The sequence below is a fragment of the Methylophaga muralis genome (genome assembly GCF_001720165.1).
GTDB classification, from domain to species: domain Bacteria; phylum Pseudomonadota; class Gammaproteobacteria; order Nitrosococcales; family Methylophagaceae; genus Methylophaga; species Methylophaga muralis.
On record NZ_MCRI01000011.1, the window covers coordinates 1 to 57,671 of the forward strand.

At 44.6% G+C, this 57,671-nt stretch carries 55 protein-coding genes (1 of these 55 running past the window's edge); 32 read left to right on the top strand and 23 right to left on the bottom strand.

Translation table 11 applies throughout. From position 1 onward, the window contains the following. Window positions 1-209: 209 nt before the first annotated feature. The 10 genes from A9E74_RS06315 to A9E74_RS06360 all read left to right on the top strand — a co-directional run bounded on the left by A9E74_RS06315 (window position 210) and on the right by A9E74_RS06360 (window position 9,538). Window positions 210-479: an ElaB/YgaM/YqjD family protein gene (locus tag A9E74_RS06315; protein WP_069295797.1), complete on the top strand. Its 270-nt coding sequence runs from the start codon at window positions 210-212 to the stop codon at window positions 477-479. A 46-nt stretch (window positions 480-525) separates the two neighbouring features. Continuing rightward, a complete protein-coding gene (locus A9E74_RS06320; protein ID WP_069295798.1) occupies window positions 526-960 on the top strand; it encodes a phage holin family protein in 435 nt (144 codons plus the stop codon). A 74-nt stretch (window positions 961-1,034) separates the two neighbouring features. Further along, complete coding sequence (locus A9E74_RS06325) at window positions 1,035-1,391, top strand: hypothetical protein (protein WP_069295799.1); 357 nt, start codon at window positions 1,035-1,037, stop codon at window positions 1,389-1,391. Window positions 1,392-1,431: 40 nt separating this feature from the next. Then, window positions 1,432-1,623 (top strand): hypothetical protein, encoded by a 192-nt coding sequence (locus A9E74_RS06330; protein ID WP_069295800.1) that lies wholly within the window; start codon window positions 1,432-1,434, stop codon window positions 1,621-1,623. Window positions 1,624-1,751: 128 nt separating this feature from the next. Further along, the gene (locus tag A9E74_RS06335; RefSeq protein ID WP_069295801.1) at window positions 1,752-3,137 is read left to right on the top strand and encodes a sodium:solute symporter family protein; all 1,386 of its coding nucleotides are present in this window, start codon (window positions 1,752-1,754) and stop codon (window positions 3,135-3,137) included. Window positions 3,138-3,184: 47 nt separating this feature from the next. Next, window positions 3,185-3,445: a hypothetical protein gene (locus tag A9E74_RS06340; protein ID WP_069295802.1), complete on the top strand. Its 261-nt coding sequence runs from the start codon at window positions 3,185-3,187 to the stop codon at window positions 3,443-3,445. A gap of 32 nt (window positions 3,446-3,477) precedes the next feature. Then, complete coding sequence (locus A9E74_RS06345; RefSeq protein WP_069295803.1) at window positions 3,478-3,798, top strand: hypothetical protein; 321 nt, start codon at window positions 3,478-3,480, stop codon at window positions 3,796-3,798. 70 nt (window positions 3,799-3,868) lie between these two features. Continuing rightward, the gene (locus tag A9E74_RS06350; protein ID WP_069295804.1) at window positions 3,869-5,164 is read left to right on the top strand and encodes a TolC family protein; all 1,296 of its coding nucleotides are present in this window, start codon (window positions 3,869-3,871) and stop codon (window positions 5,162-5,164) included. 3 nt (window positions 5,165-5,167) lie between these two features. After that, window positions 5,168-6,394, top strand: a complete 1,227-nt coding sequence (locus A9E74_RS06355; RefSeq protein WP_069295805.1) for an efflux RND transporter periplasmic adaptor subunit — start codon at window positions 5,168-5,170, stop codon at window positions 6,392-6,394. A gap of 9 nt (window positions 6,395-6,403) precedes the next feature. Continuing rightward, entirely contained in the window at window positions 6,404-9,538 is a 3,135-nt protein-coding gene (locus tag A9E74_RS06360; protein WP_069295806.1) for an efflux RND transporter permease subunit, read from the top strand. A 60-nt stretch (window positions 9,539-9,598) separates the two neighbouring features. Here the strand turns inward: A9E74_RS06360 and A9E74_RS06365 are convergent, their stop codons facing one another. Next, the gene (locus A9E74_RS06365) at window positions 9,599-9,988 is read right to left on the bottom strand and encodes a DUF4168 domain-containing protein (protein ID WP_069295807.1); all 390 of its coding nucleotides are present in this window, start codon (window positions 9,986-9,988) and stop codon (window positions 9,599-9,601) included. A gap of 207 nt (window positions 9,989-10,195) precedes the next feature. On the opposite strand from A9E74_RS06365, the gene A9E74_RS06370 reads away from it, so the two are divergent. Next, entirely contained in the window at window positions 10,196-11,653 is a 1,458-nt protein-coding gene (locus tag A9E74_RS06370; protein WP_069295808.1) for a sensor histidine kinase, read from the top strand. Beyond that, entirely contained in the window at window positions 11,650-13,089 is a 1,440-nt protein-coding gene (locus tag A9E74_RS06375) for a sigma-54-dependent transcriptional regulator (RefSeq protein ID WP_069295809.1), read from the top strand. The genes A9E74_RS06370 and A9E74_RS06375 overlap by 4 nt, the downstream gene beginning before the upstream one ends. 3 nt (window positions 13,090-13,092) lie before the next feature. On the opposite strand, the gene A9E74_RS15070 is transcribed toward A9E74_RS06375, so the two are convergent. Continuing rightward, the gene (locus tag A9E74_RS15070) at window positions 13,093-13,326 is read right to left on the bottom strand and encodes a WG repeat-containing protein (RefSeq protein WP_084002975.1); all 234 of its coding nucleotides are present in this window, start codon (window positions 13,324-13,326) and stop codon (window positions 13,093-13,095) included. Then, the gene (locus tag A9E74_RS06380) at window positions 13,239-14,231 is read right to left on the bottom strand and encodes a WG repeat-containing protein (RefSeq protein ID WP_069295810.1); all 993 of its coding nucleotides are present in this window, start codon (window positions 14,229-14,231) and stop codon (window positions 13,239-13,241) included. The genes A9E74_RS15070 and A9E74_RS06380 overlap by 88 nt, the downstream gene beginning before the upstream one ends. Before the next feature lie 148 nt (window positions 14,232-14,379). On the opposite strand from A9E74_RS06380, the gene A9E74_RS06385 reads away from it, so the two are divergent. Beyond that, complete coding sequence (locus tag A9E74_RS06385; protein WP_069295811.1) at window positions 14,380-14,793, top strand: hypothetical protein; 414 nt, start codon at window positions 14,380-14,382, stop codon at window positions 14,791-14,793. A 60-nt stretch (window positions 14,794-14,853) separates the two neighbouring features. Further along, on the top strand, window positions 14,854-15,720 hold the full coding sequence (locus A9E74_RS06390; protein WP_245652081.1) for an alpha/beta hydrolase: 867 nt from the start codon (window positions 14,854-14,856) through the stop codon (window positions 15,718-15,720). Here A9E74_RS06390 and A9E74_RS06395 read toward each other — a convergent pair. The 8 genes from A9E74_RS06395 to A9E74_RS06425 form a co-directional block, all read right to left on the bottom strand. Next, window positions 15,717-16,703 carry an NAD(P)/FAD-dependent oxidoreductase gene (locus tag A9E74_RS06395; RefSeq protein ID WP_069295812.1) on the bottom strand — a complete coding sequence of 329 codons (987 nt, stop codon included), beginning with the start codon at window positions 16,701-16,703 and terminating at the stop codon, window positions 15,717-15,719. The genes A9E74_RS06390 and A9E74_RS06395 overlap by 4 nt on opposite strands. 117 nt (window positions 16,704-16,820) lie before the next feature. Beyond that, window positions 16,821-16,892, bottom strand: a complete 72-nt coding sequence (pqqA, locus tag A9E74_RS14925) for a pyrroloquinoline quinone precursor peptide PqqA (RefSeq protein ID WP_081443609.1) — start codon at window positions 16,890-16,892, stop codon at window positions 16,821-16,823. Window positions 16,893-17,003: 111 nt separating this feature from the next. After that, window positions 17,004-18,359 carry a glutathione-disulfide reductase gene (gene gorA / locus A9E74_RS06400; RefSeq protein WP_069295813.1) on the bottom strand — a complete coding sequence of 452 codons (1,356 nt, stop codon included), beginning with the start codon at window positions 18,357-18,359 and terminating at the stop codon, window positions 17,004-17,006. An 89-nt stretch (window positions 18,360-18,448) separates the two neighbouring features. Continuing rightward, window positions 18,449-18,973: a peroxiredoxin gene (locus A9E74_RS06405; protein WP_069295814.1), complete on the bottom strand. Its 525-nt coding sequence runs from the start codon at window positions 18,971-18,973 to the stop codon at window positions 18,449-18,451. Between the two features lie 121 nt (window positions 18,974-19,094). Continuing rightward, entirely contained in the window at window positions 19,095-21,296 is a 2,202-nt protein-coding gene (locus tag A9E74_RS06410) for an EAL domain-containing protein (RefSeq protein ID WP_069295815.1), read from the bottom strand. A gap of 11 nt (window positions 21,297-21,307) precedes the next feature. Beyond that, a complete protein-coding gene (locus tag A9E74_RS06415; RefSeq protein WP_176718908.1) occupies window positions 21,308-24,052 on the bottom strand; it encodes a hybrid sensor histidine kinase/response regulator in 2,745 nt (914 codons plus the stop codon). 368 nt (window positions 24,053-24,420) lie between these two features. Further along, the gene (locus A9E74_RS06420) at window positions 24,421-24,984 is read right to left on the bottom strand and encodes a 5-formyltetrahydrofolate cyclo-ligase (RefSeq protein ID WP_069295817.1); all 564 of its coding nucleotides are present in this window, start codon (window positions 24,982-24,984) and stop codon (window positions 24,421-24,423) included. Further along, window positions 24,981-25,421, bottom strand: a complete 441-nt coding sequence (locus tag A9E74_RS06425; RefSeq protein ID WP_069295818.1) for an RrF2 family transcriptional regulator — start codon at window positions 25,419-25,421, stop codon at window positions 24,981-24,983. The genes A9E74_RS06420 and A9E74_RS06425 overlap by 4 nt, the downstream gene beginning before the upstream one ends. A gap of 86 nt (window positions 25,422-25,507) precedes the next feature. On the opposite strand from A9E74_RS06425, the gene hmpA reads away from it, so the two are divergent. From hmpA to A9E74_RS06445, 4 genes are all read left to right on the top strand, one after another. Further along, window positions 25,508-26,722, top strand: a complete 1,215-nt coding sequence (gene hmpA / locus A9E74_RS06430) for an NO-inducible flavohemoprotein (RefSeq protein ID WP_069295819.1) — start codon at window positions 25,508-25,510, stop codon at window positions 26,720-26,722. 91 nt (window positions 26,723-26,813) lie between these two features. Continuing rightward, complete coding sequence (locus A9E74_RS06435; RefSeq protein ID WP_084002976.1) at window positions 26,814-27,533, top strand: HPP family protein; 720 nt, start codon at window positions 26,814-26,816, stop codon at window positions 27,531-27,533. Between the two features lie 69 nt (window positions 27,534-27,602). Further along, window positions 27,603-27,920, top strand: a complete 318-nt coding sequence (locus A9E74_RS06440; protein ID WP_069295821.1) for a PepSY domain-containing protein — start codon at window positions 27,603-27,605, stop codon at window positions 27,918-27,920. A gap of 148 nt (window positions 27,921-28,068) precedes the next feature. Next, window positions 28,069-28,377 (top strand): PepSY domain-containing protein, encoded by a 309-nt coding sequence (locus A9E74_RS06445; protein WP_069295822.1) that lies wholly within the window; start codon window positions 28,069-28,071, stop codon window positions 28,375-28,377. 33 nt (window positions 28,378-28,410) lie between these two features. On the opposite strand, the gene A9E74_RS06450 is transcribed toward A9E74_RS06445, so the two are convergent. The 5 genes from A9E74_RS06450 to A9E74_RS14025 all read right to left on the bottom strand — a co-directional run bounded on the left by A9E74_RS06450 (window position 28,411) and on the right by A9E74_RS14025 (window position 32,402). After that, complete coding sequence (locus tag A9E74_RS06450) at window positions 28,411-29,733, bottom strand: ATP-binding protein (RefSeq protein WP_245652082.1); 1,323 nt, start codon at window positions 29,731-29,733, stop codon at window positions 28,411-28,413. Further along, on the bottom strand, window positions 29,733-30,395 hold the full coding sequence (locus A9E74_RS06455; RefSeq protein WP_069295824.1) for a response regulator transcription factor: 663 nt from the start codon (window positions 30,393-30,395) through the stop codon (window positions 29,733-29,735). Before A9E74_RS06455 ends, A9E74_RS06450 begins: the two co-directional genes overlap by 1 nt. 2 nt (window positions 30,396-30,397) lie before the next feature. Beyond that, the gene (locus A9E74_RS06460; protein WP_069295825.1) at window positions 30,398-30,718 is read right to left on the bottom strand and encodes a PepSY domain-containing protein; all 321 of its coding nucleotides are present in this window, start codon (window positions 30,716-30,718) and stop codon (window positions 30,398-30,400) included. 104 nt (window positions 30,719-30,822) lie between these two features. Then, a complete protein-coding gene (locus A9E74_RS06465) occupies window positions 30,823-32,166 on the bottom strand; it encodes a methyl-accepting chemotaxis protein (protein WP_176718909.1) in 1,344 nt (447 codons plus the stop codon). Continuing rightward, window positions 32,106-32,402 (bottom strand): PAS domain S-box protein, encoded by a 297-nt coding sequence (locus tag A9E74_RS14025; RefSeq protein ID WP_084002978.1) that lies wholly within the window; start codon window positions 32,400-32,402, stop codon window positions 32,106-32,108. The genes A9E74_RS06465 and A9E74_RS14025 overlap by 61 nt, the downstream gene beginning before the upstream one ends. A gap of 274 nt (window positions 32,403-32,676) precedes the next feature. Here A9E74_RS14025 and cfa point away from each other — a divergent pair, with 274 nt between their 5' ends. The 3 genes from cfa to A9E74_RS06480 all read left to right on the top strand — a co-directional run bounded on the left by cfa (window position 32,677) and on the right by A9E74_RS06480 (window position 36,001). Further along, entirely contained in the window at window positions 32,677-33,864 is a 1,188-nt protein-coding gene (gene cfa / locus A9E74_RS06470) for a cyclopropane fatty acyl phospholipid synthase (protein ID WP_069295826.1), read from the top strand. Between the two features lie 141 nt (window positions 33,865-34,005). Then, window positions 34,006-35,463, top strand: coding sequence for a catalase (locus A9E74_RS06475; RefSeq protein ID WP_069295827.1), 1,458 nt, complete (start codon window positions 34,006-34,008; stop codon window positions 35,461-35,463). Window positions 35,464-35,530: 67 nt separating this feature from the next. Next, window positions 35,531-36,001, top strand: coding sequence for a Dps family protein (locus A9E74_RS06480; RefSeq protein ID WP_069295828.1), 471 nt, complete (start codon window positions 35,531-35,533; stop codon window positions 35,999-36,001). An 83-nt stretch (window positions 36,002-36,084) separates the two neighbouring features. Here A9E74_RS06480 and A9E74_RS06485 read toward each other — a convergent pair whose 3' ends face one another. From A9E74_RS06485 to A9E74_RS06495, 3 genes are all read right to left on the bottom strand, one after another. Then, a complete protein-coding gene (locus tag A9E74_RS06485) occupies window positions 36,085-37,536 on the bottom strand; it encodes an aldehyde dehydrogenase family protein (RefSeq protein WP_069295829.1) in 1,452 nt (483 codons plus the stop codon). Window positions 37,537-37,545: 9 nt separating this feature from the next. After that, window positions 37,546-39,186, bottom strand: coding sequence for an acetolactate synthase large subunit (locus tag A9E74_RS06490; RefSeq protein ID WP_069295830.1), 1,641 nt, complete (start codon window positions 39,184-39,186; stop codon window positions 37,546-37,548). An 86-nt stretch (window positions 39,187-39,272) separates the two neighbouring features. Next, window positions 39,273-40,154: an OmpA family protein gene (locus A9E74_RS06495; protein WP_084002979.1), complete on the bottom strand. Its 882-nt coding sequence runs from the start codon at window positions 40,152-40,154 to the stop codon at window positions 39,273-39,275. 203 nt (window positions 40,155-40,357) lie between these two features. On the opposite strand from A9E74_RS06495, the gene A9E74_RS06500 reads away from it, so the two are divergent. The 5 genes from A9E74_RS06500 (at window position 40,358) to A9E74_RS06520 (ending at window position 47,739) form a co-directional block, all read left to right on the top strand. Beyond that, a complete protein-coding gene (locus A9E74_RS06500; RefSeq protein WP_069295831.1) occupies window positions 40,358-43,327 on the top strand; it encodes an EAL domain-containing protein in 2,970 nt (989 codons plus the stop codon). 85 nt (window positions 43,328-43,412) lie between these two features. After that, window positions 43,413-43,859, top strand: a complete 447-nt coding sequence (locus A9E74_RS06505; protein ID WP_069295832.1) for a hypothetical protein — start codon at window positions 43,413-43,415, stop codon at window positions 43,857-43,859. A gap of 211 nt (window positions 43,860-44,070) precedes the next feature. Next, a complete protein-coding gene (locus A9E74_RS06510) occupies window positions 44,071-46,188 on the top strand; it encodes a VTT domain-containing protein (protein ID WP_069295833.1) in 2,118 nt (705 codons plus the stop codon). Next, on the top strand, window positions 46,185-46,892 hold the full coding sequence (locus tag A9E74_RS06515) for an endonuclease/exonuclease/phosphatase family protein (RefSeq protein ID WP_245652083.1): 708 nt from the start codon (window positions 46,185-46,187) through the stop codon (window positions 46,890-46,892). Before A9E74_RS06510 ends, A9E74_RS06515 begins: the two co-directional genes overlap by 4 nt. A gap of 121 nt (window positions 46,893-47,013) precedes the next feature. Continuing rightward, on the top strand, window positions 47,014-47,739 hold the full coding sequence (locus A9E74_RS06520) for a proteasome-type protease (protein WP_069295834.1): 726 nt from the start codon (window positions 47,014-47,016) through the stop codon (window positions 47,737-47,739). Between the two features lie 22 nt (window positions 47,740-47,761). On the opposite strand, the gene A9E74_RS06525 is transcribed toward A9E74_RS06520, so the two are convergent. The 4 genes from A9E74_RS06525 to A9E74_RS06540 form a co-directional block, all read right to left on the bottom strand. Continuing rightward, window positions 47,762-48,775, bottom strand: a complete 1,014-nt coding sequence (locus tag A9E74_RS06525; protein WP_069295835.1) for a zinc-binding metallopeptidase family protein — start codon at window positions 48,773-48,775, stop codon at window positions 47,762-47,764. Then, window positions 48,772-49,713, bottom strand: coding sequence for an alpha-E domain-containing protein (locus tag A9E74_RS06530; RefSeq protein ID WP_069295836.1), 942 nt, complete (start codon window positions 49,711-49,713; stop codon window positions 48,772-48,774). Before A9E74_RS06530 ends, A9E74_RS06525 begins: the two co-directional genes overlap by 4 nt. Then, entirely contained in the window at window positions 49,713-51,173 is a 1,461-nt protein-coding gene (locus A9E74_RS06535; RefSeq protein WP_069295837.1) for a circularly permuted type 2 ATP-grasp protein, read from the bottom strand. The genes A9E74_RS06530 and A9E74_RS06535 overlap by 1 nt, the downstream gene beginning before the upstream one ends. Window positions 51,174-51,287: 114 nt before the next feature. Next, window positions 51,288-51,782, bottom strand: coding sequence for a hypothetical protein (locus A9E74_RS06540; RefSeq protein ID WP_069295838.1), 495 nt, complete (start codon window positions 51,780-51,782; stop codon window positions 51,288-51,290). 200 nt (window positions 51,783-51,982) lie between these two features. Here A9E74_RS06540 and A9E74_RS06545 point away from each other — a divergent pair, with 200 nt between their 5' ends. The 6 genes from A9E74_RS06545 to urtC form a co-directional block, all read left to right on the top strand. Continuing rightward, window positions 51,983-53,110: a porin gene (locus tag A9E74_RS06545; protein WP_069295839.1), complete on the top strand. Its 1,128-nt coding sequence runs from the start codon at window positions 51,983-51,985 to the stop codon at window positions 53,108-53,110. A gap of 41 nt (window positions 53,111-53,151) precedes the next feature. After that, the gene (gene fmdA, locus A9E74_RS06550; RefSeq protein ID WP_069295840.1) at window positions 53,152-54,375 is read left to right on the top strand and encodes a formamidase; all 1,224 of its coding nucleotides are present in this window, start codon (window positions 53,152-53,154) and stop codon (window positions 54,373-54,375) included. Between the two features lie 16 nt (window positions 54,376-54,391). Next, the gene (locus A9E74_RS06555) at window positions 54,392-54,748 is read left to right on the top strand and encodes an FmdB family zinc ribbon protein (protein WP_069295841.1); all 357 of its coding nucleotides are present in this window, start codon (window positions 54,392-54,394) and stop codon (window positions 54,746-54,748) included. A gap of 67 nt (window positions 54,749-54,815) precedes the next feature. Further along, window positions 54,816-56,066 (top strand): urea ABC transporter substrate-binding protein, encoded by a 1,251-nt coding sequence (gene urtA, locus A9E74_RS06560; RefSeq protein ID WP_069295842.1) that lies wholly within the window; start codon window positions 54,816-54,818, stop codon window positions 56,064-56,066. Between the two features lie 121 nt (window positions 56,067-56,187). Next, window positions 56,188-57,111 carry an urea ABC transporter permease subunit UrtB gene (gene urtB, locus A9E74_RS06565; protein WP_069295843.1) on the top strand — a complete coding sequence of 308 codons (924 nt, stop codon included), beginning with the start codon at window positions 56,188-56,190 and terminating at the stop codon, window positions 57,109-57,111. Between the two features lie 13 nt (window positions 57,112-57,124). Next, window positions 57,125-57,671, top strand: the 5' end (the start) of a protein-coding gene (urtC, locus tag A9E74_RS06570; protein ID WP_245652084.1) for an urea ABC transporter permease subunit UrtC. It continues 644 nt past the right edge of the window; only the first 547 of its 1,191 coding nucleotides appear in the window; it begins with the start codon at window positions 57,125-57,127; the stop codon falls past the right edge of the window.

The following is a 57,671-nucleotide window of genomic DNA, read 5'->3' on the forward strand; positions in this document are numbered from 1 at the left end:
CTAGTGTTGGATTTATCACTGCGTGTGATGATAAAGGTCCAGCAGAAGAAGCGGGTGAAGCAATTGATGAAACAGTTGAAGATGCTGGCGATGCAATTGAAGATGCCACAAATTAAACGATTGAAGTAATCAGCTTAATCCTATTGTCACATTTTAAGCTGCCAAAAATGGCAGATAATTTTGTTCTAAATTTTCAAGGAGATATTTAAATGGCTACGGCTCAAACTAATCAAGAACTTCAAGAACAATTAGATACTTTGCGTAAGGACTTTGCGGAAGTTACTAAAACACTAAAAGACATGACGGCAGCCTATGCCAAAGAAAGCCAGGATCGTGTCAAAGTTGCAGCAGGTCATGCTCAGGATCAAGTAAAAGAATCATTTACTAAAGTTCAAGGTGAAGTCGAAAGTCATCCTTATAGCAGCATGGCGGTTGCTTTCGGTATCGGCCTGGTGATTGGTAAAATTCTAGATCGTTAAAAGGCCCTTTGCGGGGTAAGATGGAATTAAGTAGCAGGAGATAAACATGGGCTGGCGTTCAAGAGTACAAATTAATACCGTGGCATTAACGGTAGCAACACTGTTAGGCATATTTGCACTCGGGTTCGCTGGTTTTGCTATTTATCTCGCCTTGCTAGTTCATTATCCCCCCAATATTGCCGCTGTCATTACGGCAGGGGGGTACGCCTTGGCAGCCATTTTGGTGATGCTAATCGCCAGATTTGCTGTATATCGCACAAAAGTAGCCGCACCGGGATTGGAGCGCTCGAGATCGCCGGATGTTGACGATTTGGAGAATGTTCTTCAGTTGGTGATCACACCAGCAATTACAAAAATGATTCATCAGCATCCTGGAAAATCAGTCATGGCGACTTTACTTGCAGGGTTAGTTGTTGGTTACAATGACGATACACGTAATGCTGCAAAAAGCGTTTTAAAACGTTTTTTTGAAGAAAAATAATGCTGAAATGCTCGACAAATTAAGCTGAAATTCGGTTGTTAGCATTCAGTTAATTGAAGGTAGGCAGGTGTACCGTGGGAAAAAAACTGAATCGAACCGCAGGTAAAACGCGGATTGAGACTTTGCAAAATCAGCGCAAGGAAAGAATCGCTAAAGCAGGTCTGTTGCTTGAGCGGTGGGGACAGCAAGAAAGAGTCCCGGTCTCAGATGAAAATGAATTAAGCGAAATTGATCCGGATTTTATTGAAGATCAAATGACAGCAGAAGTGCTTAGCTCATTAACCGCAGAACAGATGCGTATTGTTCGTCAGCATTGGTCGGCGGGCCATTCGGCTGCTGAAATTGCCGAAATGGAAGAACAACCTCGAAATGAAATACGGCAGATATTGGGATTTGTTGTCGAACAAGTTGCCGATAAAGTTTTGAAATAAGCTGCCGATAACAGCTTTAACTAGTATTAGGGAGTCGATTATGGAAACAACAAACGTTGCTGCAATGGCAACCCAGTTGTCAGTACAGAACTCTGCCCAACAACAAATGGTCGCAACGCTGAAATTAACTAATGATCAGATTGCTGCCCAAGGTCAGGCAGTAATGAAGTTATTGGATGCGGTTCCAATGCCCCAAGGTAATTTGGGTAATGTTATTAACGTAAAAGTCTAATGACCTAACAAACACTTTTTACAGAAGAATTATCTCAAACCACCCCAGTCTATGTGCTCGGGTGGTTTTTTAATGTCTGAAAAACACGTAAGCTTCGACTAGCCCCTAATTACTCGGACAAACTAAATATGGAATCCTTGGTTGTAATCGTCTACCTGATCTTTGTGTTACTGATTGGATTATGGGCTGGGCGGGGCATCAAAACCATGCACGATTATGCCTTGGCAGGAAAATCCTTTGGCACGCTGGTGATTTTTGCAACCTTATCCGCTTCGTTTATCGGCGGTGGGTTTTCGATGGGCAATGCCGAAAAAGTATTTCTGGTCGGTATCAGTAATATTGTGGCTTTGTGGGGCTTCAGCATAAAAGAAATTCTGGTCGCCCGCTATATAGCACCGCAAATGATGCGTTATCCTAATGCTATATCCGTAGGCGATATCATGGATGAGCATTACGGCAAAGAAGCGCGACTATTCAGTGGTGTATTTTCTTTGGCCTTATGTGCTGGGATTCTCGGTGCCCAAATTGGCGCGATGGGTTATGTATTTAACCTGTTTCTCGATGTCGATCGAGTTTGGGGTGTACTGATTGGGTGCGGTATTGTTATTGCTTATGCAACAGTCGGCGGTATGCGCTCGGTTGTCTGGACCGATATTATCCAGTTTATTGTGCTCGCCATTGGTATTCCGATGACACTGTACTTTGGTTTGCAGCATGTCGGTGGCTGGCAGGCCATGCAAACTAATTTACCGGAAGCTCATCTATCTTTACCAACGGAGCCATTAGCCATCATTGCCCTATTGTCTTTGTTTATGACATTTATGTTGGGCGAGACATTGGTGCCCCCCTATCTACAACGTTTATTAATTGGTAAAAGCAGTAAAGATGTTATCCGTGGATCTTTACTAAGCGGCTTATTTTCAATTCCGTTTTTTGCCGTCACCGGTTTAATTGGCTTGGTGGCTCTGGTCATGCAGCCAGCCTTAGATGCTAATTTGGCGATGCCTTACGTTATTCAACAAGCTGTGCCTCCGATATTGCAAGGTATTGTGGCAGCAGCAATCGTGTCGATCATCATGTCCTCGGCAGACTCGTTTTTAAATTCCGCTTCCATTGCCTTCAGTAACGACATCGTCAGACCATTACGAAAAAATCCATTAACTGCAAAAGCAGAATTATTGCTGGCGCGAGTGGTCACATTGCTGGTGGGTATTGCGTCGATGGTCTTCGCTTTGTCGATTGATAGCGTGATTGATATTTTGATTTACGCCTATAACTTCTGGGCTCCGACGGTTTTGGTGCCGTTAACAATGGCAATTCTCGGCTGTTATGTGAGCCGTAAACGGTTTATTGCAGGAGCCGTTGCCGGTATCGGTTCTGCTATCGTCTGGAATGTGATTTTGCAACAACCCTGGCAAATTGATGCATTAGTGATTGGATTCTTTGCTAATCTGATTGCTTTTACCAGTGTTGATAAGGCTGCAGCAAAGTCAGCTAAACTGGCTGGTAGTTAATGGATTTTTGATTATCGTTAAGGTAATCAATTTATGAGGAATCACCTATGAGATTACCGACCCCACATTTGCATCGGCTGCTGGTTTTGCCGTTATTCATTGCATTGACAGGCTGTGCTGCTTATAGCGTGGTGAACAGCGACCGTTATTCCGGCTCATCCAGTGCGGTACCTGCTGAATATATTCCATCACCGGGATTCTGTCGTATCTGGTATAAAAACCGTACTCCGGAACAACAGCCGGCTCAAGGTGACTGTGACAAGCTTAAACAGGATGTACCCGAGAATGCCGTTTTGTTAAAAGGCTGACTTTTATCATGTGTTTAAGCTAAGATTTATCCATGACTTTACGACTGCGTATGCTAACTGCTGTATTTGTTATCATCAATTTATTGATGGTCAGCGGTGTGACTGCGTCAGTGGCTCATTTGCCGGACGATCATTATTCAGCCCATTTGAGTATCGTGCATAGTCATGCAGATCACGGACAACATCACGACAACATCGATCATGATCATCAGTTGCACCTGCATCTGATTGCTGATTTAGTCAGTTTCACTATGATTCTTCATACTCTGACAGCAGACGCTGTCAGCCGAACCAGTAGCAGTCAGCTGGTTACCTTGTATTATTCGCCGCTATTACCACCCCCCAACGCTTAATTCCATAACGTTTTAAACAACTTAATGTTTTGCTGCCGGCTTCTTAGCTGGTGGTGTTATGGAGTTCATCATGAATTATCAAACGAATTTGTTCGCTAACAGGCCATTGATCTGTCCGTTACTGTTAGCTTTGACACTTTGGGCCATGCCCGCAGGGGCAGAAACTCAGCCGAGTCTTAATCTTGCAACGGCGATCGAACGTACCTTATTGCAAAGTCCACAACTACAGCAGTTTCCCTATCAGCAACGAGCACTTGAAGCACAAAAGCTGCAAGCTGGCTTGCCACCTAATCCACAGTTCCAGGCAGATTTGGAAAATGTAATGGGTACTGGAGAGAGCCGTGGTGTTTCCGGTGCAGAGTTAACGCTATCGTTAAGTCAGCTTATTGAAATGGGCGATAAACGCCAGAAACGTATTGATTTGGTCGATGCAAGCTCCAGCCAGTTGCAGTACGAGTTTGAGCGCCAACGTCTTGATACCTTATCGGATGTCACGATGCGTTACCTGCAAGGGCTGCGTATTGATGCCTTATTGAGCTGGAATCAACGCCGACTGCAGATTGAACAACAGGCTTTGCAGATCATTAAGCAGCGTGCCGATGCCGGTGCTGTCGGTCAAGCCGATGTATTACGAATGCAGCTATTGCTGGAGCGATCAGAATCCAGAGCACAACAGCTGATTGGCGAACGGCAGATGGCCTATCAGCAATTGGCAGCTAGCTGGGGCGAGGAGGTTGATTTTTCGCGCCTTCAAGGACAATTACAGCAACTGCCAACATTGCCGCAGCGCGACACTCTGGAACAAGCCATCAGTCAATCACCGGCGTTTTTACAAAGTCATGCCTTGATTCGCTTACGTGAAGCGCAGTTACGTCTCAGTGAAGCACAATCCAGAACAGACATTACTCTGGGTGCTGGAATAAGACGTTTAGAGGCTGCCAATGACAATGCTTTGGTTTTCAGCTTCTCCATGCCTCTGCAATTCCGGGATCGTAATCAAGGCAATATCGCTGCCGCTCATGCGGAATATGAAGCCGGCGTTTTGCAGCAACAGCTGACGCAAACCGAATTACGCATGGCATTGCTGGAAATATATCAGGCCATGCGTAATAACCAGCAACAGGTGGAAAGACTGCAACAAACGCTTATTCCTCTTACTCGTGAGCTGCTTAAACAGACCGAATCAGGTTATCAATCAGGTCAATACAACGTTCTGCAGTGGGTGGATGCACAAATCGAATCCTTCAGCGTTGAACGTGACTTAATCGAAGCCCAAACCGCTGTTCATCTTCAGTTACTCGAGCTGGAACGCTTAACCGGCGTACCGCTTAGCCGTTCTATATTTACAGCCAGTTATCAGGAATAGCCCATGAAATTCATAACATTATTATTTAGTCTGCTATTGCTGCCCTTGTCGATGTCGCTAGCTGCACCTGGCCATGACCATGCCGATTCACACGAACATGAAGAACCTGTGGAAGGACCGCATGGTGGCCGTTTATTGGAAAGTGGTGAGTTTTCGTTGGAAATCACATTTTATGAACAAGGTGTGCCGCCGGAACTGCGGGTTTATGCATTTGAGCAAAATAAGCCAGTTGATCCTGAGCAAGTCGAGTTGATGGTCACGCTGGTTCGCCTGGATGGTGAACAGAATATTATCGACTTTGCTGCTGAGGCCGATTATCTCGTCGGCGATACTATCGTTGAGGAACCACATTCGTTTGAGGTCGTGGTTGAGGCGGAATATCAGGGACAGTCCTATCACTGGCATTACGATAATTTTGAGGGTCGCAGTGAGATTAGTGATCGTTTGATAAAGCTGTCGGGCATTGAAACCGAAAATGCCAGTCCGCAAACCTTATCGATTTCCAATGCGTTATATGGAGTGGTCACGCTGCCCGAAGATCGTCAGTACCGCGTGAATGCGCCATATCCAGGGATTATTGAGTCAGTATTAGTTAAAACCGGCGACAAGGTTAAAAAAGGCCAGGTTTTATTGACAGTGCGTAACCAGGCCACCCTGCAAAGTTATTCGATTACTAGCCCGGCAAACGGTGAAGTGACTCAACGTAATGCCAATGCCGGTGACCATAGTGATATGGGAAACTTGCTGCAAATCAGTGATTTATCCCGGGTTTGGGTTGAGTTATCGATGTTTCCTGCTGATATCGAACAGCTTAGGGTTGGACTGCCGGTTCAGGTAAATGATTTACATCAGCATGAATCAGCCGAAGGGACCATCAGTTATATATCGCCAAAAATGACTGCTGGCCATATCGCCCGTGCGCGCGCTGAAATCGGTAATGCCAAGGGCAATTGGCGACCGGGAATGCATATTAATGCTGAGGTGATGGTAGAGCAATATCCTGCAAAACTCGCCGTTAAACGCAGTGCCATTCAGAGTTTTCGTGATATGCCGGTGGTGTTTGTCCGTTATGGAAATACCTTTGAAGTCAGAATGCTGACCCTCGGTAAACAGGATGCTGACTATATCGAGGTGCTTTCAGGCCTAAAACCCGGTAGTGAATACGTGACAACAAATAGTTTTCTGCTCAAAGCGGAGGTACTCAAAGCGGGTGCCACCCATGATCATTAGGAGCAGAAAATGATTAATTTAATTGTACGATTTTCTGTCGAGCGCCGATGGCTGGTGCTTTTCTTGACAATGCTTATTGCCGGAGTGGGTACTTACAATGTATTTCGATTAAACATTGATGCTGTGCCGGATATTACCAATGTCCAGGTGCAGATTAATTCTGAAGCAGCTGGTTATTCACCATTGGAAGTTGAACAGCGAATAACCTATACCGTTGAAAATGCGATGGCAGGATTACCTAATCTGGATTACACCCGCTCGTTATCCCGCTATGGTTTATCTCAAGTCACCGTTGTGTTTGCCGAAGGCACGGATATTTATTTTGCCCGGCAGCTCATCAGCGAGCGCTTGCAGAGTATTGGCAATACATTACCTGATGGAATAGAGCCGCAGATGGGGCCGATCGCGACCGGTCTTGGCGAGGTGTTTACCTATAGTGTGCGGGCAGAAACCGGGTCTGTGAAAGCCGATGGAACACCATACACGGCTGAGGATTTACGAACTATTCAGGACTGGATCATTCGGCCTCAGCTAGTGAAAGTGCCTGGTGTTACTGAAATAAACAGTATCGGTGGTTTTGAACGTGAATATCAGGTGGCTCCGGATCCGGCCAAATTACTGGCCTACAAGATCAGCCTGGCAGAGCTGAACGAAGGCTTATCCCGCAACAATCAAAATGTCGGTGCCGGTTATATTGAACGTAATGGTGAACAATGGCTGGTGCGTTCTCCGGGGCAATTAACCTCACTAGAAGATATCGCTAACGTAGTTATTACTAAACGCGATGACACACCCGTGAGAGTTTCAGATGTTGCTGATGTGTTTTTTGGCAAACAGCTACGGACCGGTGCAGCGACACGTGATGGGCAGGAAACAGTGCTAGGCACAGCATTTATGTTGATTGGCGAAAATAGTCGTGTGGTTGCCAGAGCAGTGGCTGAACGACTGGAACAGGTGAATCAAAGCTTGCCGGCCGGCATTGTGGCTGAAGCGGTGTATGACCGCACTACGCTGGTGGATAGAACCCTTAAAACTGTGCAAAAAAACCTGTTTGAAGGCGCTTTACTGGTGATAGTGGTGTTGTTTTTATTGCTGGGAAATATTCGGGCAGCATTGATAACAGCACTGGTCATTCCATTAAGTATGTTGTTTGCGATTACCGGTATGGTCAGTAATCGGGTTTCCGGCAATTTGATGAGTCTTGGGGCCATCGATTTTGGCTTGATAGTCGATGGGGCGGTGATCGTGGTGGAAAATGCCTTACGCCGTTTGGGCTTGGCACAACAACGGCTGGGGCGTTTATTAACTTTGCAGGAACGCCTGGCGGAGGTAATTGATAGTACCCGTGAAGTGTTTAACCCGGCGGTATTTGGCATGTTTATTATCATGCTGGTGTATTTGCCCATTTTTGCGCTCAGCGGTGTCGAGGGCAAAATGTTCCATCCGATGGCTTTTACTGTGGTCGCTGCGTTAATCGGCGCTTTAGTGTTTGCAGTCACCTTTGTTCCGGCAGCCATTGCGATTTTGGTCACTGGTAAAGTTGCTGAAAAAGAAAACCCATTGATGCGGTTTGCTCGGTGGATATATCAGCCAGTTTTAAAACTGTCATTACGCTTGCCGTTGCTTATCGTATTAGCTGCCACCTTGTTTGTCAGTGTCACCGTTCATTATGGTTCAAAGCTGGGGAGTGAATTTCTGCCACAGCTTGATGAAGGTGATATTGCTTTGCATGCTCTACGTGTTACTGGAACAGGCCTGGAGCAGTCGGTTGCCATGCAAAATCAGTTGGAATCGGTGATCGCTGAATTTCCTCAGGTGAAACATGTTTATTCAAAAATCGGTACACCGGAGATTGCCACCGATCCGATGCCTCCTAGCGTGGCGGATACCTTTGTTATTCTCGAACCGGTTGAACAATGGCCGGATCCTAGCCTAAGCAAAGCCGAATTTCTGGCGCAATTGCGTGAAGCCGTTGAGGCCGTGCCGGGAAATCTCTATGAATTCACCCAGCCAATTGAAATGCGCTTCAATGAACTGATTGCCGGAGTACGTGCTGATGTGGCGTTACGAATTTATGGTGATGATTTGGATATGCTTTATCAGCTAGGCGGGCAGGCTGAGCAAATGTTGGCAGAAGTTGCTGGGGCGACGGATGTCCGGATGGAACAGCTTACCGGCTTACCAATGTTGTCGATTGAACCGCAACGTGATCATCTGGCCTTGTTGGGGTTGGATATCGCCAGTCTGCAACAAAGCATCCAAACCGCGATTGGTGGCACACCCGCTGGATTGATTTATGAAGGCGACAAACGCTTTCGTATTGTGGTGAGGCTAGCTGATGAAATACGCGAGAACCCGGATCGGCTGGCGAAGTTACCCATATGGCTACCTAATAGTGATGATGCGGATTTGTCCTATGTACCGTTAGGGGAGATTGCCGATATTTATGAAATCAGTGGCCCAAATCAGATAAACCGTGAAAGTGGTAAACGCCATGTGATTGTCAGTGCCAATGTGGTCGATAGAGATCTGGGGTCCTTTATCGCTGAGGTGCAGCAGAACGCACAACAACTGGATCTGCCTGCAGGGTATTGGCTGGAATACGGTGGCACTTTCGAACAATTGCAGTCAGCCAGCAAGCGTTTGATGATTGTGGTACCCGTGACGTTATTGCTGATTTTGCTGTTATTGTTCAGTGTATTTAATTCACTGCGAGATGCGTTATTGATCTTTACCGGTGTGCCAATGGCATTAACCGGCGGCTTGATTGCATTGATGTTGCGGGATATGCCGTTATCCATTTCTGCGGCAGTCGGATTTATTGCGCTTTCCGGTATCGCGGTATTGAATGGTGTTGTGATGTTGACATTTATCCGCCAGTTACGTGATCAGGGGTTGATTTTACTGGAAGCGGTTTTCCAGGGTGCCATGCAACGGCTTCGGCCGGTGTTGATGACTGCTTTAGTAGCGGGTTTGGGGTTTTTACCGATGGCACTCAATACTGGCACCGGTGCAGAAGTGCAACGACCGTTAGCAACTGTGGTGGTAGGTGGTATTTTGTCCTCTACCTTACTGACATTAATCGTCTTGCCTGCGTTATATCTTTTAGCGCATCGATACAAAACAAGGTCAGATCACAGCTGACAGACATAAAAAAGCCGGGAGAACCCCGGCTTTTTTACTACAAACGAAGCTGAAACGAACTTAGTTCAGCATAGATTGCACTTTATCGCGCAATTCTGGATCGCTTTGGATAGCTAAAGCAATATTACTGTAGGTTTCAACATCTAAACCTTTGTCTTGAACAGTCTGAACCATTTTCTGGCTCGCTTCTTGTTGTAGTTGTGCAGCTTGATCTGGATCTTCTGTGCTTTCCAGACGGCCTGAATATTCGCTGCGAATGCCTTCAAGGTCATCCTGAACATCAGCAAACTTCTGTAGATCAGCTTCACTGAAATCGGCAGCTGGAGCAGTTTCAGGCATGGGTGCTTGGGGTGTAGCCTGCTCCGGTGAGCCGTAACCCTGTTCTGCCATCGCAGAAGTGCTTAGACCTAATGCCATTAAGATTGAAACTAACGTAGCTGTTTTTTTCATGGTGTTTTCCTTTATTGGTTATGAAACACACGGTCTTTGTTGCGAGTTCTGTGCCAATCTCAGTAACACCTTATAAGTTGCTGAATTTAAAAGATATATATTTGATGGTGATTTATTCAGGAAAAATTGTCTCACTTGACCAGTACCATTAGGTGTGTCATTTTGGCTCATGTGCCATAAAACCCGGTATCTTTAAGAGGCTTCAAAATGCGATTTCCTTCAATTTTCAGCAATTTACGTCTGGTGTTGATTATGCAGGTCGCTTTACCGGTGTTACTGGTATTGGCTGTGATCCTGGTGATTTGTTTATCGATGGTGGGTCAGTTTATCGAAGAGCGTATGCAACGCGATTTGCAGCAGGTCGCCAGAACCATCCATCTGCCGGTATCGCAGGCGCTGGAAAGGCAAGATCTGGATCAATTACAAAACAGCATGGCGTCGGTGTTTGGAATTACCGAAGTCTATGGCGCCTATTTATTTGATTCCAACGGCAAGCGCTTAAGCAGCTTTGGGGTGGTAAATCCTACTCAAGAACAAGCAACCGATGCCTTACAGCAGATCATGCAGGGTGAATTTTCTCAATATGAACGCATTCGTGGTCGAGATGTGTATTCGTTTTTTATGCCGTTATTTGATGCGACCGGTCAGCCAAACGGTTTACTGCAGGTTACTAGACGTCGCAGCGATATAGATCGTGAATTAACCGAACTGAAGTACTGGGCCTGGGGTGGCTTTGGTTTGGTGTCTTTAATTATTTTAGGGGTCATCAGTTATTCGCATCAGCGGGCGATTGAAGCGCCATTGCAGCGATTGGTCGAAAGTATGCGCCGGGTCAGCCATGGTGATAGGCATCATCGTGCCGCTGAGCGAGGGCCAATCGAAATCAGTCAACTGGCTAAAGGACTCAATGGCATGCTTGATGCGATCGAACAGGTTGAAATCAGCGAAGCTCAACAGCGCATGGCACGAGAACAGATGGCCGAAAGGTTACGCCAGACTGAAACCATGGCAGCGCTCGGACAATTGTCCGCTGGTGTGGCACATGAACTCGGTGCGCCGCTGACCGTAGTTGATGGACGGGCCAATCGTTTATTACGCCGTATGGGCAATGAAAAAGATATTGCAGAGTTAAATGAAATTCGCCAGCAAGCGGCCAGAATGACTTCCATTATTCAGCAACTGCTTAGTTTTGGTCGTTCCTCACGGGCACAACTACGTGATCTTGATGTGGCTTCATTGATTGAAAGATCGGAATCTCTGTTAGCGGATCAAGGTTATCGAGTCAGTCTTATCCAAGGACCGCCGGCAAAAATTAACGGCGATTCGTTAAGTCTGGAGCAGGCCTTAATAAATTTATTACGCAATGCCTGTCAGGCTTGTCCAACTGGGCCGGTTGAGCTTTCCTGGCAAGTGGACGAGCAATTACATATTCATATTGATGATGCTGGCCCGGGTATTACCGCCGATCAACAAAGCCAGGTATTTGAGCCCTTTGTCACCACCAAGGCACCGGGTGAAGGGAGCGGTCTGGGGCTGGCAATCGTACAAAGAGTTATGCGGGAGCATCAGGGAGAAGTGACATTGAGCAACAGCCCGTTAGGCGGTGCCAGATTCAGTCTGACTTTACCGATAGTGTCGAGCAACGATTCTGGAACAGCAGTATGAAAAACAAGCAGAACAAAAATTTACCGATCTTATTAATTGAAGATGATCAGGCACTGGCAAGATTAATCAGCGATGAATTGGAAGCCGAGGGTTGGAGTATGGTAGTTCATCATCAGATTCAATCGGCATTGGAGTGGCTGAAAATCAATCAACCTGCGCTGATTGTCAGTGACTTGCGGTTACCTGATGGCAATGGCATGCAAATAGTTGAGCAGGTCGTTACGCATTGGCCGGAAGAACAACGACCAGGGCTGATTGTCATAACGGCTTTTGGCAGTGTGCGTCAGGCGGTACAGGCATTACAGGCGGGTGCTGATGACTTTCTTACCAAACCTCTTGATTTGGAGCATTTCCTGCTGGCGGTAGAGCGCGTGGTTGCAACACGTAAACTGCATGATGAGTTATTTCAGTTCCGCAAACTCAATCGTCAACCAGCTTTTCATCAGATGTTTGGTCGCAGTGAAGCGATGCGTAATCTGTTTGAGCAAATCAAGGTGATTGGCCGTGCTCAAGGTCCAGTGCTGATTAATGGTGAAAGTGGAACTGGTAAGGAATTGGTTGCCAAAGCATTGCATGCAGAAAGTGATCGAGCCGATGGACCGTTTTTGGCAGTCAACTGTGCCGGTATTCCTCAAGAGTTACTGGAAAGCGAGTTTTTCGGTCATGCTGCCGGTTCATTTACGGGGGCTAAAAAAGCTCGTAAAGGCTTGTTGCAAGAAGCCAATGGCGGCAGTCTGCTATTGGATGAAATTGGTGAAATGCCAATGGCGCTCCAAGCAAAATTGCTGCGAGCGTTACAAGATGGTTCGATCCGCCCGGTCGGTCAGGATACCGAGGAAAAAGTCGATGTACGAATTATTGCCGCTACCCATCGGGATTTAAAGCAGAAGGTGGTCGATGGCAGTTTCCGGGAGGATTTGTTTTATCGTCTGGAAACCTTTGCATTATCAGTACCACCTCTGCGGGATCGTGAAGAAGACAGAGAAATTCTGGCCCAACAGTTTTTACAGCAATTAGTAGTAGCCCAAGGTCGAAATATTAAAGGCTTCAGTGACAAAGCTCTGGAGATCATCCGTCACTATGCGTTTCCGGGCAATGTCAGAGAATTGCAGAATGTAGTGGAAAGAGCGTTTGCCTTCTGTACCGAAGATTGGGTACAACCGCAGCATTTACCGGCGCGGTTACTGGAAAATCAAACGTCATCGGAAGTTTTAGCCAGCCCGGCTACGGAAAAGCAAAATGATGAATTATTGGCTGGAGCGGTGTTACCCACATTAGACCAATTACAGAAACGTTATGTGAACATGGTATTACGTGAAGTCGATGGCAATAAACGTCGAGCGGCTGCTTTACTGGGTATTGGTCGCCGTACTTTGTATCGCTGGCTGGATGAAGAGAGTGATGAGACTGAAGAGCCAGCTATAAAAGATAAATAGGCGCTAATCTTTGGAAATATAACCCCATTTATCACGAATCATTATTGCCGCCAGACCTTCCTTAAACGGGTGGGCGTGTTCAAACTGGGGTTCGATAACCACTTCACCCTGACGATTGATAAAACCATATTGTCGGTAGTTATGGGTTATCACCGCCAGGCCATCTGAAAACGAGTAGGCCCATGCGAATAGCGGTTCAATCTCCATCGTACCTTGAGTATTGATGTAACCCACCATGCATCTTTTTCCACTCGCGCAAGGCCTTCACTGAAATTCCAGGCATCATCAAAATAGGGTTGAACCAGCATTTCTCCTGTGGAATTTATAAAACCATACAATCCTTGTTGTTTAATAACGGCAAAACCTTCATCAAAGGCTTTGGCTTCTTCAAATTGCGGTTGTATCAACCAGTCACCTTGCTGGGTGATATAACCCCATTTCCCATCAAGCAAAACAGCGGCAAAACCCTCGCGAAACACTCTTACCTGCTCGAACTGTGGTTCAATCAGTAAATGACCTTCGGCATCAATATAGCCCCAGTTATGATCAACTCTCACTGCCGCACGTTGTTCACTGAAAATATGCGTTTCATCAAATTGCTCTTTGATAATTTCTTCGCCTTCGGTATTGAGATAACCCCACTTACCATTTTTCTGAAACCCAGCGAAACCTTCGGAATAGACGCCAACCTTGTCATATTGAGCGGGGACCATTTCTTCACCCGAGCTATTGAGGAATCCCCATTTCCCATCTTGAATAAACGCCGCAAATCCTTGTTTAAAGGATTGAATTCGGGGATAGGTTGGTTGAAGAATTATGTTGCCATCGCGGTCAACGACACCCCATAAATTACCTTTCCGATAAGCCGTCACACCGCTGTCCAAATCATTGATTTCATCAGCTGTGAATAAAATGTCACCATCAGGATTGATAATGGCGAACTGTGCTCGCCCCTGATGGGCAATCATTACTGCGGCGCGATCATTGTTAAAACTGCCAGCATCATCAAAGATCAGATCGATCTGCAGATTTTCTACATAGGCCATGGTAGGCTGGAAGCCATAACTGGCAGTGAAGCCGGTGAATATTAAAGTCAGCGCTGACAAAATATACCCCAATGTTTTAAAAAGCTTTTTTCTCATAAGTCAAACCTGCCCCAGGAAATATTCCCATACTAAGTCTGTTCTCAATTGGGTGAAAAGCTCGTGAAAATAAATTTTGGGAAAAATCGCTCTGGAGTCCGCATAACAGCTTGAGCGATAGTGAATCAACAAAGTTGACGGAGCGTGTATGGAAAAGGATGAAGATACGTATAGTGCGCTGAAGTTGATGGCCGAAACCATTGATATGAGTTCTCGAAATGATAATGATGAAATTATAGGCCTTGAGTATTACGTTAACTTTCATGTGTTAACCGACGAAGAACTGGCTGAGCTGACTCAGTTATGGGAAAAAAAGCTCGCAACCTGTCAAAAAGAAAAACTGGCTTCGCAATTTACCGTGGTCCAAGTATTTGGCTTAATTATTCTGGCAATGCTGATTGCCTGGCTGTCCGGTGGTATTGCTGGGGCGATTGCCAGTATTGTCGGGGTGGTTGGTATGATCGCGATGATCGAAGATAAGCGAGTTAAAAAAGCAAAACGAAATTTAAAAGATGCCGAGAAAGTCTGTAATAAACTTCGGTCTGCTTCACGTTCACATTGATATTGGAACCCCTTAGTGGCGGAGTGTGTCTGCATAGTCCATTAACACTCGAGGCACAGTGTGATTCGCCAATTTATTAAAACTTTGTTTGGCAGTTTATCGGCATTAACGCTAACTGCTTGTTCACCGGTGACATTACTTAATGCCATGGTGCCTGAATCCGCTTATCAGCATCGATCAGATTTAGTCTATGGAGAGTACGATCGTCTTAAACTGGATGTTTATCAACCAGCTCATTCTGTAGATAGTCAAAAACCTGCAACGGTGATTTTCTTTTATGGTGGAGGCTGGGAAGCAGGCGAAAAAGCCGATTATAAATTTGTCGCTGAAGCGCTGACATCACAGGGCATGATTGTGGTTATTCCTGATTATCGGGTCTTTCCTGAGGCAGTGTTTCCTGAATTTATCGAAGATGCTGCTCAGGCAGTAGCCTGGACCCGACAGCATATTGCTGAGTTTGGTGGTGATCCGGAGCAGCTATTTATTGCCGGACATTCTGCCGGAGCACATATTGCTGCAATGTTGTCGGTCAATCCGCATTATCTTCAGCAAGCTGGTTTAGAGACTGAACAATTAAGAGGCATGATCGGCTTAGCCGGGCCTTATGATTTCCTGCCATTAACAAGTCCGACGCTAAAACAGATTTTTGGTGATGATGCCAGTCAATGGCAAAGTCAGCCGGTGAATTTTGTCGGCGAAGATCATCCACCGACCTTACTGCTGGTGGGCAATAACGATCGCACAGTACTGCCACGCAACAGTTATCGGTTTGCCGAAAAGCTTAAACAATATGGTAATGACGTCGAGTTGATAGAACTCAGCAATTACGGACATGTAGCCATGGTGGCCAAACTGGCTAAACCTTTGCGTGGCGATGGAGCGTTACTGGCACCTATCGTCAGCTTTGTGGAACTGCATCGCCATTAGTTTAATTGTGGGATAAGTTGTTGTGCCAGGGCATCAGCACTGCTGAAAGCCGCTTCAACACGCCCCTGAATGCACCAATCACCACAAGCCGCCAATTTTAGTTGGTCATCAAGGTAGGCGGATTGACCCGTTTGGGTTGGAAGGTTAGCGTAAACCCAACGTTTCACATCCACATGGCTGGCTTTGTCAACATTTATACCACTGACTCGCTGCACCTCTGCGAGCATCAATTGCTGAATGGTTTGATCTGCGTGGTGCAAATGTTTTTCGGCCCACATATTATTTGCCTGAATCACCATGGAAAACCCATCAGGACGAGATGGCTTGCTGCTATTAACTGACATCCAGCTGATGATGGCATCACTGACCAGGGCGGCTTGCCAATCAAGTTCTGGCGGATCATCAAACCCCAGCATCAGCGCGTAACAAGCCAGCATTTTTGTTTGCTGAATGGTATTAAGATTCTCAAAGTTGTTTGGGAACAAGTCTGCAGTTTGTTTAGCCGGAAGGCAGCAGATCACCCAGTCAAAATTCTCTGCTACCAGTTGATCGTCACTGAGTAGCATCCATTTTCCATCCTGTTGTTGAAGTCGAGTAATTTGGCAGTCAAATTGAATAGTTAAGTTTTCAGCAAGAACCTCTCCAATCGCCTGCATATCCGGGCTACCCACATAGTGTGGATAGTCAGCATTCCATTGGCGGCGGGCAATCTGTCTATTATTAGAGAATTCGACAAATTCGGCATCCCAGCGCTGGATTATTTTTTGTTCAATCAACGGTTGAATAAACTCGGCAAAGCACGGGGTTTTTACCGTGAAAAACTGTGCGCCATGATCGAAATGAAATTGGCCAGCTGAACGGGAAGCCAGTCTACCTCCGGCACGCCGAGCTTTATCGAAGAGTTGGATCTCGGCAAATGGCTGCAGCTGGTGGGCCAAGGACAGACCGGCTAGTCCGCTGCCAATGATGGCGATTTTGCTCATGGTGATCCGTTGTGAAATGAATTTGGCAATCTGACCAATGTGTTGAGATGAGGTTTCCGGCAGGCAAAAAAAAGCCCCAATCCGAAGATTGAGGCTTTTTGTTTTAGCTACTGCGTATTAACGGTTGCAGATGTACATTGTTACTTCAAAACCGAAACGCATGTCTGAATATTCTGGTTTAGTCCACATAATATTTCTCCTGTTGTTTGGTATCAGCGTTTGCTGACTTAGGAATAGATTATCGCGAACCAACAACTAAAACCTCAGTGAAACACCCGACGACACTCAGGATTTTCCTGATTAATCGCTGACTGGTGTGCGCATAGTGACAAACTCTTCAGCAGCAGTGGGGTGTATGCCAATGGTGGCATCAAAATCCCCTTTGCTGGCGCCGCATTTCATGGCAATCGCAATGCCCTGCATGATTTCTCCGGCTGACTCGCCAACCATATGTGCACCAAGCACTTTATCGGTATCAGCGTCGACCAGTAGTTTCATTAAAGTACGTTGCTGTGATCCACCAAGCGTGTTTTTCATCGCACGAAAGTTTGAGCGGAATTTCAGTACATTAGGGTATTGTTCACGTGCCTGCTCTTCGGTCATACCCACCGTGCCAATATTCGGCTGGCAAAATACCGTTGTAGCAATATTGCTGTAATCCACTTTGCACGGTTGCTTGTCAAACAAATAACCGGCTAATGCCATACCTTCAGCCAAGGCAACCGGCGTTAACTCGATTCCTCCCGTGACATCACCCAATGCATAAATACTGGGCTCGGATGTCTGAAAAGTCTTATTAACCGCAATATGGCCACTTTTACTGAGTTTAATATCCACATTTTCTAGTCCCAAACCATCAAGGTGGGGCTTTCTGCCAGTAGCAAACAGCACGGCGTCGACGGTTAAATGCTGCCCATCGGTCATGGTTAGATACAGACTACCATCTTGTTGTTTTTTGATAGATTTCACTTCGGTATTAAAACGGATATGCACACCGTTTTGCTGGATCTGCTCTGCAGCGAACTCGGCAATTTCTTTGTCAAAACCATTTAATAAACCGCCACCACGCACTAATTGGGTGACTTGTGAGCCCAAACCATGAAAAATACCGGCAAATTCAACGGCAATATAGCCACCGCCAACAACTGCTAGACGCTGCGGAAATTCTGCCAAATCAAATATGCCGTTTGAATCCACGGCGTGAGTTTTGCCGGGTATATCAGGTATAAATGGCCAGCCGCCGGTAGCAATTAACATACGTTCGGTAGTAAATGTTTTGCCATTAACTTCAACGGTGTTGGCATCGACAATTTTGCCTCTGCCATCAATGATCTCGACACCGGCTCTGTCCAGAATGCCTTCATAGACACCATTCAGTCGGCTGATTTCATCGGTTTTGTTATCTCGTAAAGTTGACCAATCAAATGTCGGTTTGCTTACTTGCCAGCCAAAGCCTTTTGCATCCTTAAAGTGTGATGAATATTCAGAAGCATAAACATAGAGTTTTTTGGGCACACAACCGACATTGACGCAGGTTCCGCCCAGATAACGATCTTCGCAAACAGCGACTTTTGCACCATAAGATGCCGCCATCCGGCTGGCACGAACACCACCTGAGCCGGCACCAATAACAAATAAATCGTAATCATATTTCATCTGTAAAACTCCTGTTTACTGCTTAACTTTGCAAAAAAACACCGGACCTGAGATTTATGCAGGTCCGGTGAATCATGGCTAAAGCGATCTTACTGTTTGTTCAAATAATCCAGCATCGTATCGACACCACTGACTTCAAATGGATCATCAGGGCAGTTATCCATCTGGCCGGGTTCAGCAAACAACTGTTTAACTTCACCGTCTACAACGTGCATTGAATAACGCCATGACCGTGCACCAAAGCCCAGATTCTCTTTTTTCACCAACATATTCATGCCGCGAGTAAAGTCACCGTTACCATCTGGAAGCAATTTAACTTTGTTTACTTCTTGACGTTTGCCCCACTGGAACATGGTGAAAGCATCGTTAACAGACAGGCAGTAAACTTCATCAATGCCTTTGGCTTTCAGTTCATCGTAGTGTTCTTCATAACCAGGCAAGTGAGTGCTTGAACAGGTCGGTGTGAAAGCGCCGGGCAGTGCAAAAACAATCACGCTTTTGCCTTTGAAAATCTCGTCAGTAGTAACATCCTGCCAGCGGAACGGGTTATCACCGCCAATGCTTTCATCACGGACACGGGTTTTGAATACAACATTAGGAACTCGTTGAGTCATGCTATTAATCTCCTTTACGGGGTTGATGTGACCTGAATAATTATCCAGTTGCGAGCAGTGTATCGAAATAAAAATGATTAATAAAACAACTTATTCAGGTTGTTTTAATCGCTAAAAACGATTAATGGTTTGGTTGGCTATTAATGTTGATGGCTAGGTTTAAATGCTGACCATTACGTTTGTTGCGGTACATGGCTTCATCGGCAAGGGTGTAAAGCTGTTGTAAATCGTAATCGCTTAACGATTTGGTTGTGGTTATACCAAAACTGTAATGCAGATGAATATCAGCATGAGTGGAGGCGTTGTAAATGTCGACTTTATTTGAAAGCCTTTGAAGAATGGTGGTTTGATCGGTGTCTTTTTGATTCACCATCAATACGACAAATTCATCAGCGCCTATCCTGCCAATCAAATCTGAATCTCGGAATGTGGTATTCAATAGGCTTGAGAACTGCAGTAACGCATTATCACCAGCATGATGGCCTAGATTGTCATTGATTTGATTAAAGTTATCTAGGTCAAAATAGACTAGAGAAGCTTCATAATCCTGGGTTTGGCACAAATGCAATACATGGTTGGCCCTGAATTCGAAGCCTCTTCTATTGAGCAGGCCGGTTAAATGGTCTTCACAGAGTAGTTGGTTGGTGGCGATTTCTTCTTCCACCATTAAGGCAAGTTCACGTAACAATCGGCAATCACGTTCACTCATATAACGTGGTTTTTGATCAATTACACAAACAGTACCCAATCTTTCCCCACTCGGAGCTCTGATAGGGTATCCGGCATAGAAGCGGATAAAGGGAGCCTTGATGACAAGAGGGTTATCAGAAAAACGTGGGTCAGAGATTGCATCATTCACTATAAAGCTGCTTTCTTGTTCAATTGTGTAATTGCAGAAGGCAATTTCGCGTGGAGTTTCATAAATGTCGACACCGACTTTTGATTTAAACCACTGTCTTTTCGAGTCAAGCAAAGTAATTAATGAAATCGGTACATCAAACATACGTTTTGCTAAGCGAGTTATCCGATCAAAGCGCTGCTCAGCCAAAGTGTCCATAATTTGCAACGATTCGAGGGCTCTAATTCTTTGTTGCTCCAAGGCTAATTTGCGTTGTTGTAACCATTCATTAATTTGATTCGCAGGTACCGGTTTACCAATAAAATACCCTTGTGCTTTATCACAACCGAGCTTTTGTAAAAATTGCAGGGTCGCATAGTCTTCGATGCCTTCAGCAATTACTCTCATATCCAGGCTATGAGCCAATTCAATGATGGCTTGAATCACTAATCTGGATTCACGAGATTGTTGCGCCGTCATCACAAAAGATTTATCCACTTTCACTTCGGAAAATGGCATACGTACCAGTTGCAACATGGATGAAAAGCCAGTACCAAAATCATCTATCGATAATTGAAAGCCTTTCATCCGCAATCTGGTCAAAATATCCAATGACGCAACCGGATCATCCATTGCGCCGGTTTCAGTCAGTTCCAGCATGATGCTGTGAAGTTTGACATCATGTAATCCGCACAATGCTTCGACTTGATTAAACAAGTTGAGATTTGGTAACGACAGGGCGGAAATATTGATAGAGCAGATTAATTGACTAGCTTGTGCAGTGGCGGGGGGATGTCGTTGTTCTTTACAGAACTGATTAAACCAGGGTAATGCCTGCTCAAATACAAGAAGGGTTAAGTCATCAATTAAATGGTTTTGCTCTGCTATTGCAATAAATACATCAGGTGCAATGAAGCCGTGGTCAGAGTGATACCAGCGTGCCAACGCCTCAAAACCCGTTAATACACCACTAGCGCAACTCACTTTGGGTTGGTATGCCAAGGTAATATCACGATTTTTAATCGCCTCGGCAACATCCTTTGCAGTTATGGCGGGCAAGCTTAATCCTGATTGCTGATGCTGACCGCCGTCAATGAGGTCCGTTAGATTTGGTGACGGCAGGTCGATCATTTCGCGAAAAGCTTTAGGGTTAAAGGGTTTAGGGAGGATTCCAACTATATTTAACCCATGAGCTGCGGCTGATCTTGCAGCAGCTTGAAGAACTTGATGTCCTACACCGCTGGTAATAATAATTTTGGCACTAACTTGTTGTTCACCTAATGCGCCCAGCACTTCAACGCCATCCATGTCTGGCATGATCAGATCAAGCGCGATATGTGTTGGCTTCCATTGTTGTAGCAGATCGAAAAAATCAGTGGCGGTAGTAGTTACCCGGACAGACATACCTGCATATTCTGCAACGTTGCGGATGGTTTCTCCGGTCAGTTCGTCATCATCTAATATCAGCAGTTTATGCTCAGACATGTATCTTTCTCTCAGCTTTTATAAGTGAGCATTTGCGCGACCCTGTTTAAAAGAGCCGCACGATGGTAAGGCTTATTCAAAATAGCAATGCTGCCGTTTTGAATTTCTTCATCTGTCAAAGCTTTTTCAGTGTAGCCAGAGGTATAAAGAACCGGCAGGTTTTTACGAAGCTGTTTCGCTTGCTGAGCCAATTCATAGCCACTTAGTCCGCCAGGCATTAATACATCAGTGAACAGTAAATCAATTTGCTGTGCAGAAGCAAGCCAGTTTAATGCTTGATGGCCGTCAGCAGCAGCAAGAACTTGATACCCAGCATCGCGCAGTTGAGAGATGGCATACTGCCGTACCAGATCATTGTCCTCGACAACCAAAATCGTCTGTTGAGAATTTTGTAATGGCATTGGAGCTTCAATATCATGAAGAATTGCTGCAGGAGACACCGTGTCAGTATGCGGGAGAAACAACTGAAAGCGTGTGCCATGACCGTGTTCAGACTGAACCTCAATATTTCCGCCGGACTGTTTAATGAAACCAAACACCATGCTTAAGCCTAAACCACTGCCTTTACCCGTTGGTTTGGTGGTGAAAAATGGTTCAAAAACTTTATCTAGCAAGTCCTGTGGTATGCCATCACCGTTATCCATCACATCAATTTTGACGTATTCACCTGCAGCCATTTCATTCTGAGATGAAGTATCTGGATTGAGTAAAATAAACCTCTCAGTACTTATCATCAATTTGCCACCATCAGGCATCGCATCTCGCGCATTAAGCGTAAGATTTAATAAACTGCTTTCTAGTTGAACCGGATCGATCATCACTGGCCAGATATCGCTGCTGAGATTCAAATCCAGTTGATATTTATTCCCCAGTGAACTTCGTAACAATGCTTCCATATTTCGGATCAGCATATTGATATTAACCGCTTCTGGAGACAGTGGCTGACGCCTAGCAAATGCCAGTAGATTACGGGTTAACCCTGCGCCTCGTTCAGCTGCACTGCTAATAAGTCTGGCAAGTGGTTGTAAAGAAGGCTTTTCAGACAGTTCATCAATTAATAATTCGCTATTTCCAGTGATGACCGTTAACAGGTTATTGAAATCATGTGCAATACCTCCAGTCAACTGGCCAATTGCTTCCATACGCTGTGCCAGTTGTAATTGTTTTTGAATATGTATTTCTTCGGTAATATCTCGCTCCACTGAGACCCAATGGGTGTACCAGCCTGCGGTTAAGCCAATCGGTACACTGTTTAATTCCAGCACTATCTCTCGACCGCTTTTATGATATTGCGTCAGTTGAGCTCGAATCGGTTGCCAGGTTTTGTAAGCCAATTTGATTTTGTTTAGCTCATTTTTTTCCGTTTTAGGGCCGTGCAGGATATTAAGAGTTTTGCCGATGACTTCTTGACGGTTGTAACCGGTTATCCGTTCAAAGGCACTGTTCACAAAAACAATATTCGGTTTTTCGTGAGCATAACGTGGCGCTTCGGTAATGATGACCACATCATTTAGTTGCGAAACAGCACTTCGTAGTAGTTTTAGTTCTTCACTTTCTCTTCTTTGCCGTGTGATGTCCCGCAAATAGACGGTTAAGCCTTTGCTTGATGGATAAATCTTGATATCCAGCCATAATTGTTTTGCTTCATAAAAATGTTCAAAGGAAATCACCTGCTGTTGTGCTAATGCCAAAGATAATTTTTTAAGCATAGCTCCCGTCGGATCAATATCAGTATTTTCAATGCCTTTATCATTCAGCAAAATTGAGCGTGGCGTGTTTAATAGCGTTACTGCCTGATTATTCACATAGTTGAAGCGCAAGTTGCTATTTAACGTAAAAAAAGCGTCGGTAATGCTGTCCAGCGTGTTTTGTAACTGCAGTGATAATGTTTCACTTTGTTGTTGCAGCATTTTTATTTGATTGATATTGATGCTGGAGCCATACCATTTAGTGATTTGACCTTGTTCATTACGAATGGGGCTAGCTTGAGCCAAAAACCAGATGTATTCATTATCAAAGCGACGCAGACGATATTCATCCGAGTATGCATCACCGGTTTTTATGGAATACAGCCAGCGTTCTTGTACTCGAGCCTGATCCTCTGGATGTAATAACTCAATCCAATGTTGCCGAACATGTGCTGCGGGCTTACCAAAAAAAGCTACCGTAAGCTCAGATACCGAGTCGATGGAACCTTCTGCGGTAACCGTCCACATGAACTGGTGTGTACTCTCCGCCATATAATGCGAACGACGTTGTGCTTCAGCCAGATTTGCCTCGACGAGTTTGCTGTCATTTACATCTTGGATCACGCCCTGAATTTGTGTTGGTAATCGCGCATCATGATGAGCCATTATCCGTATCCGATGCGGTCCATCTGTGCCGATCATTGAGAACTCGCCATCCAATGGAGCTTGATGGCTGAGCGAGTTATTCAACGCTTGATTTAGCGTGTTTTGCTGTTGGGCTATAAACAAAGAGACAAAGTGCTGTTGAGAAATATTGCTATGGCCGGGTTGATGGATTAGACGAGCCGCTTCGGGACTTAGCTGTAAATGTCCAGAGTTATCTAATTGCCAATAACCTAGTTTTGCAATTCCTGCGGCGAGCTTAAGTTGTTGTTGAGATTTAGTCTGTTGCTGTTGTGAGCGGATGGTAAAGCTGCTTAGCAAAAAAATCGTCATTAAAGCCAGAGTAGCGAGTATACGATTGGCGATAAACTGAGTTTTTAACAAACTATCAAAGCTGATCGGCATAATAAGAGAGCCGGCCCAGATTAAAATTACGCAAAGAATAAATGTTATGGTAAGGCGGCGAAGACTTTTGCCTAGCCCAGACAACATTAGAATGGGGGCGTACAATACACCATGAGCAAATCCTGCAATCGTGTATCTATCGGTCACAAATACAATTATCAGCAATAAAAAAATCAGCCAGTCAAATAGACGGCTGTTCAATAAACGGCTCATAGTCTGATTCATATATAGATGACTCCAGTCATCCTGCTTGGGTGACAAAATGCAACTCAGAATGTGAATATACTGGAATAGTGAGAGGCGTCACATGCTTTTAATATTCAGCGCTGCTAATTGCCGTTGCGGCGAGTGATAGCGGGATAGCCGAATTAACAATAAATATTTTTTTCGGTAACAATATAGTCCATTGGCACGTCATGCGGCTGAGGATGAATGCTTGGCAGTTGCATCCACTGATAGCCGATACCAATGCTTAGAGGTTTTGTCGGAGTAGCTAAACTTCGATCATAAAAACCGCCACCATTACCTAGACGGTATAAATCGATATCAAAACCGACCAAGGGAATAATTAGCACATCTGGCTGAACGATAAGGGTATTTTGAGGAACAGGAATATCCCAAATCTCTGCCTGCATAAACGAGTCTGGTCCCCATTGGCGAAACTCTAAGGCTTTATCAGCATCGATAATTTTCGGTAAGGCTGCATCCCAACCTTGTTTGATAAGGCCGAAAATAAAATCGCGGCAATCAATCTCTCCACGAATTGGCCAATAAAATCCGATGGTGCCTTTGGGTAAGGGGGCGATGATGGATTGTAAATTTTTAAATAATGCGGCTTGGTGTAACAGACGTAATTCATTGGCAAATCCGAGACGTTTTTCAGTCAAACTAAATCGTTGTTCACTGCGCCATTTCTGCCAAGAAGTTTTCATGTGGATTCTGGGATTTCCAGTAACTCTTGTAAACGATCTTTGTTAAAGATGACGTCGGCCAGAGTATAGTCATCCAATACATTTAAAAATGCTGCCTGAGCTTTATGAAGTGCGTTTCTCAAGATGCACGCCGGTTGGATTGGGCAGGCGATTTCATCACTAAAGCAGGGAAGTAATTGCAAGTTTTCGGTTTTACGAACTAACTTGCCAATGCCGATATCTGCAACGGGTAAGGCCAGTTTTAAACCACCCCCCCGACCACGATGGCTGACAATATAGCCATGTTGAACCAGTGTTTGCGCGACTTTGGCAAGGTGATTGGAAGAAATGTCGAATCGTGTCGCTGCATCCTGAATGGTTGCAGGTTGCTTACCATGATGTACTGCCAGATACACTAACAATCTAAGCGCATAGTCGGTATGCGTGGTGAGTTGCATTTTTCGTTAACTCCTAAAAGATGGACAATACTATGCGTTTTTAAATAAGCATGTAAAATACCTATTTAAACGATAGGAGTTTGGCAATGAAGCCAGAAACTTTCGATATTATTCGTCAAACACTGCCAATATTAGAGCTGCATGGCGAGAAAATAGCGGATTGTTTTTACAAAAATATGTTCCGAAACAATCCGGAAGTAAAAACTTTTTTTAATCCGGCTCATCAACACGAAGGCACGCAACAACGCGCCTTGGCAGGTGCACTCTGCGCCTATGCCCAACATGCTGATAATCCTGAAAAATTAAAGCACGCAATTGAATTGATCGCGCACAAACATGTTGCTTTAGGCATTAAGCCAGAGCATTACCCCATCGTTGGGAATAATCTGTTATTAACATTACGTGAAGTTTTAGGTGAGGCTGCAAGCGACGATATTATTGATGCCTGGGCTGATGCTTATGGGTTATTAGCAGGACTGTTTATCGATAGAGAAGATGATTTATATAATCAACAAACTCAGCAACATGGTTGGCAAGGCTTCAAAGCTTTTAACCTGATTCGACGTCATCAGGAAAGCAGCAACATCACTTCTTTCTATTTAAGTCCGATGGATAAAAAGCCCTTACAAGCCTATCTGCCAGGCCAATACATTACCCTTAAAGTTCAGCTGGCCGACGGCAGCCAAGTGATGCGCAATTATAGTTTGTCTGCTGCTCCGCGAGAAGATTACTTTCGTATCAGTGTCAAAAAAGAAAAAAACCAATTGCCTGAACATGCGGATGGCGTGGTATCTAATCGTTTACATGATAATTTTCACGAAGGCGATCAGCTTTTAGTGACACCCCCAAGTGGTGTTTTTACTTTGAAGCTGCCATCAGATAACCATCGGCGGGTGGTATTTATTGCCGGTGGCGTTGGCATCACCCCACTGCTTTCCATGCTACATCATGGGTTAGCCCATTCTCCGTATCGGCCTTTTACCTTAATACAATTGGCCAGAAATAATGATGTTTTGCCGTTTCATGAAGAGCTGTTAGTTCTGGCTCACACCTATGAAAATTTTGACTGGCATGTTCGCCTGAGCCAACCTGCTTCAATCGTCAATTCTGACAAATTGCACCAAAGCCTAGGTCACATAGATAAAGCCTTATTGGAGCAGTTATTGCCAGATCCTCAAGCGGATTATTACCTGTGCGGTCCGAAAGCAATGATGAAGGCAACACGATTATTGCTTCAACAGCGCGGTGTTGAAGATTCAGCCATCTTTGCAGAGTTTTTTGGTCCGGCTGAAGCTCTCTAACAAATCTTCTTCAAACAAATAGTGAAATCCGTTTGCTTCAAGAGTGCCAGTAGATGGATTTCAACCTTCATCAGTAAAGCATCATCACGCAATGAATTCATTCAAAGTTTTGCAAAAAGTATTATCAAATCATCCTAAATCCAGAGAGATAATAAGCGCTAGCCTTGGGGCATTTACTGCAATTTTGCTGCTAATGTCCCTCATAAGCCGGCTTCAACTCACAATGGAAATGGAATTATTGGTGCTTGCCTCAATGGGAGCGTCAACGTTTTTATTATTCGTGTTGCCGCATAGTCCTATGGCACAGCCTTGGCCATTAATGGCAGGCCATTTAATTGCTGCTGTTGTCGGAGTGAACTGTAATTATTGGATAGCCGATCCAATTATCGCCACAGCAACAGCTGTGGGGTTATCAGTATTTTTAATGCATCTATTGCATGCCCTACATCCCCCAGCCGCCGCTACCGCAATAATTGCTGTAATCGGCCTTCCGGAACACAGCGCCATTGCCTGGCAGTTTGTTTATGCCGTGGTGATCATCAATGCTGGAGGCCTGCTTTTCCTCTCGTTATTGATTAACAATCTCCTGCCGGGTCGCCATTATCCACAACGAGATAGCCACCATAAACATCATCAGCAATTTATTAAAAGTGCGGATGAAAAACTGCTGTTAAACGAAGCGGATTTTCACTGGGCACTTTCTCAAATAGATACCGTCATAGATGTTTCAGAAACAGATTTAGTGGATTTATATGAGTTTGCTGCTGAACATGCAGAACAACGAAATATAAATCAAAAAAATAAAAATTAATTGTATTCAGTTTGATTTAAGTTTGGTTTTGTAAAGTGAACCCACCTTAATCGGAAAGGAGTACCAAAAATGAAAAATTTAAATAAAATGACATTAGCGACATTACTTGCTTCAGCGCTGACATTTTCAGCTGCAACTGCAATCGCTGATGATGATTTAGCTTCAATGCAAATGAAAGTTGAACAGTTTGGTTTGATAAGCATTGATGAGGCTAAAAACATCGCATTACAGGAAAAACCAGGCGTAGTTAAAGATATCGAACTGGATAGTATTGATAACGGCGGTGGCTGGGAATATGAAGTTGAAGTAGTCCAGGAAGACGGTACTGAATGGGATATCGATATTCATGCCAAAACTGGTGAGCTTCGTAAAGTAGAACGTGATTGATAGTTAACTCTATCCTGGTGTAAAAAGCAGCGGCCCGTCTTTGACGGGCCGTTTTTTTATTTGTTGTAGCTAAAAATAGATTGAATAATTCAGCTTAATTTAATTTTAATTTTATATCGTAAAAATCCATAACTAATAAGGTGGCGATATGAAAAAATTATTAATGTTTACGCTGGTGAGTTCTGTAATAAGTTTTTCAGCTGTTGCTGATGATATAGTTGAAATGCAAACGAAAAGTGAACAGCTGGGTTTGATTAGTGTGGACGAAGCAAAATCCATTGCTTTAGAAGCCAAGCCGGGCATCATTGATGACATTGATTTGGAAAACCGTTCATTTTTTGGTGGCTGGGATTATGAAATCGAAGTGCTGGGTAAGGACGGTAAGGAATGGGATGTCTATGTTAATGCCGAGACCGGTGAGGTGAGAAAAGTCAGCAGAGATTGGGATTGGTTCTAATGGTTTTCGGAAAACCCGCTTCGGCGGGTTTTTTTATACGATAAGCGGTAATCGAACCTCTATTTTCAAGCCTCCCATTGAAGAGCGACTAAACAACATTTCACCACTGTAGCTATCTACTATATCTGAAACAATTGCTAATCCGAGCCCACTTCCAGGGACGGATTCGTCAGCTCGGTATCCGCGTTGGGGGAGTTGCGATAATTCGCTTTCATCACAACCTTTACCATCATCTTCGACCACAAAATGACAATAATCATTTTGATAGACACTAATGTTGACCCGCTTTCGGCACCATTTACAGGCATTTTCCAGCAAGTTGCCCAACATCTCTAGCAAATCTTCCCGATCACCGATAAATAACAAGTCTGGTTCTATCTCCCAGTCAATGACTGGGGATTTGTCACGATAAAGCAGTTGTAATGTCTTACTTAGCTCAGCAATTTCCTGTTCCAGTTCAACTTTTTGACCTGGCATCGCAGAACCCAATAAGCGAGCACGTTTTAATTCTCTTTCAATAATTTGTCCCATATCGCGACTCACCTGATTTAATGAGCTTTGAATATCCGGCAGGTTTTTTATTGCCTCGCGTTCAGCAGTTTGATTTAGCAATGTCAGCCGGGTTTTCAAGGCATGAGCTAGATTGCCTAACGCGGCTCGGGAGCGTTGTGTTTTGCGGGTCATGGTATTGAGCAAACGATTCAGCTCTTCAATCATCGGTTGAATTTCTGCCGGTCCCTTGGCATCAATTTTTGCTGTTTCTCCGCGGCGCAAACCAGATAGCTGTTTTTGGATTCGTTGTAATGGTTGTAATGCCTTACCGACAATTAGCCATTGAATAAAAAGTAATAAGACTAAACCAATGGCGGAAACCAATGAATAAAGCATTTGAAACTGAAAAATATCTTCATCCAAAGCACTGATATTCTGAGCCACCATAATGGTGAGATTGTGACCTTGTTTGTAATAGCCACGATGTAAGGTGAATAAACGCTCATCATTTGGTCCGATCAAGGATGCCTGAACTCTCTTACCGCTGGGGATCGGTTCGATGTTTAACGACTCATCCCATAAAGATCTGGATTGTCTGCAGGACTGTTCGGTACACACAACGAAATAATGACCGGAGAATGGTCGTTGATACAAACTGCTAATACGTAATGAATTTAATTCGAAGCTGCCATCCGGGTTGATTTCGACACTGGCCAGTAATCCTTCGCTTTCGCTTTCCAGCCGTTCCAGTAATTGGGTCTCGGTGACACGCTCAATCACCAGGGTGATTAATGCCCATTGTAATAAGATCAACAGACTTAAGGTAAACGTCAGACCTAGTGAAAGCCGGCGTTTAAGCGACATTATGCTGAGCCGAAAATATAGCCCTGCCCGCGGCGGGTCTGAATTAAATCGGTGCCCACTTTCTGTCGCAGGCGATTAACATAAACTTCGATAACATTACTGTCCTTGTCACTATCGTATTCATAGACATGCTCTGTGAGCCGGCTTTTAGAAATAACCTGACCAGGATGCAGCATAAAATAGCGTAATAAGCGGAATTCCGTTCCTGTCAAAGTAAACGTTGTGCCATCGCTTAATTTAACCGATTGAGCATCTTCATCCAATTGCAACCCGGCAACCTGTAATGGTCCGCCGCTGGTGCCGGAACTGCGTTTCAGAACGGCACTGATACGGGCTAATAATTCTTCAGTTTGAAACGGTTTAGCAACGTAATCATCGGCACCCGCTTTGAAGCCTTGCACTTTTTCCTCCCAACTGCCTCGGGCGGTCAGAATTACTACGGGAACATGATTGTCTCGACTACGCCAATTTTGTAAAACTTCCATTCCAGAGCGTTTGGGTAACCCTAGGTCCAGTACCACTAGATCATATGGTTCAATATCACCAAGCGCTTCAGCATCAATGCCATCTACCGAAAGATCCACAGCGTAACCTGCTTGGGACAACGCATTTTGCAGGGTGGGACCCATTTGCGCATCATCTTCGACCAGAAGTAACCGCATAATTAGTCGTCCAGCTCCAGTTCAAGCAAATCGCCGTTGGTTGCGTCAAATTCAAGCTCCCAAACACGACCTTGTTCATCAAGAATTTCAATTTCGTAAATTAACATGCCGTCATCACGTTCAAGTTCTGTGTCGATAACTTGGCCTGTGCGATAAGTTTTGGCTTTCTCAATAATGGTTTCTAATGGCAGGATCTTTCCAGACTCACGCAACATGCGTGCTTCTGAATGACTTACATCGTCAGCCATAACGGGTGTTACGAGTAAAACTGAAATCAGTAATAATCCGATTAATGGCAGTATTGAAGAAAATAGCCTTTGCATATTTTTCCTAATCACTAAATATGAGTTATCTAACATAATTAAGCCTGATTTTAGTCAATCAGGCTTAATTTAAGCTGAACTTTAAAGCTATTTTGCTAAATAACCTAACCTTGTTGGAAACGCTTAATCATGTCGCTCATATGATGAGATTGGGTTGATAAGCCATGGGCCGCGTTGTCAGCAATTTCGGCACCATGCGAAACTTGTGACGCGCTTTCATTAACTTGCACAATGTTGCGATTAATGTCTTCGCTGACACTGCTTTGCTCTTCAACGGCAGCAGCAATTTGGAAATTCAGCTCATTAATATTGCTGACTTCATTAGCGATGGTTTCCAGCGCTTGGATAGATGCTTTGACATGCAGTTCACTGGTGCCACTGGTTTGCTGACTTTGTTCCATCACTTTCACCGCTTCTTTCACCGCGTTATTCAACTCACCAATTAAGTTTTGAATTTGTTGAGTGGACAGTTGAGTTTTACTGGCTAATGAACGAACTTCTTCAGCAACCACAGCAAAGCCACGACCGTGTTCACCAGCTCGGGCAGCCTCAATCGCGGCATTCAAAGCTAATAGATTAGTTTGATCGGCGATGCTGGTAATTACCTCAATGATCTGTCCGATATTACGAGTATCTTTATCCAATTGAGCAACTACTTTGGAAATGTTACCGATGGCAGCACTTACATCGCTTAACGAATTAACCGCTTTTGATGCACTTGATACCCCATTCTTTGACAGCTCGTCAGTTTCACGAGCTTTTGTGGCTGCATAGGCGGCGTTGGTAGCTACTTCTTGAATACTAGCAGTCATTTCGGTCATCGCTGTTGCGACTTCTTCCATCCGCATCGCCTGCTGGCGGATAGCGGACTGAATATCTGCAACAGAATGTGCACTGTTATCAGCCTCTTGTTCAATACTGGCAGCGGAATCTCTGATTCGACCTAATGTGGTTCCCAACCGGCCTTTTAAAAACTCAGCAGTTAACTGGATTTGGCCGATTTCATCTGAGCGACCGGTATAAATTAACGCCATTAACGGATTGTTTATTTCTTCCCGTGCCCTGATAGCTGCTTGTTTTAACGGTGAAAAAGCCCAGATAGATAAGCCCAAAAAAATCACAATTGTCACTGCAGCAATGGCAGCAAGTTCATATGGTTCAACTTGCAACAGCGAGCTTGCCAGCACTAATGAAATAACGAGTGCCACTACGTGAGCCAATAGAAAGCGATAATGTAAATTGAGTCGAGAAAACCAACTGCCATCGATTGCTGACTGACCATTATTAAGGCGTTTATAAACTCTTTCAGCACGTTCTACACGTTCACGTGTGGGTTTGGTCCGAACAGATTCATAACCAACCACATCGCCATTTTCGATCATTGGGCTTACATAGCCATCAACCCAATAATGATCACCATTTTTAACGCGATTTTTAATAATGCCCATCCAATGATGATTGATTTCATGGCTTTCCATAAATCATCAAATGCCGCGGGTGGCATTTCTGGATGACGAATGACATTGTGATTTTTATTGATCAATTCATCAGCTTCGAAGCCACTGATTTTTTGAAATGTATTATTAAAGCTGGTGATTATGCCTTTTAGACTGGTAGTTGAAATGATCTCTTCACCTTCAGGATAAGGCACTTCGCTATTGGTTATTGGGAGATTTTTTTTCATGGGGCTGCCCCTCTCTATGCGCTTTTTATTGATTATTATTTAGTAACAAGGTGACCGAATTGCCTGTGGAGCAACTTGTATTCTATATCGGCACTAGCATCGCTGACTTTAAGCAAACTATTTTATTGTTTGATTTTGCTAATTTGATTCACTTCAGCTCAAACCACAATGTAATTCAGGTAAATATAAAAATCAGCAATAAACTGATACAAATCAATAGATTTTTACGCTAAGGTAGGGTTGCTAACGCATAAATAGAGGAGAAATACCGTCTATGGCTGATTCAACTTCAAAAGTAGCTCATCTCAAATTGAGTGAAGAGCGTCTTAGTCAAACCCAAACGGTTTCACCTCCAGCTATTTTGCGAGAAGCGGCTGCTTTGGCCGGAGTCGAATTCAATGGTGATAATTCTTGGGATATTCAGGTGTTTGATTCCAGAGCCTATCGCCGCATTCTCACCCAAGGTTCGTTAGGCTTCGGTGAGAGCTACATGGACAATATGTGGGAATGCCATGAGCTGGATGAGTTATTCCACCGTTTACTTAAAGCCGATGTTGAAAAGCATTTGGGTGGCGTTGCTAAGCTCAGTTTGACTATCGAAATTATCCGTCAAAATATTTTTAATCGCCAAACTAGCAAACGAGCCTATGAAGTAGGTAAAAAACACTACGATACCGGTAATGATATTTTTCAGGCGATGCTCGATCCGACAATGAGTTATTCATGCGGTTATTGGGCTAATGCCGATACGTTGGCTCAAGCACAAATTGATAAATTGGATTTAATTTGCCGAAAACTGATGCTTAAACCCGGAGAATCGGTACTTGAAATCGGTTGTGGTTGGGGAAGTTTTGCTCAATATGCTGCCAAGAATTATGGTGTTGAAGTGCTTGGTATCACTATCTCCAAGGAGCAGCAAACTCTTGCTCGCGAGCGATGTGCAGGATTACCGGTTACTATTGAGTTAATGGATTATCGCGATCTTGAAGGCCAATTTGACAAGATTGTTTCCATTGGCATGTTTGAGCATGTTGGTCCTAAAAACTATCCCGTCTACTTTGAAAGCGCGTTGAAGTTATTAAAGCCTGAGGGCTTATTCTTGCTGCACACCATCGGCATACATGCTACTTCTTTGAAGGTCGACCCCTGGATTGATAGATATATATTCCGCAATGGAAAATTGCCTTCGGCAGAAGAGTTGGCGAAGGTCATCAATGGTCGTTTTGTCATAGAAGACTGGCACAATTTTGGTACTGATTACGATAAGACGTTAATGGCCTGGTGGGAAAACTTTGATACAGCTTGGCCAGCGTTATCAAGTAATTATGACGAACGGTTCTACCGAATGTGGAAATATTATTTACACAGCTGTGCCGGATTCTTTCGTTCTAAACAAGGGCAGCTGTGGCAGTTAGTTTTAAGTAAGCGAGGCCGGGAAGGTGAATACCGTTCATTGCGTTAAATATTCGCTTAATAAATAACTTAATCGATAAAACCGATTGTTAATATAGGAATTTGTTGTTTCAACGATTCAATGTTTTAGCCTATAGTAAGGACAAACTCACGTAGATGAGTCTTTTTTATTGCCCTCAAGGAGGCGAACATGGCAGACAAACAAAAACTCACCACAATCGGTGGCGCACCAGTCGTAGATAATCAGAATAGTATGACAGCAGGTCCTCGCGGCCCGTTACTTATGCAAGATGTCTGGTTTCTGGAAAAAATGGCCCACTTCGATCGTGAAGTTATTCCAGAGAGACGAATGCATGCCAAAGGTTCTGGTGCTTTTGGAACCTTTACGGTCACTAACGATATTACGCAATACACTCGCGCCAAAATTTTCTCCGAAGTCGGCAAAAAAACTGAATTATTCGCCCGTTTCTCCACAGTGGCTGGAGAGCGCGGCGCAGCAGATGCAGAACGTGATATCCGTGGCTTTGCCGTTAAGTTTTATACTGAAGAAGGTAACTGGGATATGGTCGGCAATAACACGCCGGTATTCTTTTTACGTGATCCATTGAAGTTTCCGGATCTGAATCATGCTGTAAAACGTGACCCGAAAACCAATATGCGTAGCGCTCAGAACAATTGGGATTTTTGGACCTTACTTCCAGAAGCGTTACATCAGGTTACGATTGTAATGAGTGATCGCGGTTTGCCAAAAAGTTATCGTCATATGCACGGCTTTGGCAGTCATACCTATAGTTTCATCAATGCCAATAATGAACGTTTCTGGGTCAAGTTTCATTTTAAATGCAAACAAAGTATTGAAAACTTGACTGATGAAGAAGCTGGTAAAGTGGTAGGCGAGGATCGTGAAAGTAACCAGAAAGATTTATTTGAAGCAATTGAACGTGCTGATTATCCCCGTTGGGAATTGAAAGTACAGGTCATGCCGGAAAAAGATGCCGATACCTATCATATTCATCCGTTTGATTTGACGAAAGTCTGGCCACATAAAGATTATCCGTTGATTGATGTTGGCGTGATGGAGCTGAATCGTAATCCTGAGAATTACCATGCGGATGTGGAGCAATCGGCGTTTTCACCGGCCAATGTCGTGCCGGGCATCAGCTTCTCGCCCGACAAAATGTTGCATGGACGGTTGTTTTCTTACGGTGACGCCCATAGATATAGATTGGGGGTAAATCATCATCAGATTCCGGTAAATACTGCTCGTTGTCCGGTACACAGTTTTCACCGTGATGGCGCAATGCGTGTCGATGGTAATTACGGTGCGACTAAAGGCTACGAGCCAAACAGTTATGGTGAGTGGCAGGAACAGCCTGATTTTAGTGAGCCACCTTTAGCGATTAATGGTGCGGCGGATCACTGGAACTTTAGAGAAGATGATGATGACTACTACTCACAACCAGGCAACTTGTTTCGTTTGATGACGCCAGAGAAACAGCAGGTATTGTTTGAAAACACTGCTCGGGCAATTGACGGTGCTGATGATGAAGTGAAAAAACGTCATATTCGTAATTGCCTGAAAGCCGATCCTGCCTATGGCAAAGGTGTTGCTGACGCAATTGGTATTTCACTGAACGATGTGAACTAAACAGATATATGGATCATGGTCGCCGTGATTTCACGGCTGACTTCGAGTTTTATCAGGAGGTAAATGTATGAGTTCTATTGATATTGGTATTAATAAGAAAGACAGAGAGAAGGTCGCTGAAGGTCTGAAAAAACTATTGGCTGACACCTATACTTTGTATCTGCAAACCCATAACTTCCATTGGAATGTGACTGGTCCGCGCTTTCGTGAACTACATTTAATGTTTGAAGAGCATTATGTTGAATTGGCGACGGCAGTTGACGATATAGCGGAACGAATCAGAACGTTGGGTGTCTCAGCTCCGGGTACTTATAAAGCGTTTGCCGAATTGAGTTCGATCAAGGAAAAAGACGGTGTACCTGAAGCGAAAGAAATGACAGAAATTTTGACGCACAATCACGAATTAGTGGTTAAAACCTGCCGTGAAGTATTGAAACTGGCAGAAGCTGCGGATGATGAATCTTCATTGGCTTTGGTTTCAGACCGTATGCGAATTCATGAGAAAACGGCCTGGATGTTGCGGGCGATGTCTCAATAATAAGTACTTTTTCTCTCTCCCTCATTTTAAGACCGCCTACGGGCGGTCTCTTTTTGTCAGCCATATGAGGTTTTATAGGCTGATTACGGAATACTCTTTGAGGTCAAAACAATCATTTTGTCGATCTGCATATCTTCCATGCTATAGGCAATGCCGCCAGTACCATGACCTGAGTGTTTCAAACCGGCAAATGGCATCCAGTCGACACGAAATGCAGTGTGTTCGTTAATCATCACTGCCGACGCATCCAGGCGTTCTGCCACATACATTGCATTATCAATATTCTGACTATAAACCGCCGCCTGAAAGGCAAAATCCAGACTGTTGGCTTCAGCAATTGCTTGATCCACATCCTGATAAGGATAGATACAAACCACCGGGCCAAAAATTTCACTTTTGGAGACTTTGGCATCTGCTGGCGGATCAAATAATACAGTCGTGGCATAACAGTTATTTTCCAGTGCTTCACCGCCGGATAATAATTCTGCACCCTCGTTAACCGCTTCTTGTACCCAGTCATTGACCCGAGCCACTTCACTATTACGAATTAATGGGCCGATTTCTGTTTGATCCGATAATGGATCGCCAATCAACATTTTATTACCGGCTGCGGCCAGCTTTTCAGCCAGTTCACGGGCAATCGAATGATGGGCAAAAATTCGCTGAACCGACACACATACCTGACCAGCATGATAAAAGCTGCCTTTGGCCAGACCAGGAATGGCTGCATCGATATCGGCTTTTTCATCGACAATAACCGGGGCCACACCACCATGCTCAAGTGCACAACGTGTTCCAGCCGCCAGTTTTGAACGTAAATACCAACCAACTTTTGCACTGCCGATAAAGCTTAAAAAAGCAACACGCGGATCAGTGGCAAGCTGTTCTGCAACTTGATGATTTTCTGTTAATAAAACCTGGCACCATTCAACAGGTAAACCAGACTGATGAAAAATCTCCACCAGACGGAAACAGGATAACGGCGTATTTTCTGCAGGTTTAACAATGACCGGACAGCCCGCTGCAATAGCTGGACCGACCTGATGGGCTATCAGATTTAACGGATGATTAAACGCACTGATAGCCACAACCACACCAATCGGTTCTTTGTGCAGCATGGTTAAACGATGCTGGGAAGCAGGATTTACACCCATTGGCACTGGATGGGAAGTTTGATGACGTAGCGTATCAAGACAGTGACGAATGCTGTCGATACAACGCACCATTTCAACTTTTGAATCAATCAGCGGTTTGCCACCTTCCTCAGCAGCACCTTTGGCTAATTCATCTGCTTGTTGCTGCATTAAGCTGAGTGATTTCTCCAAAATAGCTAAACGTTGAGGAACGCTAAGCCATTTGCTTCTATCTTTAAACAGTCGATCTGCAGTTTGTAGTGCTGTTTCTACCGTGTCAGCATCAGCCACATCTACCGTTGCGATCAACTTATCGTTATAGGGATTGGTGACATCGATTTTAGCCCATTGCTTGGCTGCTACGCCGGGAATAGACAGGGCGAAGTGGGGTGCGGTAGACATAAAGCTTCCTTATAGAATGCAGATTTTCTGTTTCAAACCTTCATTGAGAATTGAGTGATTAAGAGAATAATCGATAGCGACATCAATGAGATGTACACCGGGAGTGTCGAGTGCATCACGCAGCATTTTATCGAACTCGACATAACTGGTCGGACGGTGGCCCATGGCACCGTAACTATCAGCGTATTTCACAAAATCAGGGTTACCAAAGCTTAAACCAAAGTCCTTAAACCCCATGCCTTGTTGCTTCCATTTGATCATGCCATAGGCATTGTCATTGAGAATGATAACAACCAAATCCAGACCAAGCCGAACAGCGGTTTCCATCTCCTGTGAATTCATCATAAAACCGCCATCGCCACAGACAGCAACCACTTTACGATCCGGATTCAATAATTTGGCGAGCATTGCACTAGGCAGACCGGCTCCCATTGTTGCCAAGGCATTGTCCAATAATAAAGTGTTATTTTCGTAACACTGGTAGTTACGGGCAAACCAAATCTTATAAAGGCCATTGTCCAAAGCCAGAATATCTTTTTCACCCAACGCGGCGCGAATGGTAGTAACAGCACTTTGTGGCAAAATCGGAAACCGATCATCATCGCTATACAAACCAAGCCGCTGCTGAACTTCTTGTTTTACCCGATAAAAATAGGAGAAATCCCAATTTGACTGTGGTGATAAGGCATCGGATAAGCGATTAATGGATGTGGCAATATCACCAACCACATCCAGCTGCGGAAAATACACAGGATCGACTTCAGCCGGTTGAAAGTTGATATGAATAACCGGCGCACCACCATCTTTCATAAAAAATGGCGGTTTTTCGACGACATCATGTCCAACGTTGATAATCAGATCGGCTCTTTCAATTGCACAGTGTAGATAATCAGATTCAGATAAAGCTGCTGTACCGAGATAGCTGTCATGACGTTCATCAATAACGCCTTTACCAAGCTGGGTATTGAAGAAGGGAATTCCGGTTTTTTCGACAAAACGGGTTAACGCTTTGCTAGCACGTTTCCGGTTTGCACCTGCACCGATTAATAACAATGGCATATTGGCTTTGCGAATCATTTCCAAAGCATCTTTTATCGCTGTGTTATCAGCATCCGGGCGGCGAATGTTTTCGACCACATAGATTCGATCGTGAACCTCTTCTGCCGCAATATCTTCCGGTAGTTCAATATGAACCGCGCCAGGACGCTCCTGAACCGCAATACGAAATGCTTCGCGAACCACTGCGCCAATGGTGTTGCCATGAACGACCTGTTTGGTGAATTTGGTAATGGGCCGCATCATATTGACGATGTCGACAATTTGAAACAGTGCCTGTTTACTGGCTTTAATTGGTTTTTGTCCGGTGATGATCAACATTGGCATGCCGCCAAGCTGGGCGTACGCCGCCGGAGTTATGAGATTAGTTGCACCAGGCCCCAAGGTTGAAAGACAAACACCGGGCTTGCCAGTTAATCGACCATAGGTGGCGGCCATAAAGCCTGCCCCCTGTTCATGCCGGGTTATGATTAGTTTGATCGAGGAATGTTGTAATGAATCAAGGAAGTCGAGGTTTTCTTCACCAGGGATACCAAAAATATAGTCGACCCCTTCGTTTTCTAGCGCTTTCACCAGCAGATCAGATGTTTTCATGGAATGTTCCTAGGTCCTCGGAGTTGGCGGAGCAATCATCGCATCGTTGCTTGGTTGTACCATAAATAATCGAGGCATCACAGCTCTTATTGAGTAAGGACAGCTATTTCCACTCTTCGGTTGCGTGCTCGACCTGATTCCGTGTCATTTTCGGTGACTGGGCGTGTATCAGCATAGCCCTCGACCCTGAAACGTTCGGCCTCATATTGAGGGTAGCGCAATAATTCGTGCACGACGGAAGTGGCTCTTGAACCTGATAACTCCCAGTTCGACCGATATTGTGGTGTGCTTAACGGACGATTATCTGTATGTCCTGAAACGACTAGGGGATCATCAATGTCTGCCAAGGCTTTTGCAATTACATTTAGCACCGGCATAAAGGCCGGTTTGATAGAGGCTAATCCCGATGGAAAAGAAGCTTGTTCATCAATGATAATCACCACTCGATCTTCTCGTGTTTCTACTTGGAGTATACCTTCATCGATTTGTTCATGAAGTGCTTCGTTAATTTCTTTTAGTTGACGTTGTTGTTTAGCTTGTAGATACAAATTGAGATTGCTGGTTTCGAGAATAGGTTTGGTTGGGTCTGCGGATTGTCTGACCTCCTGGATAACGGTCACATCAGAAGGGTTCGGTGAAAAGGTTTGCTTGATTATTGATGTACCCATCGGAATCGGCTCGGGAATTTCTGGCGGAGTCACACCAAACGCGTTATGCATTGATTCGGCAACCATTTTCAAACGGGTAACATCAAGCTCCGACATCGACAGCAACAAAACAAAGAAGCACAACAATAAGGTCATTAAATCCGCAAAAATGGCGATGTAAGCTGGAAGGGCTTTACGTTTTAACATTCGATTTGATGAACCCATTTTCAATTGGTGATTTATCGCTTGCTCGTATTCCAGCGCTTCAAAATTATCTGAAAAGTTTGTCGGAAATGAGCCAGTAGTTATGCGAGGTTTCATTGTTACCGTAAGTGTCTGATAAATCAAGGTTTGGGGAGAAATGGGTTCTGAATGTTAACCTGTATTACAAGGCTCACGTTGTGATGTAAACCACAGCGTTAGGTAATTAATTTTTTATCTTTATAAATAGTGTAATCAGAGACTTTAATGTAACGTGTCCAGCCGAACATGCTTTGCTGGCAAATAGTTCTAATGGAAGATTAATGCGATTTTTAATAGCAACTAAACTGGTTTTTAATAGCATGATTGCCATCATCGCATTACTGATTTTGGTGGCGGCGTCGTATCTGGATCATGTTATTCAGGATCGAACAGCCAGTGCTCTTCAGTCCAAGGTTCAACAGCAATTAAGCCAATACCACAATAATCTGGTCACCAATTTACAAAATCACATTCAAATTGTCAGAGGCTTGCCAGGCTTGTTTGCGGTTAATCCCGAATTAACTCAGGCCCAGTTTGAAATTGCCATGAGTCATCTTATTGGCAAACACACCCAATTACGCAATATCGCTGCAGCACCAGATATGGTGATTCGCTATATGTATCCAGTGGCGGGTAATGAGCAGGCGATTGGTTTGGATTATCGGCAAGAACCTAGCCAGGCAGACGCTGCAGAACGTGCGCGAGTTACTCGAAAACTCATTCTGGCAGGCCCACTTGAACTGAAACAAGGCGGAACGGGATTAATTACCCGAATACCCGTTTATCTCTTAGATGAAAGTGGGCAAGAGTATTTCTGGGGCATCATTTCTGCGGTCATCGATGCCGAGACTTTTTTTGAGGCATCTGGGTTAAATGCTGAAGATTCAGTTATAGAAATAGCTATCCGTGGAAAAGATGGTCTTGGTGCACAGGGTGAAGTTTTTTTTGGTAATGCTGCCTTATTTGAAAATGATCCGTTAACCATGCCTCTTGCCTTGCCTGAAGGATATTGGTCACTGGCTGGGCAACCTAAAGGTGGCTGGAATGCCAACAAAAATGCTGTGTGGCAATCCCGAATCTTGATATTTGCAATTGCTCTAGCCATTTTTGCATTGTTAACAGCGTTTGTTCGGTTTATGTTTTCCTCCTCGTTGGCTAATCTAAAATTTCGGCAGGTAATTGATTCGTCACCGGTTCCTTACATTCTGGTCGGTCGAGATCGCAAGATAAGTTTTATTAACCCTGCATTTACCGGGCTTTATGGGTATTCCATGCATGATTTACCGACATTGGCTTTATGGTGGAATAAAACAAACATCCCTAAAAACTTTTTGAAAACCATTAATGATTGGTGGGATGCCAATCTCGGGGTGAAAACATTGCCAGATAGTTCCGTTGAAGTTCGGATTACCTGTCTGGATGGCAGTGAGCGGTTAGCCCTGCTTTCAGTTTCACCGTTACATGATGCGGTAAATAATGAACTGCTGCTGGTGGTGTATGACATCACCACCCATAAATTGGCAGAACAGCAAATCCATTTTTCAGAACAGATTTTCAGCCAGGCACATGAGGGTATTGTTCTCACCGATACGCAAAGCCGGATTCTGCAGGTTAATCCAGCTTTTAGCGAAATTACCGGATATTCCGTTGAAGAAGCGCTACAAAATACCCCGGCCATGTTGAAATCGGGCAAGCATGACGATGCATTTTTTCAGCAAATGTGGCAAAGCCTGGAAAACAATAATTACTGGCAAGGTGAAATCTGGAATCGTCACAAAGAAGGCCATTTATATGCATTAATGTTGACGATTTCTTCGATGAAAGATCCGCAGGGACAAACGCAAAATTATGTGGGTTTGTTTTCCGATATCACTCAGTCCAAGGTACAGCAGGAAAAGCTTGAGCTAATGGCCCATTATGATGTGCTCACCCATTTGCCTAATCGGATATTGTTTGCCGACAGATTTGCCCAGGCAGTTATCCATAGCCAGCGGTTAGGTACCTGGTTGGGCGTTTGCTTTTTGGATCTGGACGACTTTAAACCGGTTAATGACACACATGGTCATAACATTGGTGACTTGTTGTTGATTGAAGTGGCTGATCGTTTGCGGGCTAGTGTGCGGGAAGAAGACACAATTTCCCGTTTTGGTGGTGATGAGTTTGCTATTTTGTTTAGGGATATTAACTCATACGAGCAGTGTGAGCAGTTACTTACGCGATTGCATCAGACTTTGGCAGAGCCCTACTGGATAAATAATCTGCGCATCATGATCAGCGCATCCAGTGGTATTGCCTTGTACCCCATGGATAATGTTGATTTAGACACGCTGCTGCGCCATGCCGATCAGGCTATGTATCAGGCTAAAATCACCGGTCGTAATACTTTTAGACTGTTTAATCCAGAGATAAATCAAAAAGTTGTACATAAGCACAATGTTATACAACGTCTTCGCGAAGCCTTGTTGAACAACGAGTTTGTTTTGCATTATCAGCCGGAAATCAACATGAAAACCGGTGAAATTATTGCGGTAGAGGCGTTGATTCGCTGGCAGCATCCAGATCGCGGATTGCTCTATCCCAATGACTTTCTGTCTGATGTGGAAGGTAGCGAGCTGGAGTTTGATTTGGGCCTGTGGGTCATCGATTCCGCTTTACAGCAGTTGCAGCAATGGCAACAGAAAGGCTTATCAATATTGGTGAGTGTCAATATTGCAGCAAATCACTTACATGCCAATAATTTCATCGAATCGATACAACAAGCCTTAAGCCGCTATCCGGATATACATCCTGCCTCATTGCAATTGGAAATTCTGGAAAGTGGTGCGCTGGGTGATGTGCAAATGTTGAGTCGAATTATTGATGATTGCCGTCAGCTGGTCGGTGTACAGATTGCTCTTGATGATTTCGGTACCGGCTATTCCTCGTTAACTCATCTTCGTCATCTGGCGGCAAACACCGTGAAAATTGATCAAAGTTTTGTACTGGATATGCTGGTGGATGCCAATGATTACAATATTGTTGAAGGGGTGATCAGTTTGGCTAAGGCATTCAATCGCCAGGTCGTTGCTGAAGGTGTCGAAACGGTTGAGCATGGTCTTATGTTGTTATCGATGGGATGTGAACTGGCCCAGGGTTATCAAATTGCTCGTCCAATGCCCGCCGCGGATATTCAAAGCTGGTGTCAACAGTTTGAACTGGAGCCGGCATGGAAGTCTCAAGTAAGGTCTGCAAAACCGGCTAAAGAATCCTAAAGCTAAATGAATCTGTGGCTTGTTGAATTAATCGTTACAAAATAACTCAAAGTAGTTTGGTTAATTAATACCATTGGAGCCCGATATGTCTCGTGACTTAAGCAAATGGTGCTTTATCTTGCTGATGATGATTCCCTTTATCACCAGCTGTGCATCACGATCACAGAGTAATTATTATCGCGAAGAAGTCGGCGAAATAATGGCCATTGAAGATGTTTGGATCGTTTCATCGCGAATGGTCACCATCGAAGGGCTGGGTAATAAACGTCCCGGTTGGGGGGCAGCAGTAGGTGCTACAGTTGCTGGTGCATCCGCCTATGGTATTACTCAGGCTGACAATCCTGCAGGTGTGGCGATTACCATTATTGCTTTGGTGGGCGGAGCTCTGGCAGGTCAATTTATTGATGAAAAGCTAAAGTCACAGCTTGGGGTGGAATATATTCTGGATAAACCAAACGGCCATAAAATTGCGTGGTACAAGCCGTTAAAAAAGCAGAAGAACAATTACCAGCAAATACCCCAGCATTATTAATGCGTGGGAAAAGTGGCTATTATCGAGTTATCCCCCAATAAAATTATGGCTTTCGATTACATCAAGCTAGTGTTGCTTTGATTCTATTCGAGTCATTCATCCATTCAGAAAAATCCTCTTCCTGGATATTAACCTGTGTAAATAATCGCTGCTGGTAGCTGTGCTAGTCTTGGTCAATATTTGATCTTCGACAGGGAGCTCGTGTCGATTTATGCAAGAAACTAAAATTATTCGTCCAGGTGAAAACTGCTGGCGTTATCTGCAAGCCGATCGTGCAGCATTGCTGGTCGATGGTGAAAATTACTTTGGCGCTTTATATGAAGCTATCAAACAAGCTCGACATACTGTTTATATTCTTGCTTGGGATATTGATAGTCGCTTAACTTTGATTCGAGGTGACACCCCAACAGAGCATCCCGCAGAATTAGGTGAATTGATTCATAAGGTTTTAGCCGAAAGACCAGAATTAAATGTGTACATTCTCAATTGGGACTGGGCAATGCTTTATACCCTTGAGAGAGAGTGGCTGCCACTGTTTCGTCCCAGTTGGAAAAAACAGGCGCGTCTACATTACGAGCTTGATGGCGAATGTCCGTTTGGCGGCTCACAGCATCAAAAAATTGTCGTTATAGATGACAAAATTGCCTTTTGCGGCGGTATCGATCCCGGTAAGCATCGCTGGGACACCCGTGATCATGCCCCTGAGGACCAACGCCGCATTGATCCTGATAAAGTCGTTTATCCACCATTTCACGATATGCAGATGCTGGTGGATGGCAAAGTGGCAGAAAGTCTTGCTGAGTTGGCACGAGAACGATGGCAGAAAGCAACCGGGCAGCAACTGCAGCAAGCTCCACATTATGACGAAGATATTTGGCCAAGCGAGGTCGAACCCGACTTTCACAAAGTGAATATTGCTATCGCCCGCACCATGCCGGAATTCAATGAGCAAGCGGAAATCATCGAAGTTGAAACCTTGTATCTTGATGCTGTTGCCGCGGCAAAAAAGCTTATCTATATCGAGAATCAGTATTTTACTTCGTGGAAAGTCGCAGAGGTTTTAGCCCACCGATTATCGGAAAGCGATGGCCCTGAAGTAGTGATCGTTTGTCCTAAAATGACAGGGGGCTGGCTGGAGCAACATACAATGGATGTATTGCGTTCAAGAGTCAGTCGCAAACTATGTGATGCCGATAAATATGGTCGTTTAAGAATTTGTTACCCGCATCACGAAGCATTAGGTGATATTTATATCAGTCTGCACAGCAAATTGATGATTGTTGATAACACTTTGCTACGGGTGGGGTCAGCAAATTTAAGTAACCGCTCAATGGGCTTGGATAGTGAATGCGATTTAGCCATTGAGTCTGAAAATAATGATCAGCAGCAGGCAATAAAAGCTTTCCGGGAATCCTTGCTTTGTGAGCATCTAGATCTTGAAGCGTTTGAATTGGAAAGCCTGCTTGCCGAGCATGGCTCGTTGATTAAATTGCTTGATGCCCGAGACGACTTACCACGTACCTTACGCATGCTGGATTGTGAAATAGACGACAGCATCGATGGTTTGACCCCAACAGCAGATTACATAGATCCAGAGCGTCCAGTGGATTCTGTTTCAATGAGCCGTAAGCTGGTACCGATAGACGAGCCGCAATCGCCCAAAAAACAAATTATCATTGCGGCGCTGGTTTTGCTTGCTGTAATAGCACTGACAGCGTTATGGAAATGGACACCGTTAAATGAGTGGTTGACCCCAGAAAATATGAGACAGTGGATCAGCACTCTTAACGATAACCCTTTTACCCCTATCATTGTGATCACGGTTTTTGCGATTGCAGGTCTCATCGCCATTCCGTTGACCTTGCTGGTAGTAACGGTTGCAATTAGTTTCGGTGCTTGGCCCGGCAGTATCTATGCCATTGCCGGTTCATTGCTCAGTGCCATTCTTGGTTATATAGTGGGCCAATGGCTAGGGCGTAAAAGCATTTCTAAAATGGCGGGATCAAAATTAAACCGCTTATCCAAAAGATTGGCTAATCATGGTGTGCTGGCCATTATTACGGTCAGGATTATTCCAGTGGCGCCTTTTACATTAATCAATCTGGTAGCCGGTGCGTCTCATATAAAACTCAAGGATTTTATTTTGGGAACCTTGTTCGGCATGTTGCCAGGCATTTTGGCGATAACGATTTTTGCCAATTCACTGATGAGAGTTGTCCAACAACCCGAGCCAATTGAGATAGCTGTTTTTGCAATCGTCGTTTTAGCCATCGGCGGCTTGATGTATGGTGTTAAAAAATGGCTAAATAGAATTTCAACAGACACGTGACCGAGATAAAACAACAAAATACATTTACCGTTGCTACTTATAATATTCACGCCTGTATTGGTACTGATGGTCACTTTGATCCTGCAAGAATTGCAGCTGTTATAAGAGAGATTGATGCCGATATTATTGCTTTACAGGAAGTAGAGCATCATTGTGTAGATGATCTTGATTTATTGGAATATCTAGCCTACCAAACAGGCCATGAAGCCCTTGCTGGTCCTACGTTGTTTCGCGAAACTCGCCATTACGGCAATGCTTTACTCACTCGGCTGCCTTTAACATCCTTCAAACATATCGATTTAAGCGTCGATAAATGTGAGCCTCGTGGTGCAATTGAAGCGACATTTGATGTTGCCGGCTACGAACTACAGATTATCGCTACCCATTTAGGCCTGAAACCGGCAGAGCGACGCTGGCAGGTTAAGCAATTGCTGCAGCTGAAATCACAACAGGAAGCGCATATCACTTGTTTGTTAGGCGACGTGAATGAGTGGTTACTCTGGGGTAGGCCATTGCGTTGGCTGCATCGGCATTTTAATGAACAACCGCATTTAGCAACTTTTCCAACCCGATGGCCTATCTTTGCATTAGATCGTATCTGGGTTTCACCACAACGTTGTCAAGCCGAGCTGTTCGTCCATAAATCCAATCTGGCACAACAAGCTTCAGATCACCTGCCGTTGATTGCCAGAATTCGAATTTAAAATTTAAGTGAAATAACGCTTAATCAACCAAGTTTCTAAAACTGTCTCAAATAACCCTTATTGGGCATTGCTCTGTAACTCAATGTCGACTATCTTTGACATGATTATTTCAGAGGCGTGTATGACCTATTGTTTAGCCATTACCTTAGATGCCGGATTAGTACTGACATCCGATTCCCGAACCAATGCAGGAATCGATCAGGTGAGTACTTATAGCAAAATGACACGTTTTGAAACCCATGCAGACCGTTGTTTAGTGTTATTAAGTGCTGGTAATCTGGCGACCACACAATTTGTGGTGGAACAGATACATCGTGATATACATGAAAGTCAGGCGCGAAATCTCAATACCTTGAGTTATTTATCGGATACCGCTGACTATATTGGTGAAATTCTCAGCAGTCGTATTCGTCGATACTCTGAAAATGAAGCGTCAGGTTTTGCCCCTGAAGCGACTTTGTTACTTGCTGGTCAAATTCAAGGCGGTCCACCACAGGCGTATATGATTTACCCACAAGGTAATCACATTACCAGCTCTAAAGAGACGCCCTACCTGCAGATTGGTGAAAGCAAATATGGCAAACCGGTTTTAGATCGTTTTATCCGGCCGGATACTTCTCTGCTTGATGCGGCAACCTGCTCATTGATTTCAATGGACTCCACCATGCAGAGTAATGTCAGCGTCGGTCCACCGATTGAAGTGCTGATGTATAAAAAGGATAGCTACGATATAAGCACTCACTATCGCTTTGGAGTAGAGCATCCTTATCTGATTGAGTTAAGGAAGGCTTGGGGAGATAAACTACGTCAAGCCTTTACCGAGATGCCACGATTCAGCGAACAGTAAGAAAAATGTGGTTATTGATTAACTATCTGTGCATCAAATCATGAATAAATTGCAGTTTCTTTTGTACTTTGGTTGACACCACAAATGGGTAGGCATCGGCATTACCTATACTTCTATTCAACGCATTTAACACCAGCACCAATTGCATCCATTCCGATAACCACACATGAAATTCCCGATCAGTCTCGGGTTGTCTGATAACTTCAAACGCCACTGCCGTTTCAAGTGTTTCGTGCATCAATAGATAATGTGCCCAGGTTTCGGCCCAGTCCTCAAGAGCATGTGCACTGGCGTAGGCTGAAATATATTCCTGCTGAAAATCTTCGGGAGGGCCAGCCTCGTAATAAGCAGCTAAAGCCTTAGGATAATCAACGGTATCATCACCAAATAATGCTTTAAAATCGTTATAAATCGACTGATCTTTAATCAATTTATCCCAATAAAAATGGCCAATTTCATGACGGAAATGACCTAATAACGTTCGATAAGGTTCATTCATCGCCTCACGCGTAGCTTCGCGATAACTATTGTCAGCTTCAGAGGCATTTAATGTGATGACCCCGGCAGCGTGGCCGCTTAAAACCTGCTCGTGACCATCAATCGGATTGCTAATCTGATCTTCGAGGAAATGAAATTGCAACCGCTGGATATCATCAGCTGGCCAGTTATCAATCGGTAAGCCAAGTCTGAGCAAACCATAAAGCATCCTGCGTTTTGCCGACTCTAATACTGCCCAGCGTTTGACGTTATAAGGATAGACCTGATTAGGAATCACACGCGTCAATCGGCACGACAGGCATTGAGTAAAATGATCATCAGTAGACAATAACCAGTTGCACTGCATTTGATGCTGATGATGCACGCAGCGTTTATAGCGTTTTTCCGGATTTTTTACCGAACGAAACTGGCCTTTGTAAGGCTCGATACTGATGAGCTTTTGCTGCTCAGGATCAAAACCTAAAATACTGTTACAGCTGTTGCAGTAAGTATTATCAAAAAATATTTCTTGCCCGCAATGGCAATAAAAACGTCTCATGCAACAGATCTATCTGGATGAAACCATTGCTGACTGATTTGACTGCTCAAATTGGCGAGTTTTGCCTGTAAATCATCCATACGGGTATGGATCATCTCGGCAGGCAGCTCATTCAGTCTTTCAGTAAATATTTCGGACATGATTATTTGATGATGTTCCAATGTTGTGGTGGACTGCGGCAAAGGCCATATATAGCGTCCAATCGCTTTCAACGAGAAGAATAATGACCGTGGAAATGCTTCATCGCGAATTAAGAAGGTTAACACGCCATCAGCATTCATGGATGAGCTATGCGTTTGAGTGTACATCTGCTGGGCACTTAATGCGCGTAATAAGTGTGTCCACAAAATGCCCTCGGCCGCCCGCAAGGATTCGCTTCGATTTTCAGCCATCAGTAATGAGGTCATCTCCAGAATCCGGCTGGTCATATCCGCACGTTCCAGATGCTTAGCTGTTTGCATGAAATGATAGGCGTGGTTTCGGCTCATATGGTTAGCCAATATGCCCCAGACCGTTTGGCAGCGTTCCATAATAGTTAATAACAATTGCTGACGACGGCGCCGATTACTGATCGCGGCCATTTCATTTTTAACCAGTAGATATAGTTCGTTGACCTGTTCCCAGGTTTCTTCCGGCAGGATATCCAATGAAGTCCGGGCATTTTCTCTAACAGCCGATAGAGAATTAAGCAGAGAAATTGGATTGTTAGGTTCTGCCAGCAAAAATTGCATCACATTATTTTCATTAATCTGATCAAAGTTAGCGTGATAGAACATATCAGCATCAAAAATGGTGACCAGCGTAAACCAGTCAATTTCAACATCCCGAGGTAAGTCCATCAATAGACCGGTGTGAACATTGATTAATCGAGCAGTATTTTCCACCCGTTCCAAATACCTGGCCAGCCAGTAAACCCGTTCTGCAACTCGCGATAACATTAGCTCAGCCCCCCAAAGTATGAATCATCGACTATCCAGGTATCTTTACTACCACCACCTTGCGAAGAATTAACAACCAGCGAACCTTTAACCAAAGCAACCCGTGTCAAACCACCTGGCGTGACATAGTTGTCTTTACCAGACAGGATAAATGGCCGTAAATCGACATGACGGGGTGCAATGTGATCGCCGCAACTGGTGGGGGATACCGATAATTTGAGGGTAGGTTGAGCAATATAGTTGTTGGGATCAGCTATTAATAACTGGCGAAACTCCTCAATTTTTTCCTCGCTTGAATGCGGCCCCACCAACATGCCATATCCACCGGACTCATTAGCCGGTTTGACGACAAGTTCCGGTAAATGGTCGAGAACGTGCTGCAATTGGTCGGGATCTCGACACATCCAGGTGGGGACGTTTGGTAACAGAGGTTCTTCATTAAGGTAATAACGGATCATCGCTGGAACATAGGCATAGATGACTTTATCGTCGGCAACACCGCAGCCGGGTGCATTGGCGATGGCGACTTTACCGTCACGCCAGGCTTGCATAATTCCGGGTATGCCCAGGGTGGAATCTTCACGAAATACCAGAGGATCAATAAAATCATCATCAATACGTCGATAAATGACATCGACCCGTTCCAGCCCATGAATGGTCTTCATATACACATAACCATCATTGGCAACAGTCAGATCGGCGCCTTCCAGCAAGGTTAACCCAGCTTGTTGGGCTAATGCGGCATGCTCAAAATAGGCTGAGTTATAAATGCCTGGTGTCAGCAATACCATATTGGGTTGTGCAATATCCGGTGCCAGTGAGGCCAGCATGGCAGAAAGGTGAGAAGGGTAATCATTGACCGGACTGATATGCAGCAATTTGAATAATTCCGGTAACACACGCTTGGTAGTTTTGCGGTTTTCCAGCATATAGGCCACGCCGGAAGGCACCCGTAAATTGTCTTCCAACACGTACATGGTGCCGTTGTCATCACGTACTAAATCCGAACCACAAATATGTGCCCAAACCCCATGCGCCGGTTGCATGCCTTTACATTGAGGGCGGTAACCTTTGGATTGCAGCACGACTTCTTCAGGAATCAGTCCATCACGAATGAAGTTACCTTCATTGTAAATGTCATTGATGAACATATTTAAAGCACGGATCCGTTGCACCAGCCCCTTTTCGGTGCAGTCCCATTCACGTTTGGGAATGATGCGGGGAATGATATCGAAGGGCCAGGCACGATCTATATTGCCTGCATCGCTGTACACCGTGAAGGTGATACCACGTTCCAGTATTTCGAGTTCAGAGTCGACAATGCGCTGTTCGAATGCCTCTTTACGCATGGATTTCAGATAATCCAGCAACTTGTAACTGAAGTGTCTGGGCTGATGCTGATCGTACATCAGCTCATCATAGAACTCACCGGGATCATAATCACGCCACAGCTGCATCATGCTCATTTCCCCTTCTTCGGATAGTAATAAACGTGGGACTGCAATAGTTATGCCCTAATTCCAAACAGCTTCGTATTCCAGTCCTCACATCAATATTTAACGAGCACTACAACCTTATTGCTGTAAAAGGACAGCCCACCCTTTTTTCTGCATACAGCCTAATAAGCCTCGGGTAACTAGACTCATATTGGCCTCGGGTGAATGCTCCTCCCCTAATTCAGCGCTACAGGCGTTACTGTCATTCATTAATTTTTCTGGACCAGCGCCAGCCCGCCACCAGGAATTAACCTGTAATTTTTCCATGGGATCGACGGGTTGGTCTGTTGTTTCTTCCATAACATCACCGGCCACAGCAATGGTTTTACTCTCGCCACGGCTCAGAGGGAGAAATGGCTTATCTGGACCAACGACCAGCCAGCCTTGTTGCTGAAGACATTCATCAATCTCTTTTTCAGAGCTCGCCACGGTTTCACAACGTTGTTTTTCACTCTGAAAATCTTTCGCTGTCGCACCGCGTTTATAGCTGAATTCACCGCCACAACCTGACAGTAGTAAAACGCTGCTCATTAAGCAGAATGCGCCAATAGTGTGAATGGATTGGTGTTTCATTTTTCCTCCTTAACGATCTGTTGTTTGAACACTTGCTCAAAGAGTAACTGAAACCCTACGTAACCCATGTACGCAATTTGACGTATTTAAGCAGCAGACCCAGCTGACTAGTATTGCTCTCGAACTTAATGGTTGATGAGCACCGGGGCGAATTCAACAACGACGCTTTTTATTCTGGTGAGATTTTCGGGAGAAGAAAAATGAAAAAACTGAACAAAGTTGCATATCTGGTCGCCTTGGCCACAACCGCTACATTAGCTCCAATAGCCACTACTCATGCTGCAGGCACCATCACCTTTGGTGAAGATCAGTACATAAGTCTTGGTTTTGGTATGCGTGGCAGTTATAGCCGTGTGGAAGACGGTGCCGGTAACGGTTCGTCATACTCAAATGATTTTAATCTCGACAGTGCTCGTATCTACTTGTCAGGCTCTTTGAACAAATACATCAAAGGGATGTTGAACACCGAAAAAAGTATTGCCGGTCAGGGATTCCAGGTAATTGATGCTGCAGGTATTTTTGAAATAACACCAGATTTCAGTTTATGGGCTGGTCGCTTTTTATCTCCAAGCGATCGCGCCAATATGGCTGGTCCATATTATTCATTAGGCGGTGGTTATTGGGCTGGTATTGCCTCTCGTTATGGTTTTAACGGTGGTTACATTGGTCGTGATGACGGTTTGGCGGTTGTTGCCACAGCATTTGACCAACGTCTTGCATATTCTTTTGGTGCCTTTGAAGGTAATACCACTTTCCAAATTGCCCCTGTAGCCGATTTGGTGGAAAGCTCACGTGGTTCAGATGGTTTGATGTATGCCGGTCGTTTGCAATACAGCTTCTGGGACAAAGAACCAGGCTATTACGGTACAGGTAACTACCTTGGTGCCAAAGACATTTTGACCGTTGGTATTGCTGGCAGAACTCAAAACAATGGTGCTGTTTCTGCAACCGATCAGGGCAAATACAGCTCGTACAGCATTGATTTTCTGATGGAAAAACAAAATGTTGGCCCAGGTGCCCTGTCAATTGAAGCCGCTTATTACGATTACGATACCGATGGCGTGTTCACAAGCGAAGAAGGCGATGCTTACTCCGCCGGTCTGGGCTACATCTTCAATGAAAAAGTTGGCATTGGCCAAATCCAACCGTTTGTTAGGTATCAGCGTTTTGATGCAGACAACAACGTCGATCTGAGACAAACCGATTTGGGCGTGGCGTACATCATCGATGGTTATAACGCTCAAGTTTCCGCGGTGTTTTCACAGCTTGAAGAAACAAACGAATCCGATACCAATAGCTTTTTGCTCACCATGCAGTTGCAGTTCTGAGCTGCCGTTTAATAGCTAAATTTCCAAAGTAGGAGAAACTCATGAAAACGTTGGTAAAGCTAGACTTAGATAAAAAACCCTGGGAACAGGACGGACAAATCCATAATCGCTGGCATCCTGATATTCCGATGATTGCCATGGTCAAACCGGGCGATGAATTCCGTGTGGAATGTATGGATTGGACCGGTGGCCAGATCGGTAACAACGACAGCGCCAATGACATTCGTGATGTGGACTTGTTACAAGTCCACTATCTCAGCGGACCGATTGGTGTTGAAGGTGCCGAACCGGGCGATTTGATGGTGGTAGACATTTTAGATGTCGGCACCTTTGAAGATTCGCAATGGGGTTTCAACGCCTTTTTCTCTAGAGAGAACGGCGGTGGCTTTTTAACCGATCACTTCCCTGAAGCTCGTAAATCCATTTGGGATTTCCACGGTATTTACACCACTTCACGTCATGTGCCGAACGTTAAATTCGCCGGCATTATGCATCCTGGTTTGATTGGCTGTCTGCCATCACGAGAAATGCTGGAAGAGTGGAACAAACGTGAAGCGGAATTGATTGCAACTGAGCCGGATCGTGTTCCGCCTTTAGCGTTGCCACCTAATGAACAAGCTGCAGTAATGGGCCGTTTAAAAGGTGATGAAGCAGCCAAAGCAGCAAAAGAAGGTGCTCGCACCGTACCGCCTCGTGAACATGGTGGTAACTGCGATATCAAGGATTTGACCAAAGGTTCGAAAATCTACTTCCCGGTCTATGTGAAAGATGGTGGCTTATCAATGGGCGACCTTCACTTTTCTCAAGGTGATGGCGAAATCACTTTCTGTGGTGCTATCGAAATGGCCGGCTATCTCGATATCAAAGTCAGCCTGATTAAAGATGGCGTGAAGAAATACGGCATCAAAAATCCACTGTTCAAGAACAGTCCTTTAACACCGACTTACAGTGATTTCTTGATGTTTGAAGGTATTTCGGTTGATGAACAGGGCAAACAGCATTACCTGGATGTACATGTTGCTTATCGTCAAGCGTGTCTCAATGCCATCGAGTATCTGAAGAAATTCGGATACACAGGTGAGCAAGCACTATCCATTTTAGGTACCGCTCCAGTTCAAGGTCATATTAGCGGCGTGGTAGATATTCCGAATGCCTGTGCCACATTGTGGATCCCGACTGAAATCTTTGATTTCAACATTAACCCGACGGCAGATGGCCCATCGCAATTTGTCACTCAGGGCTTTGACTTAAGTTCTACATCTTAAGACGGGACATTACGTTATGCCGATATATGACTACCGATGTGAACACTGTGGCGACTTCAGCGCGCTTCGCAAAATGAGCGAAGCCGGTGAATCCGTCGAATGTGTTGAATGTGGCGAGATGGCGGTGCGGATTATTACTGCACCCTATCTCGCGCTGATGGACCGTAACACTCGAGTGGCTAAAGAGCGCAATGAAAAATCGGCCCATGAACCCAAACAAGTGCGACGTTCCAGCTGTGGTTGCTCAGGAACCCACACTTGCAAAACGGATTCAGCCGACAAATCCAAAGCGGCAGCACAAGCCAAAAGTAACCCTAATGGCTTGATGATGCAGACAAAGAAAACCGCAAGACCCTGGATGCTCGGTCATTGAGCCCCCAAAAAAACAAAACCGTTCGGAACAATGCTGTTCACTCTAATTTGTTAACAGGAGATACACGATGAGCTACTTTAGTCGACGAAAATTTTTAGGCAAAACCGGCGCACTGCTTAGTGCAATGGTAGCGGCTGGTTTTATTACCAGCACAGCAATGGCGGCGGATTATCCGACTGCTGAAGTCAACACCACGGGTCTGGCAGTAACCGATGACACAGTAACAGTAGGTATTTTGCATTCATTGACCGGCACCATGGCGATCAGTGAAACCGGTGCTCAGGAAGCTGAGAAACTGGCAATTAAACAGATCAATGAAAGCGGCGGTATCCTCGGCCGTCAAATCAAGATCATTCAGGAAGATGGCGCCAGTGACTGGCCGACTTTTGCTGAAAAATCACGCAAATTGTTACGTAATGACAAGGTAGCAGCGGTATTTGGTTGCTGGACTTCTGCATCACGTAAAGCGGTATTACCAATCTTTGAGCAAGAAAACGGTATTTTGTATTACCCGACTTTCTATGAAGGTTTGGAACAATCCAAAAACGTGATTTACACCGGTCAAGAAGCTACACAACAAATTCTGGCAGGTTTGGATTGGGTTGCTGAAGAAAAAGGCGCCAAAACATACTTCCTGATTGGTTCTGACTATATCTGGCCACGTACTTCAATGAAAATTGCGCGTATCCACATTGAAAAAGTGCTGGGCGGTCAAGTGGTTGGTGAAGAGTACAAACCTTTGGGTGACACTCAGTTCGGTTCAATCATCAACCGTATCCGTCTGAGAAAACCTGACGTTATCTTTGCTGCAGTAGTTGGTGGCAGTAATGTTGCCTGGTTCAAACAGCTGAATGCTGCAGGTATCACTTCTAAAAACCAGACTTTGCTGACTCTGTCGGTTACTGAAGATGAAGTATTGGGTATCGGCGGTGAAAACCTGGAAGGTTTCTACTCAGTAATGAAGTACTTCCAAAGCCTGGATAACCCGAACAACGTTGAGTTTGTAAAAGCATTTAAAGAAATGCACGGTGCAGACAGCGTTATCGGTGACGTAACTCAAGCAGCTTACCTTGGCCCTTGGTTATGGAAAGCAGCGGTTGAAAAAGCTGGCAGCTTCGATATCGACAAAATCGTAGAAGTTTCCAGAACTGGCGAAATCGAACTGGACACTGCGCCAGAAGGTTACGTCAAGCTGCATCCTAATCATCACTTGTGGAGTAAAACCCGCATCGGTCAATGGAATCGTGATGGTCAGGCAACCGTAGTATTTGAATCGGATCTGATTGAGCCAAATCCATTCCCAGAAGGTTACCAATAGATCGAACTAAACCATTCGCTAAACACAGGCTGGTCAATTTTGACCAGCCTGTCTGGGTGAAAGAAGGACAGAGTGTGAATCCACTCTTTGATTAATCGGAAAATGCATCGGAGTATCCGTTATGGGTGACTTTTCATTACAAGAATTGACTTCAATTCTGGCCATGCAAGGCTTTGTTGGGATTAGCTTGTTCAGCGTACTGCTGTTAATGGCGCTGGGTCTTGCAATCATCTTTGGGCAGATGGGCGTCATCAATATGGCCCATGGCGAATTTATGGCGATGGGAGCTTATACGACTTATCTACTCTCAGTCATGACACAAACGTATTTTCCTGAGTTAATGAATTACTACTTTTTAATAGCAATCGTTGCGTCATTCATTGTGGCGGGATCATTCGGCTATTTAACAGAATATGTATTAATCAGGCATCTCTATAAACGACCTTTGGATACGCTGCTGGCGACCTGGGGTTTAAGCCTGATTATGCAACAATCATTTCGCTCCTTTTTTGGAGCACGCGAAGTCAGCCCAACACTGCCGGACTGGTTAATGGGGTCCTGGATGCCAACCGATTCTATCTTTATTCCAATTAACGGTATGTTTGTATTGGGTCTAACTGGTTTCGTGACACTTGGCGTATTTCTGCTGATGTATCGCTCAGCATGGGGGCTGAATGTGCGTGCCACTACACAAAATCGCGTAATGAGTGGAGCAGTAGGTATCAACACCAAACGGGTTGACCGACTGACCTTTGCTTTAGGTTGCGGTATTGCCGGTATTGCCGGTGCAGCCTTTACCACCATTGCTTCAACAGGGCCGACCTCTGGTTCCTTGTATATCGTTGATACGTTCATGGTCGTGGTGTTTGGTGGTGCAGCCAGCTTGTTCGGCACCATTGCCTCAGCGTTTACCATTGCACAGGCACAATCCATTCTTGAATTCTTCATCAGCAGCTCAATGGCGAAAGTCCTGACACTGCTGACGCTAATCATCATTTTGATGATTCGCCCTGAAGGTTTGTTCTCTTCCAAAGTTCGTAAATAATTAGCAGGAGATAATGATGAATTTTGTCTATGAGCGATTTTTGGGCGGTAAGAACGGGGCGTTGGCCATTGCCATTCTGGCCATCCTGATTTTGGTGATTTTCCCGCTGTTTCTGGATGCCTTCCGGTTGAATCTGGTCGGTAAATATTTAACCTTCGCCTTTGCGGCTGTAAGTCTGGTGTTGTTATGGGGTTACGGTGGTATTTTAAGTTTGGGACAAGGTGTGTTCTTTGGTCTGGGTGGTTATGCCATGGCCATGTTCCTCAAACTGGAGGCTTCCGATCCTGAAAGCACCAAGATCCAGACTACACCGGGTATTCCTGATTTTATGGATTGGAATCAGCTGTATGAGTTGCCCTGGTTCTGGATACCTTTTGAGAGTTTTACTTTTACCTTATTAGCGATCATTCTGGTGCCCTCTATCTTTGCGTTCATCATTGGTTATTCAATGTTTAAACGTCGGGTGGGCGGGGTGTACTTTGCGATCATCACTCAGGTTATCGCGGTGATCCTGACCGTGTTAATCGTCGGTCAGCAAGGTTATACCGGTGGTATCAATG

What these genes read in the sequence shown, in the direction of transcription:
- A9E74_RS06380 (WP_069295810.1), bottom strand. Translation starts at nt 14,231, where the DNA reads ATGAGAAAAAAGCTTTTTAAAACATTGGGGTATATTTTGTCAGCGCTG.
- A9E74_RS15070 (WP_084002975.1), bottom strand. Translation starts at nt 13,326, where the DNA reads ATGGTGGGTTACATCAATACTCAAGGTACGATGGAGATTGAACCGCTA.
- A9E74_RS06555 (WP_069295841.1), top strand. Translation starts at nt 54,392, where the DNA reads ATGCCGATATATGACTACCGATGTGAACACTGTGGCGACTTCAGCGCG.
- A9E74_RS06350 (WP_069295804.1), top strand. Translation starts at nt 3,869, where the DNA reads ATGAATTATCAAACGAATTTGTTCGCTAACAGGCCATTGATCTGTCCG.
- A9E74_RS06495 (WP_084002979.1), bottom strand. Translation starts at nt 40,154, where the DNA reads ATGAAACCTCGCATAACTACTGGCTCATTTCCGACAAACTTTTCAGAT.
- A9E74_RS06395 (WP_069295812.1), bottom strand. Translation starts at nt 16,703, where the DNA reads ATGAGCAAAATCGCCATCATTGGCAGCGGACTAGCCGGTCTGTCCTTG.
- A9E74_RS06360 (WP_069295806.1), top strand. Translation starts at nt 6,404, where the DNA reads ATGATTAATTTAATTGTACGATTTTCTGTCGAGCGCCGATGGCTGGTG.
- A9E74_RS06520 (WP_069295834.1), top strand. Translation starts at nt 47,014, where the DNA reads ATGACCTATTGTTTAGCCATTACCTTAGATGCCGGATTAGTACTGACA.
- A9E74_RS06385 (WP_069295811.1), top strand. Translation starts at nt 14,380, where the DNA reads ATGGAAAAGGATGAAGATACGTATAGTGCGCTGAAGTTGATGGCCGAA.
- A9E74_RS06420 (WP_069295817.1), bottom strand. Translation starts at nt 24,984, where the DNA reads ATGAAAACTTCTTGGCAGAAATGGCGCAGTGAACAACGATTTAGTTTG.
- A9E74_RS06435 (WP_084002976.1), top strand. Translation starts at nt 26,814, where the DNA reads ATGAATTCATTCAAAGTTTTGCAAAAAGTATTATCAAATCATCCTAAA.
- urtA (WP_069295842.1), top strand. Translation starts at nt 54,816, where the DNA reads ATGAGCTACTTTAGTCGACGAAAATTTTTAGGCAAAACCGGCGCACTG.
- A9E74_RS06355 (WP_069295805.1), top strand. Translation starts at nt 5,168, where the DNA reads ATGAAATTCATAACATTATTATTTAGTCTGCTATTGCTGCCCTTGTCG.
- A9E74_RS06535 (WP_069295837.1), bottom strand. Translation starts at nt 51,173, where the DNA reads ATGATGCAGCTGTGGCGTGATTATGATCCCGGTGAGTTCTATGATGAG.
- A9E74_RS06490 (WP_069295830.1), bottom strand. Translation starts at nt 39,186, where the DNA reads ATGAAAACATCTGATCTGCTGGTGAAAGCGCTAGAAAACGAAGGGGTC.
- A9E74_RS06320 (WP_069295798.1), top strand. Translation starts at nt 526, where the DNA reads ATGGGCTGGCGTTCAAGAGTACAAATTAATACCGTGGCATTAACGGTA.
- A9E74_RS06500 (WP_069295831.1), top strand. Translation starts at nt 40,358, where the DNA reads ATGCGATTTTTAATAGCAACTAAACTGGTTTTTAATAGCATGATTGCC.
- A9E74_RS06480 (WP_069295828.1), top strand. Translation starts at nt 35,531, where the DNA reads ATGAGTTCTATTGATATTGGTATTAATAAGAAAGACAGAGAGAAGGTC.
- A9E74_RS06450 (WP_245652082.1), bottom strand. Translation starts at nt 29,733, where the DNA reads ATGTCGCTTAAACGCCGGCTTTCACTAGGTCTGACGTTTACCTTAAGT.
- A9E74_RS06540 (WP_069295838.1), bottom strand. Translation starts at nt 51,782, where the DNA reads ATGAAACACCAATCCATTCACACTATTGGCGCATTCTGCTTAATGAGC.
- A9E74_RS06365 (WP_069295807.1), bottom strand. Translation starts at nt 9,988, where the DNA reads ATGAAAAAAACAGCTACGTTAGTTTCAATCTTAATGGCATTAGGTCTA.
- gorA (WP_069295813.1), bottom strand. Translation starts at nt 18,359, where the DNA reads ATGAAATATGATTACGATTTATTTGTTATTGGTGCCGGCTCAGGTGGT.
- A9E74_RS06415 (WP_176718908.1), bottom strand. Translation starts at nt 24,052, where the DNA reads ATGCCGATCAGCTTTGATAGTTTGTTAAAAACTCAGTTTATCGCCAAT.
- A9E74_RS06485 (WP_069295829.1), bottom strand. Translation starts at nt 37,536, where the DNA reads ATGTCTACCGCACCCCACTTCGCCCTGTCTATTCCCGGCGTAGCAGCC.
- A9E74_RS06330 (WP_069295800.1), top strand. Translation starts at nt 1,432, where the DNA reads ATGGAAACAACAAACGTTGCTGCAATGGCAACCCAGTTGTCAGTACAG.
- A9E74_RS06460 (WP_069295825.1), bottom strand. Translation starts at nt 30,718, where the DNA reads ATGCAAAGGCTATTTTCTTCAATACTGCCATTAATCGGATTATTACTG.
- A9E74_RS06525 (WP_069295835.1), bottom strand. Translation starts at nt 48,775, where the DNA reads ATGAGACGTTTTTATTGCCATTGCGGGCAAGAAATATTTTTTGATAAT.
- A9E74_RS06335 (WP_069295801.1), top strand. Translation starts at nt 1,752, where the DNA reads ATGGAATCCTTGGTTGTAATCGTCTACCTGATCTTTGTGTTACTGATT.
- A9E74_RS14025 (WP_084002978.1), bottom strand. Translation starts at nt 32,402, where the DNA reads ATGAAAAAAAATCTCCCAATAACCAATAGCGAAGTGCCTTATCCTGAA.
- A9E74_RS06510 (WP_069295833.1), top strand. Translation starts at nt 44,071, where the DNA reads ATGCAAGAAACTAAAATTATTCGTCCAGGTGAAAACTGCTGGCGTTAT.
- fmdA (WP_069295840.1), top strand. Translation starts at nt 53,152, where the DNA reads ATGAAAACGTTGGTAAAGCTAGACTTAGATAAAAAACCCTGGGAACAG.
- A9E74_RS06315 (WP_069295797.1), top strand. Translation starts at nt 210, where the DNA reads ATGGCTACGGCTCAAACTAATCAAGAACTTCAAGAACAATTAGATACT.
- A9E74_RS06405 (WP_069295814.1), bottom strand. Translation starts at nt 18,973, where the DNA reads ATGACTCAACGAGTTCCTAATGTTGTATTCAAAACCCGTGTCCGTGAT.
- A9E74_RS06375 (WP_069295809.1), top strand. Translation starts at nt 11,650, where the DNA reads ATGAAAAACAAGCAGAACAAAAATTTACCGATCTTATTAATTGAAGAT.
- A9E74_RS06445 (WP_069295822.1), top strand. Translation starts at nt 28,069, where the DNA reads ATGAAAAAATTATTAATGTTTACGCTGGTGAGTTCTGTAATAAGTTTT.
- A9E74_RS06340 (WP_069295802.1), top strand. Translation starts at nt 3,185, where the DNA reads ATGAGATTACCGACCCCACATTTGCATCGGCTGCTGGTTTTGCCGTTA.
- hmpA (WP_069295819.1), top strand. Translation starts at nt 25,508, where the DNA reads ATGAAGCCAGAAACTTTCGATATTATTCGTCAAACACTGCCAATATTA.
- cfa (WP_069295826.1), top strand. Translation starts at nt 32,677, where the DNA reads ATGGCTGATTCAACTTCAAAAGTAGCTCATCTCAAATTGAGTGAAGAG.
- urtB (WP_069295843.1), top strand. Translation starts at nt 56,188, where the DNA reads ATGGGTGACTTTTCATTACAAGAATTGACTTCAATTCTGGCCATGCAA.
- A9E74_RS06475 (WP_069295827.1), top strand. Translation starts at nt 34,006, where the DNA reads ATGGCAGACAAACAAAAACTCACCACAATCGGTGGCGCACCAGTCGTA.
- A9E74_RS06545 (WP_069295839.1), top strand. Translation starts at nt 51,983, where the DNA reads ATGAAAAAACTGAACAAAGTTGCATATCTGGTCGCCTTGGCCACAACC.
- A9E74_RS06505 (WP_069295832.1), top strand. Translation starts at nt 43,413, where the DNA reads ATGTCTCGTGACTTAAGCAAATGGTGCTTTATCTTGCTGATGATGATT.
- A9E74_RS06440 (WP_069295821.1), top strand. Translation starts at nt 27,603, where the DNA reads ATGAAAAATTTAAATAAAATGACATTAGCGACATTACTTGCTTCAGCG.
- A9E74_RS06465 (WP_176718909.1), bottom strand. Translation starts at nt 32,166, where the DNA reads ATGGGCATTATTAAAAATCGCGTTAAAAATGGTGATCATTATTGGGTT.
- A9E74_RS06345 (WP_069295803.1), top strand. Translation starts at nt 3,478, where the DNA reads ATGACTTTACGACTGCGTATGCTAACTGCTGTATTTGTTATCATCAAT.
- A9E74_RS06530 (WP_069295836.1), bottom strand. Translation starts at nt 49,713, where the DNA reads ATGTTATCGCGAGTTGCAGAACGGGTTTACTGGCTGGCCAGGTATTTG.
- A9E74_RS06455 (WP_069295824.1), bottom strand. Translation starts at nt 30,395, where the DNA reads ATGCGGTTACTTCTGGTCGAAGATGATGCGCAAATGGGTCCCACCCTG.
- A9E74_RS06425 (WP_069295818.1), bottom strand. Translation starts at nt 25,421, where the DNA reads ATGCAACTCACCACGCATACCGACTATGCGCTTAGATTGTTAGTGTAT.
- A9E74_RS06370 (WP_069295808.1), top strand. Translation starts at nt 10,196, where the DNA reads ATGCGATTTCCTTCAATTTTCAGCAATTTACGTCTGGTGTTGATTATG.
- A9E74_RS06410 (WP_069295815.1), bottom strand. Translation starts at nt 21,296, where the DNA reads ATGTCTGAGCATAAACTGCTGATATTAGATGATGACGAACTGACCGGA.